The sequence below is a fragment of the Pseudarthrobacter sp. NIBRBAC000502772 genome (genome assembly GCF_006517235.1).
Classification (GTDB): Bacteria; Actinomycetota; Actinomycetes; order Actinomycetales; family Micrococcaceae; genus Arthrobacter.
In genome coordinates, this window is record NZ_CP041188.1 from 1,811,561 (window position 1) to 1,869,231 (window position 57,671).

The 57,671-nt window shown below is 66.2% G+C and carries 46 protein-coding genes, 1 tRNA gene and 2 pseudogenes (2 of these 49 running past the window's edge); 27 read left to right on the forward strand and 22 right to left on the reverse strand.

Annotation, left to right across the window (positions count from 1 at the left end; genetic code table 11):
• From NIBR502772_RS08535 to NIBR502772_RS08545, 3 genes are all read right to left on the reverse strand, one after another.
• Positions 1-9: the beginning of a class II fumarate hydratase gene (locus NIBR502772_RS08535; protein WP_141139862.1), read on the reverse strand. It extends 1,413 nt beyond the left edge of the window; only the first 9 of its 1,422 coding nucleotides appear in the window; it begins with the start codon at positions 7-9; the stop codon falls past the left edge of the window.
• A gap of 76 nt (positions 10-85) precedes the next feature.
• Positions 86-700, reverse strand: a complete 615-nt coding sequence (locus tag NIBR502772_RS08540) for a carbonic anhydrase (protein ID WP_104060993.1) — start codon at positions 698-700, stop codon at positions 86-88.
• A gap of 9 nt (positions 701-709) precedes the next feature.
• Positions 710-1,390: a DUF4245 domain-containing protein gene (locus tag NIBR502772_RS08545; RefSeq protein ID WP_141139863.1), complete on the reverse strand. Its 681-nt coding sequence runs from the start codon at positions 1,388-1,390 to the stop codon at positions 710-712.
• A 219-nt stretch (positions 1,391-1,609) separates the two neighbouring features.
• On the opposite strand from NIBR502772_RS08545, the gene glpX reads away from it, so the two are divergent.
• Positions 1,610-2,632 carry a class II fructose-bisphosphatase gene (gene glpX / locus NIBR502772_RS08550; protein ID WP_181037131.1) on the forward strand — a complete coding sequence of 341 codons (1,023 nt, stop codon included), beginning with the start codon at positions 1,610-1,612 and terminating at the stop codon, positions 2,630-2,632.
• A gap of 62 nt (positions 2,633-2,694) precedes the next feature.
• On the opposite strand, the gene NIBR502772_RS08555 is transcribed toward glpX, so the two are convergent.
• The 6 genes from NIBR502772_RS08555 to NIBR502772_RS08580 form a co-directional block, all read right to left on the reverse strand.
• Positions 2,695-3,213, reverse strand: a complete 519-nt coding sequence (locus NIBR502772_RS08555) for a hypothetical protein (protein ID WP_141139864.1) — start codon at positions 3,211-3,213, stop codon at positions 2,695-2,697.
• Between the two features lie 181 nt (positions 3,214-3,394).
• The gene (locus tag NIBR502772_RS08560; protein ID WP_141139865.1) at positions 3,395-4,369 is read right to left on the reverse strand and encodes a peptidoglycan bridge formation glycyltransferase FemA/FemB family protein; all 975 of its coding nucleotides are present in this window, start codon (positions 4,367-4,369) and stop codon (positions 3,395-3,397) included.
• A 3-nt stretch (positions 4,370-4,372) separates the two neighbouring features.
• Positions 4,373-5,623 (reverse strand): mannose-6-phosphate isomerase, class I, encoded by a 1,251-nt coding sequence (gene manA, locus NIBR502772_RS08565; protein ID WP_141139866.1) that lies wholly within the window; start codon positions 5,621-5,623, stop codon positions 4,373-4,375.
• 79 nt (positions 5,624-5,702) lie between these two features.
• Positions 5,703-7,349 (reverse strand): LCP family protein, encoded by a 1,647-nt coding sequence (locus NIBR502772_RS08570; protein ID WP_141139867.1) that lies wholly within the window; start codon positions 7,347-7,349, stop codon positions 5,703-5,705.
• Between the two features lie 10 nt (positions 7,350-7,359).
• On the reverse strand, positions 7,360-7,950 hold the full coding sequence (purE, locus tag NIBR502772_RS08575; protein WP_141139868.1) for a 5-(carboxyamino)imidazole ribonucleotide mutase: 591 nt from the start codon (positions 7,948-7,950) through the stop codon (positions 7,360-7,362).
• The gene (locus tag NIBR502772_RS08580) at positions 7,947-9,095 is read right to left on the reverse strand and encodes a 5-(carboxyamino)imidazole ribonucleotide synthase (RefSeq protein WP_246848785.1); all 1,149 of its coding nucleotides are present in this window, start codon (positions 9,093-9,095) and stop codon (positions 7,947-7,949) included. The genes purE and NIBR502772_RS08580 overlap by 4 nt, the downstream gene beginning before the upstream one ends.
• 220 nt (positions 9,096-9,315) lie before the next feature.
• Between NIBR502772_RS08580 and NIBR502772_RS08585 the strand changes: the two genes are divergently transcribed.
• Positions 9,316-9,900, forward strand: coding sequence for a GtrA family protein (locus NIBR502772_RS08585; protein ID WP_246848743.1), 585 nt, complete (start codon positions 9,316-9,318; stop codon positions 9,898-9,900).
• A 19-nt stretch (positions 9,901-9,919) separates the two neighbouring features.
• Here NIBR502772_RS08585 and NIBR502772_RS08590 read toward each other — a convergent pair whose 3' ends face one another.
• Positions 9,920-10,618, reverse strand: coding sequence for a TIGR03089 family protein (locus tag NIBR502772_RS08590; RefSeq protein ID WP_141139870.1), 699 nt, complete (start codon positions 10,616-10,618; stop codon positions 9,920-9,922).
• Positions 10,619-11,030: 412 nt separating this feature from the next.
• Here NIBR502772_RS08590 and NIBR502772_RS08595 point away from each other — a divergent pair, with 412 nt between their 5' ends.
• The 3 genes from NIBR502772_RS08595 to NIBR502772_RS08605 are packed head-to-tail and all read left to right on the forward strand — an operon-like array spanning position 11,031 to position 16,523.
• Entirely contained in the window at positions 11,031-11,576 is a 546-nt protein-coding gene (locus NIBR502772_RS08595) for a WhiB family transcriptional regulator (RefSeq protein ID WP_141139871.1), read from the forward strand.
• A 29-nt stretch (positions 11,577-11,605) separates the two neighbouring features.
• On the forward strand, positions 11,606-14,938 hold the full coding sequence (locus NIBR502772_RS08600) for a glycosyltransferase family 2 protein (RefSeq protein WP_141139872.1): 3,333 nt from the start codon (positions 11,606-11,608) through the stop codon (positions 14,936-14,938).
• Positions 14,931-16,523, forward strand: coding sequence for a DUF5719 family protein (locus tag NIBR502772_RS08605; protein WP_246848744.1), 1,593 nt, complete (start codon positions 14,931-14,933; stop codon positions 16,521-16,523). The genes NIBR502772_RS08600 and NIBR502772_RS08605 overlap by 8 nt, the downstream gene beginning before the upstream one ends.
• Before the next feature lie 19 nt (positions 16,524-16,542).
• On the opposite strand, the gene NIBR502772_RS08610 is transcribed toward NIBR502772_RS08605, so the two are convergent.
• Positions 16,543-17,058 carry a metallopeptidase family protein gene (locus NIBR502772_RS08610; protein WP_141139873.1) on the reverse strand — a complete coding sequence of 172 codons (516 nt, stop codon included), beginning with the start codon at positions 17,056-17,058 and terminating at the stop codon, positions 16,543-16,545.
• Between the two features lie 120 nt (positions 17,059-17,178).
• Here NIBR502772_RS08610 and NIBR502772_RS08615 point away from each other — a divergent pair, with 120 nt between their 5' ends.
• From NIBR502772_RS08615 to NIBR502772_RS08630, 4 genes are all read left to right on the forward strand, one after another.
• Positions 17,179-17,568 carry a DUF3499 domain-containing protein gene (locus NIBR502772_RS08615; protein WP_141139874.1) on the forward strand — a complete coding sequence of 130 codons (390 nt, stop codon included), beginning with the start codon at positions 17,179-17,181 and terminating at the stop codon, positions 17,566-17,568.
• A gap of 78 nt (positions 17,569-17,646) precedes the next feature.
• Positions 17,647-17,916, forward strand: a complete 270-nt coding sequence (locus NIBR502772_RS08620) for a Trm112 family protein (RefSeq protein ID WP_141139875.1) — start codon at positions 17,647-17,649, stop codon at positions 17,914-17,916.
• A gap of 95 nt (positions 17,917-18,011) precedes the next feature.
• Positions 18,012-19,490, forward strand: a complete 1,479-nt coding sequence (gene ahcY, locus NIBR502772_RS08625; RefSeq protein WP_141139876.1) for an adenosylhomocysteinase — start codon at positions 18,012-18,014, stop codon at positions 19,488-19,490.
• A 63-nt stretch (positions 19,491-19,553) separates the two neighbouring features.
• Positions 19,554-20,792: an Ig-like domain-containing protein gene (locus NIBR502772_RS08630; protein WP_141139877.1), complete on the forward strand. Its 1,239-nt coding sequence runs from the start codon at positions 19,554-19,556 to the stop codon at positions 20,790-20,792.
• Positions 20,793-20,843: 51 nt separating this feature from the next.
• Here NIBR502772_RS08630 and NIBR502772_RS08635 read toward each other — a convergent pair whose 3' ends face one another.
• Complete coding sequence (locus tag NIBR502772_RS08635) at positions 20,844-21,644, reverse strand: RDD family protein (protein WP_141139878.1); 801 nt, start codon at positions 21,642-21,644, stop codon at positions 20,844-20,846.
• Positions 21,645-21,712: 68 nt separating this feature from the next.
• Here NIBR502772_RS08635 and NIBR502772_RS08640 point away from each other — a divergent pair, with 68 nt between their 5' ends.
• Both NIBR502772_RS08640 and NIBR502772_RS08645 read left to right on the forward strand, forming a co-directional pair.
• Positions 21,713-22,705, forward strand: coding sequence for a stage II sporulation protein M (locus tag NIBR502772_RS08640; protein WP_210412411.1), 993 nt, complete (start codon positions 21,713-21,715; stop codon positions 22,703-22,705).
• A gap of 123 nt (positions 22,706-22,828) precedes the next feature.
• Positions 22,829-23,926, forward strand: a complete 1,098-nt coding sequence (locus NIBR502772_RS08645; RefSeq protein WP_141139879.1) for a TIGR01906 family membrane protein — start codon at positions 22,829-22,831, stop codon at positions 23,924-23,926.
• 44 nt (positions 23,927-23,970) lie between these two features.
• Here NIBR502772_RS08645 and NIBR502772_RS08650 read toward each other — a convergent pair.
• A pseudogene (locus NIBR502772_RS08650) lies at positions 23,971-25,392 on the reverse strand (long-chain fatty acid--CoA ligase); the annotation flags it as partial.
• A gap of 65 nt (positions 25,393-25,457) precedes the next feature.
• A complete protein-coding gene (locus NIBR502772_RS08655; RefSeq protein ID WP_141139881.1) occupies positions 25,458-27,140 on the reverse strand; it encodes a dolichyl-phosphate-mannose--protein mannosyltransferase in 1,683 nt (560 codons plus the stop codon).
• Positions 27,141-27,186: 46 nt separating this feature from the next.
• On the opposite strand from NIBR502772_RS08655, the gene rsmI reads away from it, so the two are divergent.
• Together rsmI and NIBR502772_RS08665 are read left to right on the forward strand one after the other, a co-directional pair.
• Positions 27,187-28,146: a 16S rRNA (cytidine(1402)-2'-O)-methyltransferase gene (rsmI, locus tag NIBR502772_RS08660; RefSeq protein ID WP_371706812.1), complete on the forward strand. Its 960-nt coding sequence runs from the start codon at positions 27,187-27,189 to the stop codon at positions 28,144-28,146.
• A gap of 174 nt (positions 28,147-28,320) precedes the next feature.
• Positions 28,321-29,820, forward strand: coding sequence for an NAD-dependent succinate-semialdehyde dehydrogenase (locus tag NIBR502772_RS08665; RefSeq protein ID WP_141139882.1), 1,500 nt, complete (start codon positions 28,321-28,323; stop codon positions 29,818-29,820).
• Positions 29,821-29,902: 82 nt separating this feature from the next.
• Here the strand turns inward: NIBR502772_RS08665 and NIBR502772_RS08670 are convergent, their stop codons facing one another.
• From NIBR502772_RS08670 to NIBR502772_RS08680, 3 genes are read right to left on the reverse strand one after another with little or no spacing between them, the layout of a single operon-like run.
• Positions 29,903-32,389 carry a DUF3488 and transglutaminase-like domain-containing protein gene (locus NIBR502772_RS08670; RefSeq protein WP_246848745.1) on the reverse strand — a complete coding sequence of 829 codons (2,487 nt, stop codon included), beginning with the start codon at positions 32,387-32,389 and terminating at the stop codon, positions 29,903-29,905.
• A complete protein-coding gene (locus NIBR502772_RS08675) occupies positions 32,386-33,789 on the reverse strand; it encodes a DUF58 domain-containing protein (protein ID WP_141139883.1) in 1,404 nt (467 codons plus the stop codon). Before NIBR502772_RS08675 ends, NIBR502772_RS08670 begins: the two co-directional genes overlap by 4 nt.
• Before the next feature lie 13 nt (positions 33,790-33,802).
• The gene (locus NIBR502772_RS08680) at positions 33,803-34,912 is read right to left on the reverse strand and encodes a MoxR family ATPase (protein ID WP_141139884.1); all 1,110 of its coding nucleotides are present in this window, start codon (positions 34,910-34,912) and stop codon (positions 33,803-33,805) included.
• A 164-nt stretch (positions 34,913-35,076) separates the two neighbouring features.
• On the opposite strand from NIBR502772_RS08680, the gene NIBR502772_RS08685 reads away from it, so the two are divergent.
• The 5 genes from NIBR502772_RS08685 to NIBR502772_RS08705 all read left to right on the forward strand — a co-directional run bounded on the left by NIBR502772_RS08685 (position 35,077) and on the right by NIBR502772_RS08705 (position 41,292).
• A complete protein-coding gene (locus NIBR502772_RS08685; protein ID WP_141139885.1) occupies positions 35,077-35,979 on the forward strand; it encodes a TatD family hydrolase in 903 nt (300 codons plus the stop codon).
• A 259-nt stretch (positions 35,980-36,238) separates the two neighbouring features.
• Positions 36,239-37,411 (forward strand): resuscitation-promoting factor, encoded by a 1,173-nt coding sequence (locus NIBR502772_RS08690; RefSeq protein WP_210412412.1) that lies wholly within the window; start codon positions 36,239-36,241, stop codon positions 37,409-37,411.
• Positions 37,412-37,595: 184 nt separating this feature from the next.
• Positions 37,596-38,468 carry a 16S rRNA (adenine(1518)-N(6)/adenine(1519)-N(6))-dimethyltransferase RsmA gene (gene rsmA / locus NIBR502772_RS08695; RefSeq protein WP_141139886.1) on the forward strand — a complete coding sequence of 291 codons (873 nt, stop codon included), beginning with the start codon at positions 37,596-37,598 and terminating at the stop codon, positions 38,466-38,468.
• On the forward strand, positions 38,465-39,427 hold the full coding sequence (locus tag NIBR502772_RS08700) for a 4-(cytidine 5'-diphospho)-2-C-methyl-D-erythritol kinase (RefSeq protein ID WP_141139887.1): 963 nt from the start codon (positions 38,465-38,467) through the stop codon (positions 39,425-39,427). The genes rsmA and NIBR502772_RS08700 overlap by 4 nt, the downstream gene beginning before the upstream one ends.
• A gap of 38 nt (positions 39,428-39,465) precedes the next feature.
• Entirely contained in the window at positions 39,466-41,292 is a 1,827-nt protein-coding gene (locus tag NIBR502772_RS08705) for an ABC-F family ATP-binding cassette domain-containing protein (protein ID WP_141139888.1), read from the forward strand.
• A gap of 527 nt (positions 41,293-41,819) precedes the next feature.
• Here NIBR502772_RS08705 and NIBR502772_RS08710 read toward each other — a convergent pair.
• Positions 41,820-42,446, reverse strand: a complete 627-nt coding sequence (locus tag NIBR502772_RS08710; RefSeq protein WP_141139889.1) for a TetR/AcrR family transcriptional regulator — start codon at positions 42,444-42,446, stop codon at positions 41,820-41,822.
• A gap of 150 nt (positions 42,447-42,596) precedes the next feature.
• Between NIBR502772_RS08710 and NIBR502772_RS08715 the strand changes: the two genes are divergently transcribed.
• The 9 genes from NIBR502772_RS08715 to sufU all read left to right on the forward strand — a co-directional run bounded on the left by NIBR502772_RS08715 (position 42,597) and on the right by sufU (position 54,501).
• Positions 42,597-42,668 (forward strand) — tRNA-Gln (locus tag NIBR502772_RS08715).
• Between the two features lie 111 nt (positions 42,669-42,779).
• The gene (glmU, locus tag NIBR502772_RS08720) at positions 42,780-44,261 is read left to right on the forward strand and encodes a bifunctional UDP-N-acetylglucosamine diphosphorylase/glucosamine-1-phosphate N-acetyltransferase GlmU (RefSeq protein WP_141139890.1); all 1,482 of its coding nucleotides are present in this window, start codon (positions 42,780-42,782) and stop codon (positions 44,259-44,261) included.
• On the forward strand, positions 44,261-45,241 hold the full coding sequence (locus tag NIBR502772_RS08725) for a ribose-phosphate diphosphokinase (protein ID WP_056348072.1): 981 nt from the start codon (positions 44,261-44,263) through the stop codon (positions 45,239-45,241). Before glmU ends, NIBR502772_RS08725 begins: the two co-directional genes overlap by 1 nt.
• Before the next feature lie 234 nt (positions 45,242-45,475).
• Positions 45,476-46,066, forward strand: coding sequence for a 50S ribosomal protein L25/general stress protein Ctc (locus NIBR502772_RS08730; RefSeq protein WP_141139891.1), 591 nt, complete (start codon positions 45,476-45,478; stop codon positions 46,064-46,066).
• 79 nt (positions 46,067-46,145) lie between these two features.
• A complete protein-coding gene (gene pth, locus NIBR502772_RS08735) occupies positions 46,146-46,742 on the forward strand; it encodes an aminoacyl-tRNA hydrolase (protein WP_141139892.1) in 597 nt (198 codons plus the stop codon).
• A gap of 112 nt (positions 46,743-46,854) precedes the next feature.
• Positions 46,855-49,593, forward strand: coding sequence for a LuxR family transcriptional regulator (locus NIBR502772_RS08740; RefSeq protein WP_141139893.1), 2,739 nt, complete (start codon positions 46,855-46,857; stop codon positions 49,591-49,593).
• Between the two features lie 79 nt (positions 49,594-49,672).
• A complete protein-coding gene (locus tag NIBR502772_RS08745) occupies positions 49,673-52,300 on the forward strand; it encodes a LuxR C-terminal-related transcriptional regulator (RefSeq protein ID WP_371706882.1) in 2,628 nt (875 codons plus the stop codon).
• Between the two features lie 401 nt (positions 52,301-52,701).
• Positions 52,702-54,027, forward strand: a complete 1,326-nt coding sequence (locus NIBR502772_RS08750; RefSeq protein ID WP_104061020.1) for a SufS family cysteine desulfurase — start codon at positions 52,702-52,704, stop codon at positions 54,025-54,027.
• 24 nt (positions 54,028-54,051) lie between these two features.
• Positions 54,052-54,501, forward strand: coding sequence for a Fe-S cluster assembly sulfur transfer protein SufU (gene sufU, locus NIBR502772_RS08755; protein ID WP_104061021.1), 450 nt, complete (start codon positions 54,052-54,054; stop codon positions 54,499-54,501).
• 41 nt (positions 54,502-54,542) lie between these two features.
• Here sufU and nhaA read toward each other — a convergent pair whose 3' ends face one another.
• From nhaA to NIBR502772_RS08775, 4 genes and pseudogenes are all read right to left on the reverse strand, one after another.
• A complete protein-coding gene (gene nhaA, locus NIBR502772_RS08760) occupies positions 54,543-55,856 on the reverse strand; it encodes a Na+/H+ antiporter NhaA (RefSeq protein WP_141139894.1) in 1,314 nt (437 codons plus the stop codon).
• Between the two features lie 71 nt (positions 55,857-55,927).
• A complete protein-coding gene (locus NIBR502772_RS08765; RefSeq protein ID WP_104061023.1) occupies positions 55,928-56,149 on the reverse strand; it encodes an SCO4848 family membrane protein in 222 nt (73 codons plus the stop codon).
• A gap of 3 nt (positions 56,150-56,152) precedes the next feature.
• Positions 56,153-56,650 carry a DUF2505 domain-containing protein gene (locus NIBR502772_RS08770; RefSeq protein WP_141139895.1) on the reverse strand — a complete coding sequence of 166 codons (498 nt, stop codon included), beginning with the start codon at positions 56,648-56,650 and terminating at the stop codon, positions 56,153-56,155.
• Between the two features lie 48 nt (positions 56,651-56,698).
• Positions 56,699-57,671, reverse strand: a pseudogene (locus NIBR502772_RS08775) (DUF2867 domain-containing protein) (it continues 757 nt past the right edge of the window).

Genomic DNA, 57,671 nt, shown 5'->3' on the forward strand with positions numbered 1-57,671 from the left:
GGAAGTCATGGGGCTAGCTTAGGGCGATCGGGGGCCCGGACTAAAACCGTGAACCGCATGCTACGGGCAATGATTCGGGCTGGGCCTAGACCTCGCCGATCCCGGAAACCACGTTGGCGTGGCCCTCGGCGAGGCTGTAGGAGAGGCCGATCACCGCGGCGCGGCCGTCCTCGATTGCGGCCGAAATCACACGGGAGCTGTCCACCAGGCGCTTGGATGTCTGCTTGACATGCTCCACCACCATGTCGTTGATCTCGTGCTCGCCGTTCCGCATGGACGTCAGGACAGAAGGCGTGATGCGCTCCACCAGGTCCCGCATAAAGCCCACCGGCATGTTGCCGGTGTCCACTGCGGACTTGGTGGCACTGACGGCGCCGCAGCTGTCATGCCCCAGCACCACGATCAGGGGCACCCCCAGCACACTGATGCTGTACTCGAGGGAGCCCAGGACGGCGTCGTCAATCACCTGGCCGGCGGTGCGCACCACGAAGGCGTCCCCGAGGCCGAGGTCGAAGATAATCTCCGCAGCCAGCCGGGAGTCTGAACAGCCGAAGATCACGGCAAACGGGTGCTGGTTTTCCACCAGCGACGACCGGCGGGACGCGTCCTGGTTCGGGTGGGACGATTCGCCGGCAACAAAGCGTTCGTTGCCTTCGCGCATGCGGCGCCAGGCAAGGGCGGGGGTCAGGTAGGTAGCCACGGGCTTACTTTACGGGGCAGTGCTGGCTGACGGTGAAACTGTGACGGCCGGGTTGGCGTCCATGGACTGCACGACGGCGGTGGCGAGTTCGGCGAATTCGTCCAGCTGGGCGCTTCCCGTCAGGACAACGGTGGTTCCGCGGTAATTCAGCACCATGCTCTTCTCGCCTTTGCCGGTGTCACGCAGCTCCCAGTCCTGTCCGCCCGCCGCACGCGTTCCCGTCACGGGAGCGCTCTTGGTCTGCTGGACGAGCCAGGTGGGGTTGGACTGGCGGGTCTGGACCAGGCCGATGAAGGACTCGTTCGGTGTCAGATAGCCAACTTCCCACGTGGGAACGCCGCTGCCGCTGCCCGACTCCCATCGGGCGTAGTTGGACCTGAACGACATGCCGGTGTCCGGCGTTACGGGTGTGAATCCCGCCACATCCGTGGCGTTCCGGGCCACCGCGCCGACGTCGATGTTCGGGCGGAATCCGTCGCTCTTGGGGAGGGGGTTCATCAGGATGATGGGCAGGAAGGCGGCGATGCTGACCACCAGGGCAACGATCATGCCGATCACGGAGGCATTGGCGCGCTTCGCCGCGGCGGCCGGGATTACTGGGCGGACAGGGGCTGCGTCGGCCGTGCCGGTGCGGTCGCCTTTAGCTCCGGAGTCGGAGGGGTCGGGCCCGGGGCTGGTTTTTTCCTGCATTTCACTCACCCCTCTATAGTCGCCCATGTTTACGCGCAACTCACAGTCGGGGGAGTGGGGGAGGCTCAAGGTCCATGTTGCAGGACTGCGTCATGCCACACCCCGGAGGCGCTGCCACGACTATGATCAGTACCAGAGGAATCACCGCACCGGCTGAATCCGGCCGAGCGGGTCCAATGATCGCCACTCGAAGAAGAGGTTCACGTGTCACCAGCGCCTATGACCCAGCAGTACTCCACGATTTCCCCCTCCCTGGCTGTGGGCATCGACGAGCCAGACCGCAACCTCGCCCTTGAACTTGTCCGCGTCACCGAGGCCGCGGCCATCGCCGGCGGCCACTGGGTTGGCTTCGGCGACAAGAACAAAGCCGACGGCGCGGCCGTTGACGCCATGCGCTCCTTCCTTCACACGGTCCACTTCAACGGCGTTGTGGTCATCGGCGAAGGCGAAAAAGACGAAGCCCCCATGCTGTTCAACGGCGAACATGTTGGCGACGGCACCGGTCCTGAGTGCGACGTTGCCGTGGACCCGATCGACGGCACCCGCCTGACGGCCCTGGGCATCAACAACGCCCTGGCAGTCCTCGCCGTGGCGGAGCGCGGCTCCATGTTCGATCCGTCCGCCGTGTTCTACATGGAGAAGCTCGTCACCGGCCCGGAAGCCGCCGACATGGTGGACCTCCGCCTGCCGGTCAAGCAGAACCTGCACCTGATCGCCAAGGCGAAGGGCGTGAAGGTCAACCAGCTCAACGTCATGATCCTTGACCGCGACCGCCACCGCCCCCTGGTCGAAGAGATCCGCGAAGCCGGTGCGCGCACCAAGTTCATCATGGACGGCGACGTTGCCGGCGCCATTGCCGCAGCCCGCTCCGGCACCGGCGTCGACGCCCTCATGGGCATCGGCGGCACGCCGGAAGGCATCGTTGCAGCCTGCGCCATCAAGTCGCTCGGCGGCGTTATCCAGGGCCGGCTGTGGCCCACCAGCGACGACGAGAAGCAGAAGGCGATCGACGCCGGCCACGACCTGGACCGCGTGCTGTCCACCAATGACCTCGTGTCCAGCGACAACTGCTACTTCGCGGCCACGGGCATCACCGACGGCGACCTCCTCAAGGGCGTCCGCTACTCCAAGGACAAGGTCCTCACGCAGTCCATCGTGATGCGTTCCAAGTCCGGCACCATCCGCTTTGTCGACGGCGAGCACCAGGCCAGCAAGTGGGAAGGCTACGCCCGCAAGAACTAGCAGGTTCTTCACCCCGCGTACTTCTGCGTGAACGGATACTTGAGGCCCAGGAACTGTGGGCCTCAAGTGTCCGTTCGCGCATGTGCCTTGCCGCGGTAGCCATTCTGGACGTCCCCGGCCGGATGGCGGGATTGCACGGCGGCCCTCACTAGCGCGATGACGAAGGGTCTTTCTCCCTCCAGGTCCTCCTTGAAAACCCTGACTTCCGTCCAGCAGAGCCGTTCAGTGACGGCCCGGCGTTTGTTGTCGGGCCGCACCTGCCTGGCATCCGAGTGATGGGCGCCGTCGTGCATCACCACTTCGCCCGGTTTGAACGTCATCCGGTGGCCTACGACGTTCTGACGCCGGGGTCTGCTGCCTTCCCGCTCCCGAGCCACGTGGATCCGCCAGTCTTCCTGTAGCCAGGGCGGCAGCCCTAACTCCCATATTCTGCCGCCCGAGTGATGCGTGAGCACCGACGTTTCGTCCAGCGCAGTGTACGCCCGGAGGTTGGCCGCGGCACCGGCGCCGCTCTCCAGAGGGATGCGTACACCCCTGGAGGGAATAACGACGTCGGGCTGCCGCTGCCGCTTGCGCGACACCCGAAAGCCGCCGGGGCGGCCGACGTAAACGATCCGGTGAGTAGCTCCTCAGGGAGCGGTGCGAGGCCCATGCTTCAGTGTGCACACCTCTGGCGGTGGCAAAACCGTTATCCACAGGCTTTGTCCGGTCGAATGCACGAAAGGACACTTGCGGCCCTGGACAGAGCGGGGGTGAGGGGGCTTAAGTGTCCGTTCGCGCCGGGCGCGCGGAGCGGGAGCGGAGGGCGCGAAGCTTGTCGCGCAGCTTGCGGGCCAGCTGGTACGCGTTGTACCGGAGCTTTTGAACGGGGAGGTCCCAGGTGCCCGGGTACTCCACCTCGCGGCCACCGAAGGACTTTTTGAACGCGGTGAAGCCTGCCCACTTGTGGTCGGGCTGGTCCGCGGGCGCGACACCCCACAGGTCCACGTGTTTCAGGCCGCGGTCCTTGGCGTCCGCCATCAGGGTCACCAGGAGCGGGATGCCCGCGCTGAGCTTGCGGTGAGTGTCATCCAAGGCTGCGTGGGCGTAGGTCCGGGTATCCGCGGAATCGTAGGCTAAGGCCGCTGCGATGGGACCGCCGTGCAGTTCGGCGATGAACAGCGTCGCAGCGCCTGCCGGCATGAGGGAGGCCGCCACCTGCGTCAGGTACGCGTCGCTCTGCGGCTTGAATCCGTTCCGCCGGGATGTCATGTGCAGGAAGTTAAGCAGGATCCTGATGTCATCCGGGTCCTGTGACGCCCGGAAGGTGACGCCCTTCTTGTGGATGTTCCGGTAGAGGTTCCGGTTCACGGGCTTCATCGCGGCCAGGACGTCCTTGAAGTCGCCCTCGAGGTCCACGATCCAGCTGAGTTCAGGCTGCTGGTTCACGGGTGCCGGCTGCAGGCCGCGCCGGCTGAGTTCCGAGGCGGCCGGCATGTCAAGTCCGGCGGACACCGGCTCAATCCGGACAAACACGGCGCCGCACGATCTGGCCGTTGCCACCAGGGCGGCCAGGGCGCCGTCGAACGCCTCCGCGGAGGATGCCACCGGCCCATAGGGGGCGTAGAGGACCTTTCCGGCCGGGTTTTTCTCCTCGACGGCCAGGAAGCTCCAGCCCGGGCCGGACTGCTGATGGACTGTGCGGCCCAGCGACGACTGGACATCCGCCCAGGCAGGCGTCTGCAGGAAGAATTCCACGGCTCAGGCCTTCAGGAATGTGGTCACGGCGAAGGCAACGGCAGGGGACTCGGCACCGGCCACCGGGTGGACATTGACCGGTGCTTCCGCGGCGGGAAGGAAAGCGCTGCCCCCGCGGGCCAGCTGCAGGTCGCCCTTGGGCGAATCGAGATACACCGATCCGGCAACAACAATAACGACGACGGCACCCGCCTGGGCCAGCGGCACCGGCTCCGCGCCGGGTGCCAGTTCGATCCGCTGAAGCTGGAACTCCCGGAAGGGCGGCTGGTAGAGCTCCTGGCCAAGGCCGGAGAATTCCGGCGTGAGCATGGGCACGGCCACCGGCTGGAATTCGATGGTCCGCAGCAGCTCGGGCACATCGATGTGCTTCGGCGTCAGCCCGCCGCGGAGCACGTTGTCCGAGGACGCCATGACTTCAACACCCAAGCCGTGCAGGTATGCGTGCACGTTGCCCGCGGGGAGGTAGACGGCCTCGCCGGGGGCAAGCGAAATCCTGTTCAGCAGCAGCGAAATCAGCACGCCGGGATCACCCGGGTACTTCTCGTTGAGGCTGATGACCGTGGACAGTTCCGCTTGGTACGGTGCCAGCGGAGCGCCGGATATCAGGGCCGCGGCCACCATGGCTGTGGTGTGGGAGACGTCTTCGCCGCCCGTGATCAGGCGCTCGAAGGCGCTCCTGAGGCCGGCGCCCTCGTCCGGGTTCTCCAGGACCTCAAGCAGCTCCACGAGCAGGGGCGGGACCCCGGATTCCACCAGGTCGAAGCAGGCGGCAAGGTGGAGCAGAATCTTCCGGGTTGCAGTCGGCGCCCGGAACCCGCACAACGCTTCGAACGGCGTCAGCGCAAAGATCATTTCGGGCTTGTGGTTGTCATCGCGGTAGTTGCGGTGCGCGGCATCGGGCGCAATGCCTTCAGCATTCTCCCGGGCGAATCCCGCTTTGGCCTGTTCGATGCTGGGATGGACCTGGAGGGACAACGGCAGCGCGGCGGCAAGGATCTTGGTCAGGAACGGGAGCCGCGGGCCAAACTCGGCCACAGATTCGCTGCCCAGGAAGTGTTCCGGATCTTCGGCAATCAAGGCATCCAGCGGTGCCACGGAGCCGTCCACCCGGCGGGCCATCGAGGGGGCGCCGGGGTGGGCGCCGATCCAGAGTTCGGCTTCCGGCCCGCCGGACTCGGGCCGTCCCAGCAGCCCGGCGATGGCGGTGGTGGATCCCCAAGCGTAGTCGCGGAGGACGTTCTCAATTTCGTACACAGCCAGTGTCCGTTCTTGGTTTTCGGTTCGGTGGTTCTACGCAGTCAGGGTTCTATGCAGTCATGACGGCAGCGGGAGCCTACTGCGGCGCGCACTGTCCATTGGTGGCCACGAGTTGGCGGATAGCTTCCTCGTTACCCTCGCGCTTGAGCTGGTTCAGCAGTTCCTCGGTGATCGGTTCGCCGTCGGGCGTTGTAGTCACAGGGGTGAAGTCCGACGACGGCAGCGGGGTTTGCTGCGCGGACAACCCGGCTGGCAGGCCGGCAGCCGGCCGCAATGGCGAGGACGCCTGCAGGCCTCCGCCGACGCTTGATGCCTGCACCATGCTGTCAACGGGTGCGGCAGCCTGTGGGCCCGAAGCTGATGCCAGCAGCTGGTCCACCTTGGCGTGGATGATGTCAAAGTCAGGCACCGTGGAGAAGGACGCGTCGAAGTCGGGCGGGCCGATGGTGAGCCGCTTGACCTCCTGCCCCTTGGCCTTCATGGCGAGATCCACAAAGCTGCCCAGCTGGGACGAGGAAATGTTGGACTCCACAACCTTGGTGCCTGCGCTGGCGATGTCCTCGAATTTGGACAGCAGCGTGGCAGGGTCCAGCTGCTTCAGCATGGCCTGCTGGACACACTGCTGACGCTGGATCCGGGAATAGTCGTCGACGTATTCGCGGGACCGGCCGTACCAAAGGGCGTGCTCGCCATCGAGTGTTTGTTCACCGGCAGGAATCCAGCCCAACGGCATGCCATGGGTGCGCGTAACCTCGTCGAAGTAACCGCTCATCGGGACCCAGCCGCCGGCTTTGATTTTGATGCCGCCCATCGCGTCAATGAGTTTGGCGAAGCCTGCCATATCCACCAGGACGTACGCCTGGACAGTAATGCCCAGCGTTCCTGAGACTGCCTCGAGAGTCGCCTGCGCGCCGGGGTCGTCTACACCCGGGTAGAGGTCGGCGTAGTCGTTCGTCACCTCGGTGTTGATGGCATTGATCAGGCACACATCGCCGCAGTCGTAACCGTCCGGGTAGATCTTCCGCATGGGGGAGTCCTCGCTGAACTGGGCGTTCTGGAGGTTGCGGGGTACCGAGATGATGGCGGTCTGGCCGCTCTTGGCGTCGACGCTGAGCACGGAGAGGCTGTCCGGGCGACGGCCAGTGCGGTCATCGCCGGCGTCACCACCCATCATCAGGAAGTTGTAGCGGCCGTCCACGGGATCGATCGTTGGTCCCCCCGCGAAGATATTGCCAATGGCGTTACGGCCCACGTTCAGCAGGTACGCGGCATACCCAAGCGTGCCGCTGCTCAGAACCAGGGCAAGGACCAGGGCAATGCCGACGGCGGGACGCGCCGCCGGTGCGAGGAGGACCGGGCGGATCAGCCGGAGGGTGTTGATGAACAGGAACGCCCATCCGAGCGCCAGGGCCACCAGGACGAGGATGATCACCAACGAGGCAAACTGATTGGTGAGGATGTTGATCAGGAGCGACCGGTTCGCGGCCAGCAGCAGCAGGGTGACCGCCAGCAAAGCCCAGGCGGCCAGGGTGACGCGCAGGGCAATCCGGCCGAGCTTGCGGTCGCCGGCCACAATCTGGGCGCTGCCGGGCACCAGAAGGGTCATCAGGACCAGGGCAAAGCCCCGTTTGGTCCGGACGGGGGCTGAGGCGCTGGTCGGATACCGGACGGGATCAGTCATGACCTTGCCGGTGGCTGGCTGCTGCGGTTCGCTTCTGGACATGTCCGGATCCTTAACGGCTGCCCCGGAGAACACCATTGCCGTCGGCGAAGACTTCGCTGACTTTCTGCCTGAGGTTGGCTCCCTTGCGGGTGGCGACGTCGTTGAGTTCCTGGGCGAAGTCCAGGAGGTCGGCGCGGAGCGTGGCTGCCAGTTCGTCCGTTCCCGACGCGAGGATCCGGACTGCTAGCAGGCCTGCGTTCCGGGCACCGGCAATGGACACGGTGGCTACGGGAACGCCGGCCGGCATTTGCACGATGGAGAGGAGGGAATCCATGCCGTCCAGGGTCTTCAGCGGGACCGGGACGCCAATAACGGGCAAGGGAGTCACGCTTGCCAGCATGCCGGGAAGGTGGGCAGCCCCGCCGGCGCCCGCGATGATGACCCGCAGCCCGCGTTCGTGGGCGGTCTGGCCGTACCGGATCATTTCGGCGGGCATCCGGTGTGCGGAGACCACATCGGCTTCAAAGGGGATGCCGAACTCAGCCAATGCATCGGCGGCGGCCTCCATGACCGGCCAATCCGAGTCTGAGCCCATGACCAGCCCAACGATGGGACGGGGGGCGGTGCCGGTGGTGGTTTCGGCGGTGGTTTCGGTGGTCATGCGTTCTCCTCGGAAATCCGTGCTGATTCTTCGGTGGGTACCCGGCCGTCGCGGATGATGGCCGCCACCCGGGTTGCGCGTTGCCGGACCGAGTCCACATCATCCGTGGAGGTCCCTACGAGGTTGACATGGCCAATCTTGCGTCCCGGCCGCACTGATTTTCCGTAGCAGTGGACCTTGGCGGCCGGCTCGCTGGCGAGGGCTGCCGGGTAGGCGGAAAACAGATCCTGGTTGTCGCCGCCCAGGAAGTTTTTCATGACCACTACCGGGCCCAGGATGTCGGTGGCACCCAGCGGCAGGTCCAGGACCGCCCGCAGGTGCTGCTCAAACTGGCTGGTAACCGAACCGTCCTGGGTCCAGTGGCCGGTGTTGTGGGGGCGCATGGCGAGTTCGTTGATCAGGAAGCCGACGCCGGAGCCCGGTGTTTCAAAGAGTTCCGCCGCCATGACTCCGGTGACGCCCAGTTCCGTGGCGACGCGCAGTGCCGCGTCTTCCGCAGCCGCGGCGACCTCGAGGGGGATGTCCAGGGCAGGGGCGATGACTTCGTCGCAGACGCCGTCCACCTGGATAGTGTGCACCACCGGCCAGGCTCTCGCTTCGCCGCCCGGGGTCCGCGCCACCAGCGCGGACAGTTCGCGGCTGAACTCAACTTTGGCTTCGGCGAGGAGCGGGCTCATGGCCTCGAACCACGGAGCAGCCTCTTCGGCGGCCTCGGCGGAGTCGATGATCCGCACGCCCTTTCCGTCGTAGCCGCCGCGGGGCATCTTGAGGACAACCGGCCAACCCGTTTCTTCGCCGAAGTCCACGAGCGCGGCGACGTCAGCGACAGCAGCCCAGATGGGGTTTGGGAGCCCAAGGCTGTCGATGGCAGCCCTCATCACCAGTTTGTCCTGGGCATTAACCAGGGCGTCCGGACCGGGCTGGACATTCACGCCAGCGTCCAAAAGCGCGCGGAGGTGGTCCGTGGGGACGTGTTCGTGGTCGAACGTCATAACATCCAGGCCGTCCGCGAAGTCGAGGAGAGTCTGGAGGTCCTTGTAGTCACCCACCGGCGAAGTGGACACAGCAGACACGGCTGAACCGTCCTCAGCCTCAGCCAGGACACGGAGTTCAAAGCCAAGGGCGGTAGCGGCCGGGGCCATCATGCGCGCGAGTTGGCCGCCGCCAACTACGCCGATTACTGGAAAAGTCACATATGCCAGCCTACAGAAAGCTCACCGGATCCGGGCTTTGGGACGTTGAAGGGCCCGCTTTTCGGGTATTTCCGCGATCACCCTTCACTCCGCGTGGGGCGGGTTCACCGATTTCGGGTCTAAAATAGACCTCTGGCCGTGTGGCCCAATGAACTGACGGCCATGGAGGGTCATGTTTAGCGCACTTGCAGATCGTATCCGGGGGCTCGCCTCGCTATTTTGGCGTGAAGTGGCCAAGTTCGGAGCCGTGGGCGGTGTGGCCTTCGTCATTGACTCGGCCATCTTCATCTGGCTGTTCACCGGACCGATGCACGGCAGCGAGGTCTGGGCCAAAGCGGTGGCAACCATTGTGGCAAGCATCTTCTCGTGGGTTGCCAACCGTTACTGGACGTTCAGACACCGCAAGCAGGCCAATGTGGCCCGTGAGGCCGCGCTGTTCGCGGTCATGAACCTGGTGGGACTGCTGATCGCCTCAGGCTGCGTCTGGTTCGCGAAATACATCCTGGACCTGAACGACAAGCCCTCGCTCTTTATTGCCGGCAGTGTCGTGGGCCTGGTCCTGGGCACCATCTTCCGCTTCTTCGCTTACCGGTTCTGGGTCTTCAACGAAGAACTGGATCAGGAGCCGGAGTTCTCCCACGACCACGAGCTCATCGAACGGCACCATCGTGAGAAGGCAGCTGCCGCTGCTGCCGTCGCCCAGCACGGGGAACAGCCGGAGGCAGACTCACCGGAAAGCCGCCGGCAGCAGTCCTAACCCGGCTGTGCAGGGAAAGCTACTTGCCGTGGATGCGTTCCGCGGCCAGCAGCTTGTCCGTCAGTTCCACATCGGCGTGAGCCAGCACCACTGAACCACCGTTGTGCCACGCGCCGAGTGAGTTTGCCAGCGCCGGCTCCAGCCCTTCAGAGGCCGGGACCAGAAGCCTGACGCCTTCCTCATGCGGCGCCGCAAAACCAGTGATCAGGCTTTCGTGGATGTGCCGCTGGCCTCCGCCAGCCCGAATGGCACAGCCGGCCGCCGAAGGGTCCGTGTGCGCCATAAAGACGTCGCCATGGGAGCGCACCTCGGCGGCGTAGTCGATGACTCCGGCAGGCAGCTCACCAGGCCACCGCATCGCCAGGGCTGGCAGCGCGACAGCGATCACGGCGTCGTGCTTCCGCTCAACGGTTCCGGGCCTGTCGGTGACCAGGAGCTCCGCCTCCCCGCCGTCCAGGACTGTTTCCATGCCCAGCTGCCAGGCGGCCAGTGCCCAGATCATTGACTTCCAGTGGGCTGGCAGGTCAAGAGTCAGTCGCATGCCGGGCTCGGCGTCGAGTTCGTCCTGCAGCAGATTGCTGGTTTTTGCCACCCAGTTGTCCAGCACACGACCGGAGAGTTCCACGCGCTCGGAGTCGGGGCCGTACCAGGTCAGGCGGGGCGACGTGGCGTGGCCGGAACGCAGGGTGGTCATCAGATCTATCGCCGGGATGCTCATGGCTTTATCTTGTCACGGACCCAGCGGGGCGTCCTTGGCGGGGATGCCGCGCACGGAGTCCCTATGGGTCCCGGTCAGGTCCGGCCGGGCTGTGATGTTACTCACAGGAGTTTGTCATCTTATTTGTCTAATTCGGGCTGCGTCTGTATTTATTGGCAGCTTTTCAGCGAAGACGGGACCTTTTGGCCGCCGATGTGGACTGTCGGGCCTCCAGCGCGCCGGACCTTTGGAAAACTCCCGGGCGTGGCGTGACCGGGATTGGCCCGGAAAGTTGATTATTATCTGTCCGCGGCTTGACTCCCCAGTAGTTACACGCGTGTAATTAGATATCGAAAGTCACTGCATAAATACGGACACGCAACCGAGTGTCCAGGTATTCAGGCAAGGGCTGCAACATTTGGGGAGGGTCGCCGTGGGGCAAGCAGAGCGTATCCATGAAGATGCCGTCGTCGCCGGAATGGCAACGGCAAAATACCGCGCACGGGGGGTGCCGAGCGACTGGTACGTCGATCCCGCGGATCCCGACGCCGCGGACCGTTACAACCGCAATACCAAAGACCCCCTCCAGGACCAGGCCACAGCCTTCCTGGCGGCGCACGAAGCACTCCTTGACGGCGCACACGACCAGGACGATGACGACCTGGATCCGCCCATGGAACTGCGCACCCCGGCCCAGGGAACAAGTTCCCAGCCGGTGTGGATCGGACTGCCGTTCAGGCAGGACTTCGACGACGAAGGTGAACTCGGCTGGCAGACTGATGCATTGTGCGCGCAAACGGATCCGGAAGCCTTCTTCCCGGAGAAGGGCGGATCCACGCGCGACGCCAAGAAGGTCTGCGGTGCCTGCAATGTGCGGTCGCAGTGCCTGGAATACGCGCTGGCAAACGACGAACGGTTTGGCATTTGGGGTGGCCTTTCCGAGCGTGAGCGCCGGCGGCTAAGGAAGCGAGCAATCTAATTCTTCAGGAAGTACATGTCACTGCCGTTGTGGTGTCCCACAACGGCAGTGCCTATCTCCCCAGAATCCTGGCTGCCCTCGCGGACCAGACCCGGCCCGCGGACTCCCTCATCGGAGTGGACACCGGATCCCGAGACGACTCCGCCGTCCTCCTGGAACGGGCCTTCGGCGCAACCAATGTGAGCACCTTGCCGCCCGGCAGGAGCGGCATGGGCGGCGCCGTGCGCGCCGGGCTCAACAAGTACGCGCCCTGGGAAGGCCAGTCCCAGCGCGCCGCCACAGAGTGGGTCTGGCTGCTGCACGACGATGCGGCGCCGGCCCCGGAGGCGCTGGCCGAACTCCTCAGTGCCGTGGAGCGCGCACCATCCGTGACCGTGGCCGGCTGCAAGCAACTGGACTGGCACTCGGAACGCCGGCTGATCGACGTCGGACTCTCCACCAGCCGCTGGGCCGAGCGGCTTACCCTGATCGATGCCGACGAACTGGACCAGGGCCAGTACAACGGCCGCACTGACGCGTTTGCGGTGAACTCGGCCGGCATGCTGGTCCGCCGTGATATCTGGGAACTCCTGAAGGGCTTCGACCCCGCACTGCCGGGCACCGGCGACGACGTCGACTTCTGTTGGCGCAACCGCCTCGCCGGGCACCGTGTGGTGGTGGTTCCCACTGCACGGATGTTCCACGTCGCCCACCGGCCGCATGCCCAGGGAAACGCTTCCGCGGCGCGAAAAGCCCAGGTCCATCTGCGCCTCAAGCACGCCCCGCTGTGGAAGGTGCCTGTCCATGCGGTCGGTGCGCTGCTTGGCAGCATCTTCAAACTCGTGCTCAGCATTGCGGTCAAGGATCCCGGGCACGGTTTCTCCCAGCTTGTGGCCACATTCGCTGCCCTGGCCCGGCCCGGTGCCGTGGCAAAGGCCCGCCGGACCGCGGCAAACAGCCGTCGGATCCGGCGGTCCGTCATCAAGAAGCTGCAGACGCCCCGGCGTGAAGTCTGGAACCACCGCCGCTCCCTGATGGAAGCCCTGGGCGCCGACAACTCCACGGCCGATGGCCTGGTCCATGACCCCCTGGCGGACCAGCCCACGGGGGACTCATCAGATGACTTCGCTGCCCTGACCACCACCGAACGGGGTTGGGTGGGGACCGGCGCCATCGCCGCTATCATCATCGCGTCCGCGGCTTCCCTCACGGCGCTCACCGGGATGTTCCGGGCCGACGCTGTTTCCGGTGGAGGCCTCATTCCGGTGTCCTCCACCCTTGGCGAAATCTGGCACCACGCCTCCAGCTGGTGGATCAGCCTGGGGGCAGGGCTTCCAGGCAAGGGCGACCCCTTCGGCTATGTGCTGTGGATCCTTGGCCTGCTCGGCGGGGGAGACGCCAACGCGGCCATGGCCTGGCTCCTGCTGCTCGCCGCCCCGCTTTCCGGCCTGACCGCATGGTTTGCGGCCGGGGGCCTGACCATCCGGCGCCGCTTCCGCCTCGTTGCCGCACTCTTCTGGGCGGCCGCTCCCGCCTTGCAGATAGCACTGAACCAGGGCCGGGCCGGTGCCTTGGTGGCCCACATCATGATCCCGCTGCTCGTCCTGGCGCTCCTGCGCGCCACCGGGTCCGCCGTGGGCCACGGACGTTTCATTGTCCCGTCCCCGGATGACCGGCGTTTCACCGAAAAACCACCCGCACGGCCCGGGATCAACGGCATGCCGTCCTGGACTGCTGCCGCTGCCGCAGGGTTGACGCTGGGTGTTGTGACCGCGTCGGCGCCGTCCCTGCTAGTCCCGGCCGTTGTGGTTATTGTCCTCTGCGGGCTGATGCTTGGCCGTCGTGGCCGCACCGTGTGGTGGGCTCTTTTGCCCAGCGCCGCGCTCTTTCTTCCCTTCGGGCTGTCCGTTATCGACCGGCCGCGGGCACTGCTGGCAGACCCGGGTGTTCCGCTGGGATTCGAGCCGGCCCCGCTGTGGCAGCAGTTCCTGGGCCAGCCGCTGCTGTTCTCCGCCGAAGGTGGCCTGTCCGGCCTTCCGTTCTTCAGCGGCCAGGCGATCCCATGGGCACTCGTGCTGGCACTGCTGCTGGCCGTTCCGGTCCTGCTGCTTGCCGTTGCCGCCCTGTTCCTCCCGGGTACGCGTAGCAGGACAGCACGTGTTCTCTGGGTGGCGGCTCTGGTGATCTTCGCCGGTGGCTGGCTCGCAGGGCACGTTGCCACCGGCGCGACTGCCGACACCCTCGTGACCCCGTTCACCGGTCCAGCCGTCTCCGCCGCAGGGTTCGCCCTGCTCGGAGCCGCCCTGATCGGTGCCGAGCGTTTGCTTGATGCCGCGGACCGGGCAGCCTCGCCGAGTATTCGGCGCAACGTGGCCCTTCGCTCCGCGACGGCCCTTGCCATGGTGGTGCTGCTGGCCGGTCCGCTGGCCGGCATGGCGGTGTGGTCGGCCCAGAACCTGCTGCGTTCCTCAGCCGTTGCCCTCCCGGCCGACGTGCCGGCAGGGCCCGCGCTGGGAACGCCACGGCTGGTGCAGCCAGGCAGTGCCCGGACGCTTCCCGCCACCGCCATAGACCGTGGCACCGGGCCGGAGCAGACACGCACGCTGCTGATCAGCACCCAGGAGAACGGTGCCTTTGAGGCGGCCCTGATGCGCGGTGCCGGGACCACCCTGGACAGCTTGTCAACGATTGCCGCCGCCCGGAACATCCTGGGCGCGCCCGGCCAGGAGACGGTCAGGGAGGACGACGACGTCACGGCGTCCATCCGCAGCGTGGTGGCCACGCTGGTGGCCGGCCAAGGCGTGGACCCCCGTCCCGAGCTCGAGCGCCTTGGTGCCGGATTCGTGGTGCTGCGCTCGGCAGATACCGCCGCCCAGCTCACGGCCAGCAGGATGGACGCAGTTCCGGGGCTCGTTGCCGTCGGCCAGACGGATGTCGGCTGGCTCTGGCGGATAACGCCGCTGAACCAGCCGGTACTGCAGCCCGCCGACGTCGCCCATCGCGTCAGGATCGTGGACGGCACGGGCGCCACTGTGGCGCTGGTCCCCTCCAAGTACGACGACGTCGACACCCCCGTCGCCGAGGGACCGGAAGGGCGGCTGGTGGTGCTCGCCGAACGGGCTGACAAGGGCTGGAGCGCCTGGTTCGACGGGCGGAAGCTCACTGCCACGACATCCGGCTCGGCCCAGGCCTTTACCTTGCCTGCCACCGCCGGCCAGCTGACCATCCGCTACGACACCCCGTGGGCCCTCTGGTCCGGAATCGCACAGATCACGGTGATAGGACTCACTGTGATGCTCGCCATTCCCATGCCCGCGCGCCGGCCCAACACGGGGCTGTCGAGGGACGAGGGATCTTTGCGTAAGGAACACCAGAATGCATAAGGACGCAGCCCGCAGGACCCCTCGCAAGCAGATGCTGGCAGGCCTGGTCTCGGCCGTGGCGATTGTGGCCGCAGCCGGCGCGGGACTCGCAGCCTCCTCGGTCGCTCCGCAGCCGGCGGGGAGCCGCAGCATCCCGGCCGTGCTGGCTACAGTTCCCGCAGGCGCCAGCACGGGGGTATGTCCTGGCCCGGCCCGCCTGCTCGAAGGAACGGAGGCGGGCACCGACCCCCAGTTCAGCCCCGAATCCGCGACCGCCAAGAGCGCTGTCACCGGCGCCGTCCTGAGCGCCCCCGGCGGTGTCCTCCCCGGCAGCAGGCTCGCCGCCCTTGACGGAACGCCCGCCGTCGAGATCGCCAAGGACGGCAGCCAGCCCGGCCAGGGGACAGGTCCCCAGGACCTGACCGCCGGCGTCGTCGCCGGGCACAGCGTGGATGATGCCAGCTTCCTGAGCGCCGACGCCCAGGCAGGCCAGAAGCCCTCAGCCGCCGGGCTTATGAGATTCACCGCCACTGACGGTGACCTGCAGGGCTCGGCGGCTGCCAATTGCCAGCCGCCCGCCAACGACCTCTGGCTGTCCGGTGCCAGCACCACCGTGGGCCGCACCTCCCTTCTTGTCCTCAGCAACGCCTCAAGCACACCTGCCACCGTCAGCCTGGAGCTCTTCGGCAGCAAGGGCCAGATCCAGGCCCCGGGCAGCAGGGGGCTGCTGGTCGCGCCGGGAGGTACCCGCTCAATCGTCCTGGCAGGCCTGGCACCTGGTGAAGCCCGGCTCACGGTCCATGTCCGGAGCGCCGGCGGTCCGGTGGCCGCGTCCATCCAGCAGAGTGTCCTGAGGGGACTGACGCCCGGCGGCGTCGACTTCATTGCTCCGGGCGCCGCACCTGCCGCACGGCAGGTCATGACCGGAGTGGACATACAAGACGCCGGCTCGATCTCCGCATTCACGGGAAACAGCGGCTACAACGACGCCGGCCCCGCGCTGGCCATCACGGTTCCGGGACCGTCGGACGCGGTAGTGGAGGTCAAGCTCTTCGGCCGGGACGGCCAGAAAGCCCTCCCCAGCGGCGGCGTTGTCACGGCAAAAGCCGGGGCCGTCACCGAGATTTCCCTGGCTGGTGTCCCCGCCGGCCACTACACGGTGTCCACCAGTTCGGACGTGTCATTTGTGGCCGCAACCCGCATCACCCGGGGCGTCACGAACGGGAAGGCCTCGGACGTCGCCTGGGCTGCCTCCGGTGTCCGGCTGGGAAGCCAGCATGTGGTGCCCGTTCCCCAGGGCGGTGACCGAACCCTCGTGTTCGGCGTCCTCGAGAACCGGGCCACGGTCTCCTACGCCGCCATCACCGCGGACGGCAAGATCCACGCGGCCGCCACTGCCGACGTCGCCGGCGGCACCACAACGTCCATCAAGGTCCCCGAGAAGGTGGACGAGTCGGTAGTGGTGGCGTACGTTGTCTCCGCGTCAGGTGACGCTGCCTACGGCGCGCTGCTCCTGCAGCAGGACGGCCGGGACGACATCTCCACGGTGGCCTTCACGCCCGCGGCTTCAGGTCAGGAAAAGGTGCCGGTCTCCCTGGGATACTGACAGGTCAGTACCGGCGGCGTCAGTACCGGCGGCGGTAGACCGGATCCAGGGTTTCCGGTGCTACGCCGAGCATTTCGGCGGTGTGTTCCACGACGACGTCGTGCACCAGGTCCTGGAGTTCCTCCCGGCTGGCGCAACCCTGCTCAACCACCCGGCGGTACAGGGTGATCACCGGGCCTTCCTCTGCCGTGGCGGGGGTGTAGGCGCCCATGGGAGGCGGGGCGGCGTCGGCCACCAGTTGCTCCAGCTGCGGGGGTATTTCGTCGACGGCAAACCGGACGCCGTCGAGCGTTTTGCCCCAGATGTCGTGGAGCCGCTGCGCGGAATCCAGCACCATGTCGTCAAAGCGGTCCGACCGTGTCCTGTAACCGGGGTGCGTTGGCAACACCACCTCCCCGCGCAGGCCGCGACCGTGGCGGTTCCGGCGGCGCATCGCAAAGCTTCGGCCGGGCGAACCCGAACCCGTTTCTGCGGCGCGGTCATCCGGGTCAGCCAAACGGACCGTAAAAGCTGAATTATGGTTCGATGACTGCATACCTTGACTGTAAACCCGGGCGCAGAATTACGCGACATAACCCCGGTTTTCGTGCCAGGGCGCGGCGCCGATTCGGCAAATACTCCGAACAAGTTCGGATACGGAGTAGTCTGTGATGTCGTGGGAGCTATCCGTCAATGTTCAAGGTCAGCCTGCCGTCAGTCGGCGGTGGCAACTTTGACGTACGTCTATGCCGACTCCACCGCCGTCCTGGGTCCGCTTGCCACCTACGCCGAGCCGCATTGTTACGATTTGTGCGAGCAGCACGCCGGGTCACTGACCGTGCCCCGCGGCTGGGAAGTGCTTCGCCTGGCGATGCCCACAAGCCCGCAGCAGCCCGGGCCGGACGACCTCCTGGCCCTCGCCAACGCCGTCCGCGAAGCAGCGGCCCAGCCGCCCAGGTCGCAGACCACGCCGGGTCAGCGTGGCTTGCATTCAGCGCTGGAGGCCCCGGCCGGCACCGAAGGCGTCCGCCGGGGGCATCTGCGCGTCCTGCGCGAACCTTCCTGAGGCGGTTCTGGCGGTAGGCTGGAACCTGCTAATCAGTCAGCCAACGGCGCGAACGCGCCCCTGTCGGGAGCACCAATCATGCCAAAGATCAGTCCTGAACTGTTGTCCGTCCTCCGCTGTCCCGTGACCGGATCGCCCCTGGTCCAGGAAGGCGAAGAGCTTGTGTCGACGGCGGCGGGAGATTCGGGCGTGAAGCTGCGCTACCCGATCGAGGACGGTATCCCGCTGCTGCTGCCGCCGGAACTTCTCCAGGCCGCCACGGCTGCCGGCTCGGACCAGCACGATCACGCCGTCCGGCCGGCCACGGACCCAGGCCCCGCCACGGACAAAACCGCAGCTACTGCCTAGGCAACGCCTGGACAACACGTACCACCACCAGCGGTCGACTTTCGCGCAGAGGCTTCAACGCCGTCGCCGCCATCGGACAAAAGCAAAGGAACCCCATGACATTTGATTACAAGGTAGCCGACATCTCGCTGGCCGAAGCCGGCCGCCACCAGATCCGCCTGGCCGAGCACGAGATGCCAGGCCTGATGTCACTCCGCAAGGAGTTCGGACCCACCCAGCCGCTGAAGGGCGCCCGGATCGCCGGATCCCTTCACATGACGGTCCAGACTGCCGTCCTGATCGAAACCCTCACTGCCCTTGGTGCCGAGGTCCGCTGGGCCTCCTGCAACATCTTCTCCACCCAGGACGATGCCGCCGCAGCCGTCGTGGTGGGCACGGGAACGGTCGAGGACCCGCAGGGTGTCCCGGTGTTCGCCTGGAAGGGCGAGACGCTGGAGGAATACTGGTGGACTGCACAGCAGATCCTGGCCTGGCCCGGCGCGGACACCAATCCGGAGCTCGGCCCGAACATGATCCTGGACGACGGCGGCGACGCCACCATGCTGGTCCACAAGGGCGTTGAGTTCGAAGCTGCCGGCGCTGTACCGGCGGCAGGCGAAGATGAGTCCGAGGAAGGCCGGATCTTCCTGGACGTGCTTCGCGCCTCGCTGCAGGAAGACCCGCAGCGGTGGACCCGGGTCGGGGCCAGCCTGCGCGGCGTCACCGAGGAAACCACCACCGGCGTGCACCGCCTCTACCAGCTGGCTGAACAGGGCAAGCTGCTGTTCCCGGCCATCAACGTCAACGACTCGGTCACCAAGAGCAAGTTCGACAACAAGTACGGCATCCGCCACTCGCTGCCTGACGGCATCAACCGCGCCACCGACGTCCTGATGGGCGGCAAGGTAGCCGTCGTCTGCGGTTATGGCGACGTCGGCAAGGGAGCCGCAGAGGCATTCCGCGGCCAGGGTTCCCGCGTCATCGTCACAGAGATCGACCCCATCTGTGCCCTCCAGGCAGCCATGGACGGCTACCAGGTGGCCAAGCTGGAGTCGGTGCTGAGCCAAGGCCACATCTTCATCACCACCACCGGGAACAAGGACGTCATCCTGGCCGAACACATGGCCGGCATGCGTGACAAAGCCATTGTGGGCAACATCGGCCACTTCGACAACGAGATCGACATGGCAGGTCTGGCGCGGATCCCCGGCATCAAGAAGGTGGAGATCAAGCCGCAGGTGCATGAGTGGGTGCTCGACGCCGGGACCGCCGAAGAGCGCTCCATCATCGTCCTGTCCGAGGGGCGCCTGTTGAATCTGGGCAACGCCACCGGCCACCCGTCCTTTGTGATGAGCAACTCATTCGCTAACCAGACCATCGCCCAGATCGAGCTGTGGACCAAGCGGGACCAGCCCGAAGGCGAACGCGAATACAGCAACCAGGTCTATGTCCTGCCCAAGATCCTGGACGAAAAGGTTGCCCGCCTGCACCTCGACGCCCTCGACGTGGAGCTTACGGAACTCTCCAAGGAACAGGCCGACTACCTGGACCTGGACATCGCCGGACCGTACAAGCCCGAGCACTATCGTTACTGACGTGTGATGCCCCGGGCGCAGACCGCGCCCGGGGCTGTTATGTCCAAGCATTAAGATCGGACTATGGAACCTGATGTTCAGCCACGCCGGCGGGGGACCGCCAAGAAAATTCTCTTGGTGGCAGCCGTGTGTGTCCTTGCCGCAACGGGCGGCGTCTTCGCCGCCGTCGCGCCGGATTTTGCGCGCGGTGGCCTGGAGTCCGAAGCCAGCTCGGCAGTCCGGTCCGTGCCGGGCGTCGCATCGCCCGTGGTGGCCCCGGTCAAGGTGGACGTCACGCCGGCCAACGCCGCAAAGCAGGTGAACCCGGCAATGCCGGTGTCGCTCAAGGTGGGCAACGGCAGGATCGAGAGCGTCACGCTGACCAGCACCGCCGGCGAAGTAGTCCACGGCACCTTTGCAGGGGACGGCAGCAGTTGGACAGCGACCGACCCGCTGAAATTCAACACCGAGTACAGCTACATGTATGTGGTCACTGACGGGGCGGGACGGGATACCAACACCACAAACTCGTTCAGCACCGTTTCGAGCACGCACGAGGCTGATGCCGCCATCTACCCGCTGGACGGGATGAAAGTTGGCGTGGGCCAGCCGCTGCAGGTCATCTTCAGCGAACCGGTGGTCAACCGGGATGCCGTGGAGAAGGCCATCAAAATCACCTCCAGCGCAGGGCAGGCGGGGGCCTTCCACTGGTTCAGCGACACCATGGTCCGGTACCGCCCGGAAGCCTTTTGGGCGGCGAACTCCACAGTCACCATGGACATGCAGCTGTTCGGCGTGGACCTCGGCAACGGCCAGATTGCCAACTTCAACAAGAAGGTCACCGTGAATTTCGGTGACAAGCGGGTGGCTATCGCCGATGCCGCCGCACACACTTTCACGCTCAGCGTTAATGACCAGGTAGTGAAAACCCTCCCGGTCAGCATGGGCGATCAGCGTTTCCCGTCAGCGCGCGGCTACGCGGTCCTGATGGAAAAGAACCGCTATGACCACTTCCGGGCGGCCAGCATCGGACTCAAGCCCGGCGATCCGGCCTACTACGGCGAAGTGGACGTGGAGTATGCCATCCGCCTCACCCTGAGCGGCGCCTACATCCACCAGGCGCTGGAGTCCGCCTACCCCTTCATCGGCAAGGCGAACGTCTCGCACGGCTGCATCGGGTTCGCTCCCGACGGCGCCGCCTGGGTTTTTGACAACATGACCACCGGCGATGTGGTTCAGATCATCAATACCGAAGGCGACTACGCCGCCGTCGACGACGGCTATGGCGACTGGAACATCCCCTGGGCGGAGTACAACAACTAGGAACCGCTTGGCCCAGGGCCCAGGGCCCACGGAACAGGACGAGGTTCAGGTCTATGGCCCGAACGGCAGGCGGTCCAACCGCTCCGCCGTGGCCGAGTTCCGGCGCCGGGCCTGCTGCAGCCGCGCGAGTTCACGGTGACGGCGTTCGGCGGTGACGGCCGCCAGGTACTGGTCCGGGCTGGTTCCCGGGGGCGGCGGAGGGGCCACATGCCGGGCCAGTTCCGTGGCTATCGACGCTGCCATTCCGGCGGCGGACAGAGGTGACATGCGTCCGGCCTGCCGGATGAACTGGGCGGCCTGCCGTGCGGTCGCATCCGGGATCCGGCCGATGTCCGCAGCTGTGGCCCAGCCCTGAAGCTGTTGGGGAACAAAGACGCGGACCGGTACCTCTGCCGGCACGCGGCGGCGCAGCGCATACGTGCCGGCAAGGATGTCACCCAGCCGCTTGGAGCGGCTGTTGAAGAGGGCGACGGCGATGGCGAGGCCACCCAGGGTGAGGTAGATTTCCAGGAATCCAGTCAGCCCCCGGATCACGGCGTGGCGGAACCGGATGGCGCCGCCATCGTCCCTGACCACACGCAGGCCGGCCGCCAGTTTTCCGAGCGAGAGCCCCCGGGTGAGGGTCTCCACGGCTACCGGGACAATCACGAAGCAGAAGACCACGCTCACCAGCGTCAGCGCCCGCATTGCTGCCTCGTCAAGGTCCTGGCCGGCGGCTGCGACGCCCAGCAGGATCAGGACCAGCAGGATGATGTTGAACAGGACATCCAGCAGCAGGCCAAGGGCACGGGCGGCGAAGGATGCGGGGCGCAGTTCCAGGACAACGGCCTCGCCGGTGATTATCGAACTCAAGCGGATACCCCAATCCCTTGTCAGCCATCCTGCGGACCTTCATAGTCTATGGCGGCTAGGCTGTTGCCGTGGATATGGATGCCTTCTCCGCCGCCAACGGGGACAAGTGGTCAAGGCTGCACCAGCTTGCCCATAAGCGGCGCCTCAGCGGCGAAGAGGCCGATGAACTGCTGCGCCTTTACCAGTCGACGTCGGCCCACCTTTCCTTCATCAGGTCAATTGCCCCGGAGAGCGGCCTGTCGGCGTCCTTGTCCGCCACCCTGGCCCAGGCCCGGACCCGTTTCACAGGCGCACGGTCCAACGTGATGGCGGACCTGGCCCGGTTCTTCGTGGCTGCCCTGCCGGCGGCTTTGTACCGTCTGCGGTGGCTGACGGTGGCCTGCGGCGCCGCATTTATCCTGGTTGCCGGCGCTTACGCGCTCTGGATCGGGACGTCCCCCGAGGCCCTGCGGTCCGTTGCCTCCGAGGCCGCGGTCCGGCAGTACGTCGAGAAAGACTTCATTGGCTACTATTCGGAAAATCCTGCGGCCTCGTTTGCGGGGGCCGTCTGGACCAACAATGCCTGGATCAGCGCGCAGGCGGTGGCACTGGGCATCACCGGCTTCTGGGTACCCATGATCCTGTTCACGAACGCCCAGGGCGTCGGGATCGCCGCCGGAGTTTTCGCCGCCGTGGGCCGGCAGGATGTCTTTTACAGCTACATCCTGCCGCATGGCCTGATGGAACTGACGGCTGTTTTTATTGCCTGCGCGGCGGGCTTGAGGATCTTCTGGGCCATGGTGTCCGCGGGACCACGGACGCGGGGACGTGCCGTGGCGGACGAAGGCAGGTCGCTGATCACCGTGGCCCTGGGGTTGGTGCTGGTGCTGTTCGTTTCCGGATTAGTGGAAGGTTTTGTCACGCCCAGCCCGCTTCCGGTATGGGCCAAGATCGGCATCGGCCTGGCGGTGCTGGCTGCCTACTGGGGCTACGTCCTGGTATGGGGACGGCGGGCCTATGACGCCGGTGAACGCGGCGACTTGGTGGCCGGCGACGCTGGATACAGCGAAATCGCCGCATGAATCCGCGAGCGACGGGGTGGCTCCTCGCCCACGTGGAGGAGCGGGCGGTAGGCTCGATATCAGATACACGGCGCTGCCCGGATCAGAGCCGGCGGCGTGGAACCCAACGGAAGTGACGCTGCTGTGAACGACAATTCGCCGACCCCTGCCAAACGCACGGAGCCGCAGCCGGATCCGGACCTGGATACTTCGTCGGACTCGGACGAGCCGGCTTTTGCCTGGCTGAACGATTCCGGCTCCAGCACTCCCGATGTGTCTCCAGCACGTAGCGCCGGTATCGGGCAGGGCGGTGTCACCCAGCCCGAAAGCCGTGCCGGGCGAAAAGCCGCGGAGGCCGCCGTCGAACCTCCCGCCGCGGTACCTTCCGTAGAAGAGTCGCTCCGCAAAGAACCGTCCGCCCAGGGCGCCACCCGAAACGGTGCCCACTTCAGTGAGCCGCTGCCCACGTCAGCGCTGCAGGTCCGTCCGCCGCAGGAGGAAGTGGAGCGCCGCAACGCGGAGCGCGAAAGCGCAGCCAACGCCAAGCCAGTGGCCCCGCGCATCTGGCAAGTCCTGCTGGCCCTTTTCTACCCGGTGATCCTGCTGGTGCTGGCCGTCCGCGCTGTCACCAGCCCGCTGTTCCTGTGGGCCGAGTACAACAGGCCCGGGTTCCCGGGCGACGGGTACGGGTTCAGCACCGACGACCGGATGACCTACGGTTCCTACGCGGTTGACTACCTCAGCAACTGGGCGGGGCCGCGGTATCTGGGTGATCTGGTCAATCGCACTGGCGGGGACCTTTTCAAGAACGGCGAAGTCGGCCACATGGCCGACGTAAAAGTTGTCATCCTTTCCGCGTTTGGCGGGGGAGCACTCCTGATCGTCCTCAGCCTGGTGGCCATCGCCTACCTGCGCCGCCGCAGCACCGGCGGTGTGCGCCGCGGACTCTTCGCGGGATCCATTGTTGCGCTGGCGATCATCCTGGGCCTTGGCGCATTGGCCGTGCTCGGCTGGCAGCAGTTCTTCACCGAATTCCACCGGATCTTCTTCGCCAGCGGTTCCTGGACGTTTGCCCTTGAAGACACCCTGATCAGGCTGTTCCCGGGCCAGTTCTGGATCGATGCCGGTATTGTCATCGCCGCGCTGGTCCTCTTGGTGTCCCTGGTGACGCTCATCCTCACGTGGCCCACGCGCCGTCGTCGCGGCCTGGCCAAGGATGAGCCGATCGCCGCTGAGGCGTAGCCCCAAGCAACTGCACGTGCTCAGCCGTTTATTTTGGCGGGCTGCTTCTTGCGGCCGGTGATGGTCAGGTAGCCCTGAGGGTCCAGCTCGCCGAGGTCCCCGGTACGGAAGAACCCGTCCACAAAGGCCTCGGCGGTGGCCGCTTCGTTGGCGTGGTAACCCTTGAACACGCCGATCCCCTTGACCAGCACTTCGCCGTCCTCCGCCACGCGGATGGTGGTGCCCGGCAGGGGGACGCCCACACTGCCCACCCTGGTCCGGGCGGGCGTGTTGGCCGTACAGGGGGCGGTTGTCTCGCTCAGCCCGTAGCCCTCAAGGACCGGGATCCCGGCGCCGCGGAAGAAGTGCGCGTCCTCAGGTGCCAGCGGGCCGGCCGCCGATACCGCGTAACGGACCCGGCCGCCAAGGAGCTGGCGGAGCTTCGGGTACACCAGGCGGTCAAAGACGGCGTGCCGTGCCCGCAACGCCAGCCCGGGTCCGCTGCCCCCGCCGCGGGCCACGGTGTCCTGTGCCGCCGAGAAACGGATGGCGGCGGCCGACGCAGCCCTGAAGATCCCCGCTGTCCCGGACCTGGCAGCCTGGTGCACGGCGTCCGCCCGGACCTTCTCGAAGATCCGGGGCACCGCCAGGAGGAACGTGGGTTTGAACGTGCCCAGATCCGCCCGCAGATCAGCAGGACGGCTGACGTGTCCCAGGGTGGCGCCCGCATGGAGGCACGCCACCTGGGCAGCGCGGGCGAGCACATTGGCCAGCGGCAGGAACATCAGGGTGCGCGCATTTCGCCCCTTGAGGATCTCCGGGAGAAAGGCGACGACGTTGACGGCCACGAGCGCAAAGTTGCCGTGGGTGATCACGCAGCCTTTGGGCCGTCCGGTGGTGCCGGACGTGTAGGCCAGGGAAGCGACGTCGTCCAGGCCCGCGGCGGAGCGGTGGCGTTCCAGCTCGGCGTCCGTGACGCCCATTCCGGCAGCCGAGAGGCTGGCGAGGTTCGGGGCGTCGCCGTCGTCATCCATCCTCACCACGGGGACCAGCCGGTCCTTGAGCAGGGTGGAAGACTCCAGGATGCCTGTAATAAGTGACACCTTGCCGCGGTCCTGCGCGAACACGCGGCGCGCGCCGGCGTCGTGCAGGATCCACTCCACCTGGCCGGGGGTCGAGGCCTCGTCGATGGGGACACTCACGCCGCCGGCAAACCAGATGGCGAAGTCCACCAGGGCCCACTCGTAGCGGGTGGCGGACATGACGGCCACGGTGTCGCCGGGCTCCAGGCCGCCGGCGATCAGTCCTTTGGCGAGGGCACAGACATCGTGCAGGAATTTTTGCGCCGGAACGTCGGTCCAGCCGTTGGGGCCTTTGCGCGCGTAGAGGGCGTGGGCCGGGTTGGCGGCCTCCCGCTGGCGCAGGAGATCCGTGACATTGCTGCCGGGCTCCAGCTCCACCAGGAGTTTTGTGCTTGCTTCTCGCACGGGGGGTCTCCGTTCCGCTGCCTCAACGCAGTTCGCGGCTGGTCAGGGTTTCATGCAATCCTGCCTTAGATCCAGGACGGCATCCACATCCGGTAGCGCCATTCCTGGTAGGGGATGGTCTCCGCCGTCCACACCGGGTAGAAAAATGCGGACAACAGGACGGCCCCGGCGACGAACAGTGCCACCAGGTAAACACCGGACCGCCGGCGCCAGAGCGGGTCGGTGTCCCGGCCCAGGACGAGGCCCAGGCAATACACCAGCGCGAGCACCAGGAAGGGCTCAAAGGAGACGGCGTAAAAGTAAAACATGGTCCGCTCCGGGTACATGAACCACGGCAGGTAGCCGGCGCCCACGCCTGCAAGGATCGCCCCTGCGCGCCAGTCCCGGCGCCCGGCCCACCAGAACAGCAGGACCACCAGCGAGATGGCCGCTCCCCACCAGATCATCGGGTTCCCCACCGAGAGAATGGCGGAGGCGCAGTTGGGCACGTCGCATCCCGGGACGCCCTGCTCCGGCTTCTGGTAGAAGAACGACGTCGGCCGGCCCATCACCAGCCAGCTCCAGGCGCTTGCCTCGTAGGGGTGTTCGGAGCCCAGTCCCTGGTGGAACTTGTAGGCCTCCAGATGGTAGTGCGCCAGCGAACGCAGGGAGTCCGGCAGCCAGCCCCACTCCGCTGAGGGGTTGCTCTGGGCCCACCGCCGGAAGTAGGCGCCCTCGGAACGGAACCAGCCCGTCCAGGTGGCGGTGTAGACCACCGCCGCAACCGGAACCATGCTGGCAAAGGCAGGCAGTCCATCCTTGATGATTCCGCCGCTGACCCAGCCGCGGATTCCCGCGACGCGCCGTGCATTGAGGTCCCATAGGACCGTCAGCATGCCGAAGCCGGCGAGGAAAAACAGGCCCGACCATTTGGTGCCTATGGCGAGTCCCATGCACACGCCCGCGGCGAGACGCCACCAGCGGATCCCCAGCCACGGTCCCGCCAGCAGTTGGCTGGCTGCGGGCCGAGCGTTCCGGGACGCGGCCGCGAGCCGTCCGAGCCGTGCGGCCAGCCGCCGTCGTCCGTCATCGCGGTCCAGCAGCAAAGCTCCGAAGGCCGCCAGGAGCCAGAACATCAGGAAGATATCCAAGAGTGATGTCCGCGACATCACCAGGTGGTGGCCGTCGACGGCGAGCAGCAGGCCCGCGGCGGCAGACAGCGGCACTGAGCGGAACAGCTTCAGTGCAATCAGCGTGAGCAGCAGGATGGACAGGGTTCCGGTCAGTGCGGCCGCGAACCGCCAGCCGAACGGATTATCGGACCCGAAGAGCCACATGCCGCCGGCGATCATCCACTTGCCCACGGGCGGATGGACCACGTACTCGGGAGTGTCCAGGAGGATGGCCGGGTTGCCTGCGTTGAAGGAGTCGTTGGCCTTGTCCGGCCAGCCCCGTTCGTAGCCGCTGACCACGTAGGAGTAGGCGTCCTTGACGTAATACGTTTCATCGAAGACCAGGCTGTGCGGCGTGTCCAGCCGGACAAAGCGGAGGACGCCGCCGATCACGGAGGTCAGGGCGGGCACCAACCAGAACCAGAGACGCAGCGACGGCGGGTACTCCCGCCAGCTGCGCGTGCTGCCGATCAGGCGCTCGCGGAGGGCTGTGGCTGAGAAGGCCTCGGCCGGACGGGCGATCCACGGGCCTCGTGCCGGCGGGATGGTCTGGCCGGCCTCGGCAGGCCGCATGGAGGTCTGCGTCACGAGCCCCATGCTACCTTTTGCAGCTTGGGCCGCCGGCCAGCAGTACGCTGGGGGAGTGGACCCTAACCCCAGCACCTTCGCCGATTCCCGCCCCGCAGAACCTTTCGATGCCGCCGGGGAGGAGCCAGAGACAGAGGTTCACGTGGCAGCGGACCCGGCTGCAGCGGCACCGGTCGCCACGGGGCCGGGCCGGATTGTACTGGCGGCAACGCCCATCGGGAATACGGGAGACGCGTCGGCCCGCCTGATCGAGCTCCTGGGGACGGCGGACATCGTGGCCGCCGAAGACACCAGGCGCCTGCACCGCCTTGTCCAGAACCTCGGAGTCACCGTCGCCGGGCGGGTCATCAGCTACCACGAGCACAACGAGGCCACCAAGACCGCGGAACTGCTGGAGCACGTCCGGTCCGGCAAAACCCTGGTCATGGTCACAGACGCCGGCATGCCTTCGGTCTCGGACCCGGGGTTCAGGCTGGTGGAAGGCGCTGTGGCAGCCGGACTTACCGTGACCGCCGTCCCTGGCCCGTCCGCGGTACTGACCGCCCTGGCGCTGTCCGGTCTACCCACCGACCGCTTCTGTTTTGAGGGATTCCTGCCCCGGAAGGCCGGCGAACGGGCGTCGCGGTTGGCGGACCTTTCGGCCGAACGCCGGACCATGGTGTTTTTTGAGGCCCCGCACCGGCTGGAATCGATGCTGCGGGCCCTGCGCGAGCGTTTCGGTGCCGAGCGGCGGATCGCCGTCTGCCGGGAACTGACCAAGACCTACGAGGAAGTCATCCGCGGGACGGTCGGGGAACTGTTGCTGTGGGCCGAAGGCAACGAGGTGCGCGGCGAGATTGCCGTGGTGCTGGGCGGCGCCCCTGAGCAGGCGCCGGGCACCCCCGAGGACCACGTGGCGGCCGTCAACGAGCTGGTGGCCCAGGGAATCCGGCTCAAGGAAGCCGTGGCCGCCGTAGCCGAGGACGTCCGCGTCAGCAAGCGGGAGCTGTACTCGGCGGTCCTCGCGGCACGCTGAGCATACGAAAGGCCAGCTGTGCAGCTGCACAACGAAATCTCGCTTCAGCAGTGCGTCCAGGCGTAGACCCTCTGGCGGCCGCGGCAGTAGTGTGACAGTAAATCAGCCAATACGGCAGGCCGCCCAGGCCCTGCGTCAAGGCTGAACCAAACCTTTATTGACGAGGGAGTCACCGTGACTGTCACCGCACAGCCAGCTGTTACCGTGGAGCGCGAAATCGCACTGCTGGCCTCTGTTCCCACCGGATTGCTGATCAACGGCGAATGGCGCCCGGCGGCGTCAGGCAAGACGTTCGACGTCGAGGACCCCGCCACGGGCAAGGTGCTCCTTAGCATCGCTGACGCCGGCGCCGAAGACGGCAAAGCTGCTTTGGACGCGGCGGCCGCAGCGCAGGAATCGTGGGCGAAGGTCCCGGCCCGTGAACGCGGCGAAATCCTCCGCCGTGCCTTTGAGATGGTTACGGCGCGTGCCGAGGACTTCGCGCTGCTGATGACCATGGAAATGGGCAAACCGCTGGCCGAGGCCCGCGGCGAGGTCACCTACGGCGCCGAGTTCCTGCGCTGGTTCTCCGAGGAAGCCGTCCGCGCGTTCGGCCGCTACTCGGTCTCGCCCGATGGCAAGTCCCGCCTGCTGGTGACCAAGAAGCCGGTGGGCCCGTGCCTGCTGATCACGCCGTGGAACTTCCCGCTGGCCATGGCCACGCGCAAGATCGCCCCTGCTGTCGCGGCCGGCTGCACCATGGTGCTGAAGTCCGCCAACCTCACGCCGCTGACCTCGCAGCTGTTCGCCGCCGTCATGCAGGAGGCGGGCCTGCCGGCCGGAGTCCTGAACGTCATCCCTACGTCCACGGCAGGCGCCACCACCGGACCGCTGATCAAGGACCAGCGCCTGCGCAAACTCTCGTTTACGGGCTCGACGGAGGTGGGCCGGCGCCTGCTCGCCGACGCGTCCGAGACGGTGCTGCGGACCTCCATGGAACTCGGTGGCAACGCCCCGTTCGTGGTGTTCGAGGACGCGGACCTGGACGCCGCCGTCGCCGGTGCCATGCTGGCGAAGCTACGGAACATGGGCGAGGCCTGCACCGCGGCCAACCGGTTCATCGTTCACGAGTCTGTTGCTGACGAGTTCGCGGAAAAGTTCGCGGCGAAGATGGCGGACATGACCACGGCCCGGGGTACGGAACCGGAGTCCAAGGTCGGCCCGCTGATTGATGCCAAGAGCCGGGACAAGGTCCACGAGCTGGTGTCCGACGCCGTGGCCTCCGGCGCCAGGGCAGTCCTGGGCGGCGCCCCGGCCGAAGGCCCGGGCTACTTCTACCCGCCCACCATCCTCACCGGCGTCACCGAAGGCACCCGGATCCTGTCCGAGGAAATCTTCGGCCCCGTTGCGCCGATCATCACCTTCAAAACGGAGGACGAAGCGATCCGCCTGGCCAACAACACCGAGTACGGGCTGGTGGCGTACGTCTTCACCCGCGACCTGAACCGCGGCATCCGGATGGGCGAACGGCTCGAGACCGGCATGCTCGGCCTGAACGCCGGCGTCATCTCCAATGCCGCCGCACCGTTCGGCGGCGTCAAGCAGTCCGGGCTGGGACGTGAAGGCGGCCTCGAAGGCATCGAGGAATACCTTTACACGCAGTACATCGGCATCGCCGACCCCTACGCCGGCTGAACGGATGGTCCTCCGGCTGACAGGATTATCCTCCGGTCAGCCGCTTCCTTCACCGCCAGTAGGTAGCCGCTGCGGCGAGCCGCTATTGGCTACCACGCGGCCGGAACAAGCCGTCGCGCGCCCTCGACCAGGAGCGTGCGGCGGCTTTTGCCGTCCGTCGCGCCAGCCTGCCGAGCCCTCTGAACGGGGCAGCCAGGAGCCAGGCCCACCGGCCCAGAACCGACGGCGGGAGCCAGTCGGCACGGAGGCGTCGAGGGAGAGAGGCGTTGGCACGCAAGGACTGCTGTACCGCCGCGATGCGTGGGGCAATGGCCCCTGTCCTTCCGCGGCCGGCTGTGTCCTGGACAGGCGGGCCGTAGTGCCGGCGTTCGAAGTCGGAGGTGAGGCTGCGGATGGCTTGGTGCGCGGCGTCGTCCATGCCGCCATGTTCGCCGAGCAGCGATGAATGGCGGAGCCGTGCGGAATACGTCCGGGCTGTTTCGCTGGAGTCCGGTGGCAGTCCGTAGTCGGTTCCGAGATCACGGATTTCGGCCCACGCCAGCGGAATCACGTCCTCCCGCGCCCGGCCCTCGGTGCGGAGCCGCCGGGCACGCCGGCCCATCCTCACCAGCCGCGGCGAGGCTGCCAGGAGGACCAGGCCCAGTGCGGCGGCCGTCCCCAGCAGCCATGGCAGGAGCAGCTGCCCGAGGTCCCCCGCGCCGCCACCGGCACCCGGGAGGGGCGCGGCCGTGGCGCTTGGTGTGGGGGTCGGGGCGGTTGCGCCGGGAAGGAGGTCCTCGTTATTACCCAGCGAACCGGGGCTGCCGGGTGTGCTGGTTTCCGTGGCGTACGCGGGTATAACACCACGTGACGGCGTGGGTTCGAAGGGCACCCACCCCAATCCCTGGAAGTAGAGCTCGGGCCAGGCGTGGGCGTCCCGGGCGTCCACCTCATACTCCGGCAGCGCACCTTGCCCGGCCACTGAAACCGTGGAACCAGTGCTTCGGCCCGGCGCGTAACCAACCGCGATCCGGCTCGGGATACCTTCCAGCCGGGCCATCACGGCCATCGCGGACGAGTAGTGGATGCAGTATCCGCTCTTCTGGGTCAGGAAATCGGCCAGCACCGAGAGCCCGTTACCGTCGTAGCCGCCCTGGACAGGTGACTGGAGCGAGTAGGTGAACTCCCCTGAGCGAAGGTATTTCTGGATGGCCATGGCCTTGGCGAAGGGTGTGTCACTCGAAGCTGTCACCGTGTCCGCCGTGCTGCGGACGATGTCCGGGACGTTGCCGGGAACCCTGGTGAAGTCGGCAGGAATTCCCTGCACGGCCTGCGACGACTGTTGAAGGAGGGTGGCCGTGAGCTTAGGCGCCGTGGACACCACAATGTATTCCTGTGTCCGCGTGTTGGTGTTGGAACCCTTGACGGCCAGGGTGGCCGGGTCCCATGTCCAGGCGCCATTGAGCCCGCGGATTGTTTCCGGCGCGTACGGCAACGGCAGGTACGGGCTCGTGAACGTGCCCGTATTCACGATAGTCACCTGGCGGAGCTGCTCCTCGGCGACGATCTCGTGGCCCGTCTCAAGCTGTCCGGCCACGGGGCGGCGCTCCGCGTCGCGGTCATCGGGTCCCCACGACTCGCCGTCGAAATTGTCAACAGTGACGGACCGCAGATACAGCGGCCCGGCCGCGTTGGTGGCATAGGTGATCCGCCCGCTTCCGGCCGGTGCCCGCAGGCTGTTTCCCAAGGTAATCATGGGGTTCAAGCCGGTCCCGGCGCCCCACGGGTTCAGCCGGGAGCCCTGCGGAAACGTGCCGTGGTCGAATCCGGGGATGGCCGCCGGCACTGCCAGTGTTGCCACCAGGGCCACGGTCCCGGTCAGCATGGCCTGCCGGAACTGGCCGGGATTCCGGCCGCTGTCGGCCGCAGTGCGGGAATCCGGTGCAAACCACTGGCTGCACGCGAGGATGAGGAGGTACCCGGCCGCCGTGGCTGTGAAGCCCCAAACCCCCACGCTCTGGGGCTTCACGGTGGCGGGGACTACCAGGATGGCCAGCAGGCCCAGGCCGGTTGCTGCCGGCATGCCAAGCGGCACGGCCAGCGCATCGATGAGGATGACTGTCAGGCCCAGGGCTGCGCAGCTGACCATAACGATTCCGGCGTTCGGAGCCACCGGGGCACTTTCCGCAAGGACCGTCTCGCTCGCCCGGCGGACGAACCTGTCCACTTCAGCCATGGTTGCCCCGGACGGGATGAAACCGGCAATGCCCGTGCTTCGGAAAAACGTCAGGGTGAGGATCGCGATCAGGGAGGCAAAGCCGCCGGCAGCCACCATGAGAGGATGGGCCCGCAGCGCGCGGAGCGTGGCGATGGTCAGGCAGACCACCACCACCGTGGTCAGGATGGGCAAGTACCAGGCCCAACCCCGCAGGACACCGTTGAGGGAAATCGCGGCGCCAGCCACGGACAGGGCGACTGCGCCGGCCATGGCCCAGGGGTACGCCCCGACCCGCGTCCGTGCCGGAACCTGGCTCGGGGCATCTGTGGCTGCCCGCCCGCGCGACGCGTTGCGTTCCGGTGCCAGTGTCACCGTCCCACCTCCGCTCCGCGGCGTACGTCTGCCGCTGCCGTGGCCGGCGCAGCGCCACCCTGGTCGAAGTGCGTCCAGGCGTCCGGGACCGGAACCGAGGTTGGCACCGCCACTGCCCGCCAGCCGCCCCGGCGGAGGGCCTCCAAGGAGTCCTCGGAATCGGCGGGCCTCTCGGAAACGATGATGGCGAACGCATTCGCGCCATAACCCGCCGCCGGAGCGAGGGCTCTGGCCTCGCTCGGAGAGATCCTGCCGAGCACGGCAATAAGGGGCCCCCGCATCCGGTGGGCGGAGAGCTTGTCCATCAGGTGATCGTCGAAAACGGCCGGTCCGGCATCCTGGCCACCGTGGTCCCGGGCAGCGTGGTGCGGACCGGACAGCTGGATGGCGGCGAGGCTTTCGGCGATCGACTGGAGCCCGGACACTCCGCTGAACTCTTCCGCTTCCGGTTCCGGTGCGGACGGGGAGCGGAGGAACGCGGGTTCGCCGCGGGGGTCCAGGAGGCGGAGGGCGTAGTTCCGCTCCGACAGGTGCGTGCAGATGGAGATCGCGGCCACCACGGCCCACTCGAAAGTGCCGCTGGTGATCATCTCGTGGCCGTCGACGGCCGCAGTGCCCCCGAAACCGGAGCCGTGCCCGCCGGAAAATGCCGCGAACCGTTGGTCCAGGATGATGGTGGCCTCCGGCGTTGTGACGGACTCCTCCTGGCGCACCATCAGGGCGCCGTGGTGCGCGGTGGCCGCCCAGTGCACCCGGCGCATGGGATCGCCCGGGCGGTATTCGCGGGTCATGACGTCATCGTCGCTGGGGTTGGCGCGGGTACGGGTTGCTGTGATGCCGTCGTTGCCGCGGGCTCCCGCGAGGCCCGTCACGGGAAGCTCGACGGCGGCGGGCGTCACGGTGAGTGTGTCGCCGTCGTCAATTGACCGCCGGTGCAGGGACAACCCGAACGGATCCGTGAACTCGGCTGTTACCGGGCCGATCAGGTACTGTCCGCGTTTGGTGGAGCGCAAGTGGTATTCGTACCTGCTGGTCCCGCCCCTGGCTGAGCGGGCGGGGAAATGGAAGGCCGGGGACTCGCCGAACCGTGGCGGCAGCCGTTCCTCCATGATCGCCCGGCCGCCCCCGTAACCGGTCCGCGCCACGGCGAGCCGCACTGTGGTGGCGGCGGAGGTCTCCACCGGGGACGGGTTGAACTCGCGGTAAACCTGGAACCGGGGCTTGAGGAGCCTGATCCCGGCCAGCGAAACCAGGGGAAGGACGATGAGCAGGACACTCAGGCTCAGCAGATCCCGCCGCCCCATGATCTGCGCAGACAACAGGCAGACGGCGCCGGCGGCCAGGAGCCCCCAGCCACGCTGGCTGAACAGGTGCCGGGGTAGTCGGTCACGCAGCGCCATGTGCCGGCCCTGCCTAGTGGTTCCGGCGTAGTCCGGCCGGCGGGGCCGATGACCGGGCCGGGTTGTTCACCGGGTCCTGGTTCACGGGGAGCCGGGAGAGGATGCCCCGGATGACGCTGTGCGGGGTCTCACCGGCGCCGGCCGCCTTCCGGTCCAGGATGATCCGGTGGGCCAGTACGGATTCCGCAACGCCGACGACGTCGTCTGGCAGCACAAAATCACGGCCGTCCAGCGCCGCCGTGGCCTTCGCGGCCCGGAGCAGTTGGAGCATGGAGCGTGGGCTGGCGCCCAGCCGGAGCAGGGGGCTTTCGCGCGTTGCGCGGCCTACTGAGACGGTGTATTCCTTGACTGCCTGGGAGACGTAAACCTGTTGCACCGTGGCGATCATGGCTGCGACGTCCGCCGCGGTGACCACAGCGGCGACGTTGGCCAACGGGGAGGTTGCCTGATGGGTCTCCAGCATTTCGATTTCGGAGTCCTTGTCCGGATAGCCCATGGAAATCCGCGCCATAAAGCGGTCGCGCTGGGCCTCGGGGAGTGGATAGGTGCCTTCCATCTCGATCGGGTTCTGGGTTGCCACCACCATGAACGGTTCGTCGAGTTTGTACGAGTCCCCGTCCACGGTCACCTGGTGTTCCTCCATACACTCCAGGAGGGCGGATTGGGTCTTGGCGGACGCGCGGTTGATTTCATCGCCAATAACAATGTTGGCGAAGACGGCACCCGGGCGGAACTCGAACAGCCGCGACGCCTGGTTATAGATGGACACGCCGGTCACGTCCGAAGGCAGCAGATCAGGAGTGAACTGAATGCGGCTGACCGTGCAGTCAATGCTCCGGGCGAGGGTCTTGGCCAGGAGGGTCTTGCCCACACCTGGCACGTCTTCCAGGAGCAGATGGCCCTGGGCCAGCAACACCGTCAGGGCGAGCCTGGCCGCATCCGACTTTCCGTCAATGACGGTGTTGATCGAGGCCAGGATCCGCTGGCTGGCCGCGTGGAATGAGTCCGCGTCCATGGCTGCTGTCTTGTAACCGTTGAGATGGCCCACCTGCTCCGTCACGGGGGTGAAGTTCCGGCTGGCAGGGGTTACCTCGTTGACGGCGGTGCGGCGGTGGGAGTCCATCTGCAACCTTTCAGTCCGGGGATCACCCGGAACGGGACAGCAGGCCTGCCTTCGCCCGGCGGTGGGCGTTCGCATCTGTTCGTACCAGCCTACTAACACAACTGCCCTGGCTGACAGAGTGTTCCGGGAATTCTGCCGCGATCCGCCGCCGCTAGGCTTGAGGGATGTGCAATTCGCTGATCCCCGCCGCTTACCGTGTCGCCGGGGCGGACCCTGCAGACGCCGGCCGGAAGGCGCGGCAGGACTATCCGCCGGCGCCGGAGCCGCTGCCGGTCCCCGTGATGGACAACCATACGCACCTGGATTTCCCCGATGGCGAGAGCCCGGTGGGCATCGCCGCGGCGTTGGATGCAGCCCAGGCCGTCGGAGTGCAGGGGGCCGTCCAGGTGGGCTGCGACCTGGAGTCCTCCCGGTTCACGGTCCGCGCCGTTGACCTGGACAGCAGGTTGCTGGGGGCAGTGGCATTGCACCCCAACGACGCCCCGGACTATGCCAGGCGCGGCGAGTTGGAGGATGCGCTGGCGGAGATTGAGCAACTGGCCGCCCACCCCCGGATCCGGGCTATCGGCGAGACCGGCCTTGATTTCTTCCGCACCGAAGGGGAGGGCCTGGCCCACCAGCGCTATTCGTTCCGGCGGCATATCGATATTGCCAAGCGCCTGGACCTGACGCTGCAGATCCATGACCGCGACGCGCACGACGACGTCGTGCAGGTCCTGCGCGAGGAGGGGGCTCCCGAGCGGGTGGTGTTTCATTGCTTCTCGGGTGATGAGGCGCTCGCCAGGATCTGCAATGACGCGGGCTGGAACATGTCCTTTGCCGGCACGCTGACCTTTAAGAATGCGGCTAACCTCCGCGCCGCGCTGGCAGTGGCAGACCCGGACCTGGTGCTGGTGGAAACGGATGCCCCGTTCCTGACTCCGCATCCGCACCGCGGCCGTCCCAACGCCAGTTATGTGGTGCCGTACACCGTCCGCGCCATGGCCGAATTGACAGGAACTGACCTCGCCGAGCTCTGCACCCGGATTAGCGAAAATACCGTGCGGGCGTACGGATCGTGGGACTGATCTGGGCCTCGTCACATTGCTTGGTTCACATACCTCGTATGTAAATTTCTTGGCCGCTTTATAACGCTACGGTTACAGTGGAGAACTATTAGCCGGGGTCGGGGAAGGCCTTCGGATAATTTCACTTCATTCGCAGCAGGATCAGGCTGGGCTTTGATGCCCTCTGCCTGCCGCGCGGAGTGTGGCGGCGCAACGGTGCCCGGAGCTTGTCCCCAGGGTCATGCGCCGGCTATTTCACTGCGTTTTTCCCCGTGCCCGGATGGATCTAAAGTTACGGGCAATCGTGGTCAAGCTCTTCACAACGGACGGCAAGTTCAGTTTTATCAAGGTGGGCACCCAACTGGTGGTGCTGTGTGCGCTGGTGTTGGGCCTCGTGGCCTTCGTCGGAAATAACAAAACCGTTACCCTCAACGTCGACGGAAAAGTGACTTCGGTCCAGTCCTTCGGCGGCACCGTGGGCCAGGTCGTAAAAAGCGCCAACGTAGAACTGAAGCCGGCTGACCGCGTCTCGCCCTCGGCGGACGCCAAAGTGGAGAACGGCACCGTGATCAACGTCAACATGGCCAAGGCCGTGAAGGTCAGCCTGGACGGTTCCGAAAAGACCATCAACACCACGGCGCCGGATGTTGCGGGCCTCGTCACCGAACTGGGAGTGGCCAGCTCCTCCTCCGTTTCCGTCCCGAAGGACGCCCAGCTCGCCGTGGCCGGATCGTTTGTCTCCATCTCCACACCCAAGACCGTCAGCATCGTTGCCGACGGCAAGGCCTCCACGGCCACCACCACCGCGGGGACCGTCGCCCAGGTGCTGGAGGACGCCGGCATCACCCTCGGCGTCGACGACCGTACTTCCCAGCCGGGCAACGCGCACGTGGTTAACAACATGGTGGTTAAGGTCTCCCGGGTGGATACCAGCCAGACCGCGGCCACCACTGAAGATGTTGCTTTCGACAGCATGACCACTGAGAGCGCTGAGCTTCTCAAGGGCGAGAAAGAGGTCACCCAGGCCGGCGTGGCCGGCAAAGTGGAGAAGAGCTTCAAGCTGGTGATGGTTGACGGCCGTGAAGCCTCGCGGACGCTGGTCTCCGAAACTGTTTCCGTCCAGCCCGTGACGGAAAAAGTCACAGTAGGCACCAAGGCAAAGCCCGCAGCCGCCGGAACGAACACCGGCGCCTCCGCCCCGGCCATGATGAACGAGGCCATGTGGGACAAGATCGCCCAGTGTGAGTCCACCGGAAACTGGTCCATCAACTCGGGCAACGGCTACTACGGCGGCCTCCAGTTCGACATCCAGACCTGGATCGGCTCCGGCGGCGGCGCCTACGCCCCCAACGCCAGCCTCGCCACCAAGGCACAGCAGATCGACATCGCCAACCGCGTGTACGCACAGCGTGGCCTGCAGCCGTGGGGCTGTGGCTGGGCCGCTACAAGCTAGGCACCAATGAGCACCTGCACTGGCGGCAGCTGACCACAGCCACCAACCAAGCAGAAGACAGCGGCCGGCCCCGGATTGTCCCGGGGCCGGCCGCTGCCGTTAAGCGGAAACACGCACCGCGTAACACGCATGATCCGCGCGGAAAGCGGATGGCCCGTCACTGCGGCCGGGATAGGATGCCTAGGTGACTGAACCGACTGCCGCCGCGCCCGCACCCCTCTTCGGTGCTTCCGACATACGCCGGCTGGCGGAAGAAATCGGTATCCGGCCCACCAAGACACTGGGACAGAACTTCGTCATCGATGGCAACACCATCCGCCGGATCGTCTCCGTTGCCAACATTGGGCCAACCGAGACGGTGCTGGAAGTCGGGCCCGGCCTTGGTTCCCTCACGCTGGGCCTGCTGGATGCCGCGCAGACGGTGGTCGCCGTCGAAATTGATCCGGTCCTGGCGGCAAAGCTGCCGGAAACCGTGAAAGCATGGCGGCCGGAGGCGGCGGGCGCTTTCCACCTGGTCCAGGCGGACGCCATGAAGGTCACATCGCTTCCCGTTGAGCCCACCGCCATTGTGGCGAACCTGCCCTACAACGTGGCGGTGCCGGTGGTCCTGCACCTGCTCCAGCATTTCCCCAGCCTGCAGCACGGTCTGGTGATGGTCCAGGACGAGGTGGCTGACCGGCTGGCCGCAGGGCCAGGATCAAAGACCTACGGGGTGCCCTCGGTCAAGGCGGCCTGGTACAGCAGCATGCGCAAGGCCGGGGTGATCGGCATGAACGTCTTCTGGCCTGCGCCGAAGATCCAATCCGGGCTCGTGGCCTTCACCCGGCGGGAACCGCCTGAAACAACCGCCACCCGTGAGCAGGTGTTCGCCGTGATCGACGCTGCCTTCGCCCAGCGCCGGAAGACGCTGAGGGCCGCCCTGGCTGGCTGGGCCGGCGGCGCAGCCGAGGCCGAGCGCTGCCTCATCGCCGCAGGAGTGGCCCCATCGGCCCGGGGCGAAGTCATCGACATCCACGCCTTTGCACGGATTGCCGAAGCCCGCGAGGCCGGGTCGTGAAGGCAGCCGCCGGGAAGTTTCCCGCACGGACGGTCCGTGTGAAGGCGCCCGGCAAGGTTAATGTTTCCCTGGACGTGGGACCCTTGCGCGCTGACGGCTACCATTCAGTTGCCAGCGTGTACCTGGCCGTTTCCCTCTATGAGGAAGTGGCTGCCACCAGCACGGAGACGCCGGGGATCACCGTCAGCATCAGCCCTGACAGCACCCTGGACCTGGACGGCGTGCATATTCCGCTGGACGAGAAGAACCTGGCCTACAAGGCCGCAGCCATCATGGCCGATGTCTCCGAGCATTCCACCGGCGTACACCTTGAAATCACCAAGCGGGTCCCCGTGGCCGGGGGCATGGGCGGCGGCTCGGCCGATGCCGCAGCCACCCTGCTGGCCTGCGACGCGCTCTGGAACAGCGGGCTGTCGCGGGATGAGTTGGCCCATCTGGCCGCCGAATTGGGTGCCGACGTCCCGTTCTCCCTCCTCGGCGGAACCGCCGTCGGGCTTGGCGTTGGCGACGACCTTTCGCCGGCACTGGCCAAAGCCCAAACGGACTGGGTCCTCGTGGCGGCGGACTACGGGCTGCCCACCCCCGAAGTCTTCCGCACCCTGGACCGGCTCCGGGAGGCAGAAGGACTGGACGTTGCCGAGCCCACGGCCGTGGATCCCAAGATCCTGCAGGCGCTGCGGAGCGGGGACGCCGATGCCCTGAGCCGGGTCCTGGTGAACGATCTGCAGCGGGCCTCCATTGAACTTTCCCCCGCGCTCCGCGATACGCTGGGACGAGGTGAAGCGCTCGGCGCCCTGGCCGGAATCGTATCCGGTTCCGGACCCACCGTGGCGCTGTTGACCCACAATCCTGCCGCCGCCGAAAACCTGGCGGAGGACCTGCGGCACTACGGGCTGACGGCATTCCCTGTCCACGGGCCCGTGCATGGCGCGCGCATCATCTCCGATACTCTCCTTTAAGAGCCCCCTTCCGTACTGAGCAGCAGAAAGCAGTCCCCTTGGCACACCTTCTTGGCGGCGAAAACCTTACGGTTTCGTACGCAACGCGCACCGTCCTGGACGGCATCACCCTCGGACTCGAGGAAGGTGACAGGATCGGCATGGTGGGCCGGAACGGCGACGGCAAGTCCACGCTGATGCGCCTCCTGGCCTTGCGCTCCACCCCGGACTCGGGCCGCGTGACCAAGCGCAGTGAAGTCAACATCGGCTACCTGGACCAGAGCGACGTGCTCGACGGCGACCTCACAGTGGGCGCTGCGATCGTCGGCGACCAGGCCGACTATGAATGGGCCCGCAATCCCCAGATCCGCGAAGTCATGGGCGGCCTGGTGTCCGACGTCGACTGGCATGCGAACGTCCACGCCCTCTCCGGCGGTCAGAAGCGGCGGGTGGCGCTGGCCAAGCTGCTGATCGAGGACCATGACGTCATCATGCTCGACGAACCGACCAACCACCTCGACGTCGAAGGAGTCGCCTGGCTGTCGCGGCACCTGAAGACCCGGTGGCGGGCAAACCAGGGCGCCTTCCTGGTGGTCACCCACGACCGCTGGTTCCTGGACGAAGTCTGCACCAAGACCTGGGAAATCCACGACGGCATCATGGACCCGTTCGACGGCGGCTACGCGGCCTACGTGCTGGCCCGTGCCGAGCGTGACCGGGCGGCGAATGTTATGGAAGGCAAGCGCCAGATGCTCGTGAAAAAGGAGCTCGCCTGGCTTCGCCGCGGCGCTCCGGCCCGCACGGCCAAGCCGAAATTCCGCATCGAGGCCGCCAACGCCCTCATCGCCGACGTGCCCGAGCCGCGTGACTCCACAGCCCTGAGCAAGATGGCCACCGCCCGGCTCGGCAAGGACGTCCTGGACCTCGAGAACGTCTCACTGGACTTCCTCGGCGGCGACCCCGGACAGAAACTCTTCGACAACATCACACTGCGGCTTGCCCCCGGCGAGCGGCTTGGCCTGGTGGGCGTCAACGGCGCCGGCAAGACCACCCTGCTGAAACTCCTCAACGGCGAGATTGAGCCGTCATCCGGCAAGGTCAAGCGCGGCAAGACCGTGGTCACCGCCGTGCTGACCCAGGAGGTCAAAGAGCTCGACGACGTCTCGGACCTGCGCGTGATCGAAGTCATCGAGCGCGAAAAGCGGTCCTTTAACGTGGGCGGCAAGGAATTCACGGCGGGCCAGCTTGTGGAGCAGCTCGGCTTCACCAACGAAAAGCAGTGGACCCCGGTCAGGGATCTGTCCGGTGGTGAGCGCCGGCGCCTCCAGCTCCTGCGCCTGCTGGTGGGGGAGCCGAACGTGCTGATGCTCGATGAGCCCACCAACGACCTCGACACCGACACCCTCGCCGCCGTCGAAGACGTCCTTGACGGCTGGCCTGGCACGCTCGTTGTGGTCAGCCACGACCGTTACCTGCTGGAACGCGTGACAGACCACCAGATGGCGCTGCTTGGTGACGGCAAGATCCGCGCCCTGCCGCGCGGCGTGGACCAGTATCTGGAGCTCCGCGAATCCGCCCTGGCCGGCTCCACGATCACCGGCGGCGGCAACCCCGTCACCGGTCCGAGCGGCAGCTCCGCCCCCGCAGCCTCCGGTTCCTCCGAAGCCGAAAAGCGCGACGCCCGGAAGGCCAAGAACCGGATCGAGCGCCAGCTGGGCAAACTGGAGCAGCAGGAAAAGAAGATTCACGACCAAATGGTCAAGAGCACCGCAGCATCCGACTTCGACGCCCTCGCCGACCAGAACAAAAAACTCAAGGACCTCGCCACCGACCGCGAAGCCCTGGAGCTCGAATGGATGGAAGCCCTGGAAGTCCTTGGCGAATAACCCTCCGTTGGTGCGGCGGCGGCTTGGGTGCCGGAGCCGGCCCTTCGGCGTCCGCCCGACTTGGATGCCACAGCTGGCCCTTCCGCGTCGCTTAGACACGTCGCAAAGGGGGCATTCCGGTCGCTGAGCGACCTCCATGCCCCGTTGCGCCGCGATGCGCTCCTTTCGGAAGGACCAGCTCCGGCGCGCCGATGTCACCTTCCCGAAGGATCACCTCCCGACAACGAACGCCACCTCACACAAAGGAGCAGCAGGCGACTCGCGTGGAACCTTCGGCAGGTGGGTGAGGGGGCGGGTGCGGCGGCGGCAGATCCCGTCCTGCATCTTAGGCACTGCATATGCGGCGGCACCTCGCGAAGGGAACGCTAGTCAATAGCGGTGCGGGGGGCCTTCGCGTAGGAGCGCATCGCGGCGCATCGTGGCGTGAAGGTCGCCCAGCGACCGCAGCGACACCTATGCGCTGTGTCTAAGCGACGGCGAAGGGTTCCCGCGCTGCGTAGGTGACCACGCGGGCATGAAGGTAACACTCATGCTTCGGACTTCAGCTCGGGGTCTTTTTGGAGGCCTGTGAGGCCGTTCCAGGCGAGGTTGACCAGGTGCGCGGCGACGGTGTGTTTGTCGGGCTGGCGGCTGTCCTGCCACCATTGGCCGGTCATGGCCACCATGCCCACGAGCATCTGGGCGTACATCGCGCCGTCCTGGGCGCTGAACCCGCGGCGGTGGAATTCGTCGGACAGGATGTGTTCCACGCGGGCGGTGACCTGGGACAGCAGGGTGGAGAAAGCGCCTTCGGGCTGCGATGGCGGTGCGTCGCGCATGAGTATCCGGAAGCCCTCCGCCCGGTCCTCAATGTAGGTGAGGAGGGCCAGGGCGGCGCGTTCCACCAGGACGCGCGGTTTGCCTTCTTCGGTCAGGGCAGCGGTGATCGAGTCCAGCAGGATGTGAAACTCGAAGTCCACCACCTGCGTGTACAGGCCCTCCTTGGAGCCGAAATGTTCGTAGATCACGGGCTTGGAAACGCCGGCGCAGGCCGCGATTTCCTCAATGGTGGTCCCGTCGAGCCCGCGAGCGGCAAAAAGGCCACGGCCGACGTCGACCAGCTGGCCGCGCCGCTGTACGCCTGTCATCCGTGTCCGGGGTGGGTTATTGCTCACATTTCCATCATGCCCTAGCGCTGCTGAAACCAGTTGGAACCGGTGGCGGTGCACTGGCCTGGCTGCCGTGATTCCGGCCAATGTCGCGGGCTGCCCTGAAGCCATGGCAAAATAAATACTTGTGCCTTGGCCTTTGCGCCTGTGGCATGGTCCGCCCTGGTGTAATGGCAGCACCCCGGCCTTTGGAGCCGTGGAGTATAGGTTCGAATCCTATGGGCGGAACTGCTGTGCGAAGACCGTCCAGTAGGATGAACTCGGTGCCCCGCCGTGAATTTTTGGCCGGACAGGCACCGCGCCCAGCGCAACGCGCAACCAAGCAAGGAGAACCCGTACGTGATCCCCGAGAATACCGGCCCAGCCGCCGTCATTGTTCTGGCAGCAGGCGCCGGTACCCGGATGAAATCCCGTACCCCGAAGATCCTGCACGAAATCGGCGGCAGGTCCATGGTGGGCCACGCCCTGCTGGCAGCCCGCAGCATTAACCCCGCACGGCTGGCCTTGGTGGTCCGCCACGAGCGGGATCTCGTTGCCCGCCACCTGAACCAGCTGGACCCCGAAGCCCTGATCGTGGACCAGGACGACGTCCCCGGCACCGGCCGCGCCGTTGAAGTGGCCGTGCAGGCACTGGACGCCCAGGAGAAACTCGCAGGCACCGTCGTGGTCACTTACGGCGACGTTCCGCTCCTGACCGGCAGCCTGTTGGCCGACCTGGTGGCCACACATGAGCGGGAGGCCAATGCCGTCACCGTGCTCACCGCACTGCTGGATGATGCCACAGGCTATGGACGCATTCTCCGCGGTGATGACAGCTCCGTGACCGGCATCCGCGAGCACAAGGATGCAACGGAAACCGAACGCCTGATCCGCGAGGTCAATTCCGGGATCTACGCCTTCGACGCCGATGTCCTGCGTGACGCGCTGGTCCACATCACCACCGACAATTCGCAGAGCGAAAAGTACCTCACCGACGTGCTGGGCCTCGCGCGGCAGTCGGGCGGTCGGGTTGCCGCCGTGGTCACCGAAGACCGCTGGCAGGTGGAGGGCGCCAACGACCGTGTGCAGCTCTCCGCCCTCGGCGCGGAACTGAACCGCCGCACCGTTGAAGCCTGGATGCGCGCCGGCGTCACAGTGGTTGACCCCGCCACCACCTGGATCGATTCCACCGTCGTCCTGGATGAGGACGTCCGCATCCTGCCGAACACGCAGCTGCACGGCGCCACCACCGTGGCGAGGGACGCCGTCGTCGGCCCCGACTCCACCCTGACCGATGTTCGCATCGGCGAGGGCGCCAAGGTGACCCGCACCCACGGTTCCGGTGCCGTGATCGGCGCGGACGCCGCCGTCGGCCCTTTCACCTACCTGCGTCCCGGCACAGTGCTCGGCGACACCGGCAAGATCGGTGCGTTCTACGAAACCAAGAACGTCACCATTGGCCGCGGCTCCAAACTTTCCCACCTCGGCTACGCCGGCGACGCCGAAATCGGGGAGGACACCAACATTGGCTGCGGCAACATCACGGCCAATTACGACGGCGAGAAGAAGCACCGCACGGTGATCGGCTCGGGCGTCCGCACAGGTTCCAACACAGTCTTTGTTGCACCGGTCACCGTGGGGGACGGTGCCTACAGCGGCGCCGGCGCGGTGATCCGCAAGGACGTCCCGGCAGGGGCGCTCGTCGTGTCCGTTGCAGCGCAGCGCAACAACGAGGGCTGGGTTGTGGCCAACCGCCCCGGCTCACGCTCGGCGGAACTGGCTCAGGCCGCCGCCTCAGATTCCTCACATACCCCAGCATCGACAGAAGAGGACCAGCGATAATGAGCGAAATTACGGCACGCGGCGAGAAGAAGCTGGTACTTGCCGCTGGGCGGGCGCACCCCGAACTGGCGCGGGAAATCGCCAAGGAACTGGGTACCGAGCTGCTGCCCGTGGATGCCTACGACTTCGCCAACGGGGAGATTTACGTCCGCGCCGGCGAAAGCGTCCGGGGAACCGACGCGTTCGTCATCCAGGCCCACCCGGCTCCGCTGAACAACCACCTCATGGAACAGCTGATCATGATCGATTCGCTGAAGCGGGCCTCCGCCAAGCGCATCACCGTGGTGTCCCCGTTCTACCCGTATGCGCGGCAGGACAAGAAGGGTCGCGGACGCGAGCCGATTTCCGCCCGCCTGGTCGCGGACCTGTACAAGACCGCCGGCGCCGACCGCATCATGAGCGTTGACCTGCACACCTCGCAGATCCAGGGTTTCTTCGACGGGCCTGTGGACCACCTCATGGCCATCCCGCTCCTGGCCGATTACATCCGTACCCGCGTCGCCGCCGACAACGTCACCGTGGTGTCCCCGGACACGGGCCGCGTGCGCGTCGCGGAGCAGTGGGCCGAACGCCTGGGCGGAGCGCCGCTGGCGTTTGTGCACAAGAGCCGTGACCTCACCGTTCCCAACCAGGCCGTCTCCAAGACCGTTGTGGGCCAGATCGAGGGCCGGACCTGCGTCCTGATCGACGACATGATCGACACCGGTGGCACCATTTCCGGAGCGGTCCAGGTCCTGAAGAACGCCGGGGCGAAGGACGTCATCATCGCCGCGACGCACGCTGTCTTCTCCGAGCCAGCGGCTCAGCGGCTCTCCGAGTCCGGCGCCCGCGAAGTGGTGGTCACCAACACGTTGCCCCTCACTGCGAATCAGCAGTTCCCGCAGCTGACGGTGCTGTCCATCGCACCGCTGATCGCCCGCGCCATCCGCGAAGTGTTCGACGACGGTTCGGTCACCAGCCTGTTCGACGGCAACGCCTGATTTCAGCAGGGGGCTGGTGGGGACCGCCGTTTTCAGTAATCTGGCGCGGCGCTGGTAAGCTTTTCACGATACCTTGGCGAGGGAGAGCATCCGGGAAACCGGACTGCAGGTTTCCGTTATCGACTGGGTCTGAATCTCCCTTCTGGAAGGGCCGCGTCACGGCCGCCCGGCGTTGAAGGTCGTAACAGACCTCCGCCCTTGCTGAACACCTTTTAGTCTTCCGAGGAGATACACATGTCTGAGCAGAAGCTCGCAGCAGAAGTACGCACCGAATTCGGCAAGGGCTTCGCCCGCCGCGCGCGCATGGCCAACCTGATCCCTGCCGTCATCTACGGCCACGGCGCCGAGCCGATGCACATCACGCTTCCGGCCAAGGCCACCACGCTTGCAGTCCGCAAAGCCAACGCCCTGCTGTCCCTGGACGTCAACGGCGAAGAGCACTTGGCCCTGGTCAAGGACGTCCAGCGCGACCCGATCAAGCAGATCATCGAGCACATCGACCTGCTGACCGTCATCAAGGGCGAAAAAGTCACCGTGGACATCCCGGTTCACATCGTTGGCGAACTGGCTCCGGGCAGCGTCTTCAACCAGGAACTCACCGTCATCTCCCTTGAGGCTGAGGCAACCCACCTGCCCACGGCCATCGAAGTCGACATCGAAGGCCGCTCCGCCGGACAGCACATCCACGCTTCCGACCTGGTCCTGCCGAAGGGTTCGGTCCTGCTGGCCGACGCCGACGCCCTGGTTGTCCACATCTCCGAGGCCACTGAGGTCTCTGAGGAAGAGGCACAGGCTGACTCCGCAGCCGCAGTCGCAGGCGAGTAATAACGGCACAGTTTGATATGTGGCCGGACCCTGTCGGGGTCCGGCCACAGCCATGTCCGGACCACCCTAGGATTGAATAATGACTGACACCTGGCTGATCGTTGGCCTCGGAAACCCCGGGGCCGAATACAAGGGCAACCGGCACAATGTCGGCCAGATGGTCCTGGACGAACTCGCGGGCCGGATGGGTGGCAAGTTCAAAACCCACAAGGCACGCGCCCAGGTGCTCGAAGGACGGCTGGGGATCGGCGGCCCCCGGGTGGTGCTGTCCAAGCCGATGAGCTACATGAATGTTTCCGGCGGCCCGGTATCGGGCCTGGCAAATTTTTACGGCATTGACCCTGACCACGTTGTCGCGGTGCACGATGAGATTGATATTCCGTTCAACACCATAAAGCTGAAATGCGGCGGCGGTGAGGGCGGCCACAACGGTCTCAGGGACATGTCCAAGGCGCTGGCCACCAAGGATTACCTCCGGGTGCGGGTGGGCGTGGGCCGCCCTCCAGGTCGGATGGACACTGCAGACTATGTCCTGCGCGATTTTGGCACTGCAGAGCGCAAGGACCTTCCGTTCCTGCTCGATGAGGCGGCTGATGCCGTGGAGATGCTGGTCAGGGAAGGGCTGACTGCGGCCCAGCAGAAGTTCCATCCGGCCAGGTCAGACGTTCAGGAATAAAACTTAAAACCGTCTGTCCCTGTTTACCTGTGTGTGCCAAGGGGTAGTCTTCTTCCTAAGCGGGGGAGCGATGGGGCTTATCCCGCTTTAGTGGGATGTAGGGGACAAGTTCATGTCAATCGAGCCACTCAGCTGGGGACGTGGGTCACCGCTCAACGACCTTGAGCTGCGCACCGACACTGCAGGCGTGTCAGAGCCGCAGCGATGGTCCGTGCCCGCACGGAGCGCCAACCTCGAAGCCGTCCGCGCCGCCCTGACCAGCCTCGACTCCCTCGGAGTCGTCATCACCGGCGGACGAGGTGTAGGTAAGTCATCCTTGGCCAGGACAGCCGTTGCCGACCTTGGCCCGGATATCTGGACGTTGCAGCTGCGCAGCGGACCGTCGTCCGGCAAAACACCCTACGGTTGCCTGGCTTTCCTGCTGGCGCGTCTTCCCCAGGCGTACATGGGGTCGCCCACAGCCATCCTCCGCGGCATTACGTCCCTCATCAAAAGCGATGCCGCGGGGCGCCAGTGCGTCATCACCCTGGACACCGCCGGCAGCATTGATGACATGAGCGCCGGCGTCCTGCTCAACATCCTCCTGACCGGGACCGCCCGCATGGTGGCCGTGGCACCCATGGTCAGTGATCTACCGGCCGACTTCCACTGGCTCCTCAACGACCGCCGGCTCACCGAGGTCAGGCTGGACAACCTCAACGAGCTGCAAACCCGCCAGGTGCTGCTTTCCCTGCTGGGCCACCGCGTTTCGGCCTCCCTGGTCAGCACTTTCCACACCATGGTTGGCGGCAACCCCCTGCTCCTGAAAGCGCTTGTAACCGAGCAGCAGCATTCGGGGAACCTGGTTCTGTCGGACTCCGTCTGGACTCTTCGGGACAAGGTGGTGCTCGACGGCGCGGCCAGCCTCGACGACATCGTCCGGTCCCAGTGGACCCGGAAGTCTCCGGAGGAACGGGATGTCATTGAGATGCTCTCGTGCGCCCGCAGCGTGGAACTGTCCAGGCTGACCAAAGTGTACGGTGCCGGCGTGGTGGCGGACATGGAAGATTCGGGCCTGCTGGAGATCGATTCCTCGGACAACCGATGGGTTTCACTGCGTGAAAAGTACCTCGGCGACGTTGTCCGCTCCTGGCTCAGCATCACTCGGCGAAGGGAACTGCGGAGCCTGCTCCTGGGCGGCAAGGAACCTGACCCTGCCACGATGACGATGGAAGAACTGATGGCGTTCGGCGCCTGGACCCAGGAATGCGAGGCCGAGCTGAGTCCGGCCATGGCGCTTGCCGCCGCCGAAGCCGCAGTACAGCTCTTTGACCCCCATTTTGCGCTCAAATATGCCGACACGCTGAAGCGGAATGACCCTCAATGGGTGCCTGCCCAGCGGCAGAAAGCCGCAGCGTACCTGCTCATGGACCTCCCGGTGCAGGCCATGGCAGCACTGGACGATATTTCCCAGCCGCAGCTGGACAACCTGGACGTTGAGGAGTTCGCCCGGGTGGTCGAGGCAAAATCCCGGGTCATGGTCTGGCTCCCCGAACACACCGCCCGGGTGCCGGCGCTGCTGCAGACGGCACGGAAGCGGCTGGGCGTGGAGCCAGGAATCGCGAAGGGCTGGCCGGATCCGCTGGCTGCTGCGGCCAACCGGATCAGCCTCAGCGAATTCGAGTACCAGGCTTTTGTGGGAGACTACGCCTCCGCCTTGCCGGCACTGGAAGCCGCTGCGGACCCCGGGCAGAATCCGGACACCTGGTTCAGGATGAACTCAGCGGTGATCCTCATGAGCGCCCTGTCCATGGCCGGGCGGGAAATGGACGCCCTGAGCCTGATGAGGCAGCTGGGCGGGCAGATCTCGGACGCCGCCGAGATCGTGGGGCTGCGCGAGAGGTTCGCCGGCCGGGCGTACAACGTGCTCCTGATGGCAGGGCAATGGCGCCGGTGCATCGACCTCCTGGATCCGCCTTCCGCGCGCGAGTTCCACCGGCTCCCTTACCGGAGCGCCGCCGCGGAGCTAGCGGCCGGCATCGCCTACGTGTATTCGGGCCGCGGCGCCGTTGCCCTTGATTCGCTGCTCTCGGCCGCTGCACAGCTGGAACTGCGGCCCGTCCAGAGCCTGCTCCGCGCCGCCTACGCCGCCATCGCCTTCGCGTATGCGCAGATCGGCAATGCCGGGCAGTCCCGGCAGTATCTTGACCGGCTGCAGCGGACGGCAGGTGTCGCTGACCATGCCACCCGGAGCCGCACGGAATTCTGCGCTGATATGGCCGCCCGATGGCTGGGAGACAATGACGCAGCCACCCGCCTCAAGCAGTCAGCCCGCCGTGACATCGCAGCAGGCAGGTTCACCCTGGCCGGGATCAGCCTGCTCGGCGCCACGGTCAACGGCACGGAAGCGGACTTCCGGCTGATGGAACAAGTGGCCGGGCAACGCCAGGGCCCCTTGGCGGAAATTTCGCGACTTGTCGCCGTGGGCAGCCGCACCCACGACGCCAAAACGTTGCTTGCCGGCGGGGAACTGGCGGCCACCCTGGAACTGGATGCCGTTGAGGCCCGGTGCATGGCGCTGGCCGTTGACTACGCCCGGCAGGCCGGTGATTCGGTTTCCGCCAGGACTGCACAGGCCCGACTGGACATCCTCGCAGCCACCGTGGCAAGCCTGCCGATCGTGCCGAGCAGCGGCAGCCCGCTGCTGACCGCCAGGGAGAGGCAGATCGCGCGGCTGGCCGGCCGGGGCGCGTCCAACCGCGATATCGCCGTGGAGATGGGCGTGTCCGTGCGCACAGTGGAAGGCCACCTTTACCAGGTCTTTACCAAGCTCGGAGTTACATCCAGGGGTGATCTGACTGGACTCGTCTAACGGCCACGCTGCCAAACAGGGAACGCAATATCGACTGCTCACGGGCCGGCGTGAGCCGCTGGACCGGATCTGCAACATCATTCGCAGCCGGACGAGCCAGGCCGTGTTCCTCATGGCGGGCCCGGGCATCGGGAAGTCAACGCTGACCGAGGCCATCACCGAGCGGCTTTCGCAGGAGATGATCATTGTCCAGATCCATGGAAGTTCGTCGCTGTCCGGCGTTCCCTTTGGAGTTTTGGCACCCTACACGGCGGAGCTGACGGCCGAAGACTCCGTGTCTTCGGTGGCTGTGCTGCGGTCCGTGTGGAGGTACTTTGAGAAGCTGAAAGCCGGCAAGGATACCCCGTTGCTTCTGATGATGGATGACGCCCATCACCTGGACGAGGCAACGGCCAGCATCGTCGCCGACATGATCTCCGCTGGCTGGGCCACAGTGCTTGCTGCCGGCAGGCCGCGGCCCGGGCTGCCCCAGCCGCTCGCTCAGCTTTGGTATGACGGCCTGGCGGACCGTGTGGATCTCCGACCCATGAACCGGGAGCAGGTCGAGGAAGTCCTCTCCCACGCACTTGATGGAACAATCCCCTCCGGAACCATTGACACAATCTGGAGCGCGTCCGGCGGAAATCCGCGGATTCTTGATGCCTTGCTGCATGATGCCGCAGAGCGGGGCGAACTCGCAAAGCGGAACGGGATCTGGATGCTGCTGGGCCCGTTGCCTGCCGACGGACCCAGACTCGCCGAGGTGGTGGTAAAGGACATGCTCCGCCGCAGCCCGGAAGAGCAGGAAGTCCTGAAACTTGTCGCCCTCGCCGGGCCCGTGAGCCGGAAGGTGATCGAGGATATTTTTGGCGCTGAAGTAGTCCGCACGCTGCTGGACCAGCAGATGATGGTGGAAAGTTCCGGCATTCCAGCCGATCTCCGGATCTGGAACTCCGTGTTCGGCGAGGCGCTGCGCACAAGTATCTCGGTGTCCCGGAGCCTGCAGCTGCTTGAAAAGATCCGGGATCAGCTGGGAACCGCTCCGAAAGGGTCTGAAGGCAGGATGAGGGCCGTGGAATGGGCCCTTGAATGTGGATTGAAAATATCCGATCCCGAGCTGCTTGAGGCGGCCCGCACTGCCTTGGTCCACTCCCGGAACCGGAGCAGCCGGATGATGGCGGCGAAGGTCGCGGACCCGGACCTCGTGCCGCAGGCACAGGCCGTCCAGGGGCGCGCCTTATTCAATGAAGGCGACTTTGCGGGTGCGGCCAAGCTCCTGGACGGATGCTGGCTACAGCTGGGGAACGGTGCCTGGGCTGTTCCGGTCCTGATGCTCAGGGCCATGGCACACCAGGCTCTGGGAACGCCGCTGTCAGTATTCACGGCCGATTCCCGTGATGCGCTTCAGGGCGCAGGCGCCATGACGGCTGGCCCGGATGCTGTGCCGCCGGATTCCCAGGAGACCGCCGGTGCGCCGGCCGGGCCCTGGCAGGAGCGCTTGCTTCGCCTGCTGGAACTTTGCGAAGCAGGCAACCACCAGGCCTTGGAGGCCGAGGTCCAGGAACTTCGGAGCAGCCGCGCCGGCGATGCCACGGACGACGCCCTGCGTGCGGTGGGCCTGGCGCTGCTGGCCCATTCGCTTGCCCCGGCCGGACGGGCCGTCCAGGGGCTGGATGCCGCATTGCTGGCCGTCTCGGAACTTCCCTCACTGCAGGGTGGCGTGTTCTTCTTCAACGAATTTGTCCTTGGCCACCTGGTGGCAGATTACCTGGCCATGGGGGAGTGGGACTCGGCGGAACGGGAGTTGGCGAACTATGCTGCCGGGCAGCCGCGGGGTGTCGCCTATTTCGGCGGCAGCCTCGAGGTGCTCCGTGGCTACTCGCTCCTGCGGCAGGGGCGGATGGAACGCGCGTACCAAACGCTGTTGCCGGCGGTGGAGACGCTGAGGCTCAACGATCCGCTGCAGATGTTCCGGTTTGGTTCCGGGCTGGCGTTTTATGTAGCGGCGAGGCTCGGCGACGCCGCCCAGGCCGGCCGGCTTGAGCTGGATTACAAGGATTCACCGCAGGGTTCCCCCGGCTACGGACTCCTTGCGAGGGCGTACGCGGCAGCGGCATCCGAGTATGTGGCGCATGACGGAAAAGGCCTGGCACGCCTCCACACACTGGCCACCACGCCCGAGGTGACCACCCGGGCCGGGACACTCCTGGAACTGTTGGCTCTCTGCTGGGACCTGGGCGACCATTCCGTGATCCCGCTGGTCCACTCACTGGCGGGGAGCGTTGAAGGCCGCTGGGCCGCGGCAATGCTCACCCTGGCGGGGCATTGGGAGTCCGAGGACGCCGATTCCATCATGGAAACGGCGGCCATGCTTGAAAGCGCGGGATTCGTTAACCTTGCGCGGGAAGCCTACGCGCGGTCGAGCACCGTCCTTGAAAGCTCCGGTGAGCGCCGGCGGGCCCGTCAGGCGGTGGCCCTGCGGGAGAAGTGCGACCACGAACTGGGCGAGCGGTTCCGGGAAGGCCACTTCATCGCCGCAGCACCCAGCGTGCACCTCACCCGCCGGGAACAGGACATCGTAGAGCTCGCTGTGAAAGGTCTCACCGACCGGGAGATCGCACAAAGACTCATGGTGTCCGTGCGTACTGTGGAGGGCCACCTCTACCGCACGTACGTCAAACTCGGCGTGCGGAGCCGCGACGAACTGGCTTCGGCCCTTCCGAACTAGGCCTGCGTACGGACGCCATGCGTCCGGGACCTTGTGTACGGACGTCCGGAAACGCGTAGCCCCCGCCCCAGAAAGTAGAGTACTGCCTACTCGTGTGCTGAGCTTCAGCATGCGATTGACTTAGTGCGGCAGGAAAACACGGAGCCACCAAAACCGCGGACCGGCCAACAGACTTTCAGGCCTCATTTTGAAGCAAACTTCCGGCCCCTGGGGCTGGACCGAAGCGGGGCCGGCGACGTCAGAGTCTTCTGAGACCGAGACTCTCCCCCCAGCCGTCGCCGGCCCTCACTTCCGCGGGCTGAAGCCCGGAGCTGCTGTGGCGGTTGCCCATCGGGCCGCCGCCATAGTGGTGTTGTGGGACAATTGAGTGTCAATCCATTGGCATCTCAAGGAGTTTAGCTTTGGCCCTAGTATCAACGCCTGCCACGCTGGAACGCGCAGTGCCGGCCATGGATAACGCCGAAGTCCTCAGGATTCGAAACGACTTCCCCGTACTTGGCCAGCTGGTGAACGGCCAGCCCCTGGTGTACCTCGATTCGGGCGCCACCTCGCAAAACCCGCTCAGTGTCATCGAAGCTGAGCAGGAGTTTTACGAACAGCGCAACGCTGCCGTGCACCGGGGCGCCCACTACCTTGCCGTGGAAGCAACAGAGGTGTTCGAAGGTGCCCGCGAGACCATAGCGGACTTCATCGGTGCCGGCTACGCGGAAACGGTGTGGACCTCCAACGCCACCGAAGGCCTGAACCTGCTCAGCTACGCGCTGTCCAACGCCGCGCTGTGGGCGGCGCAGGGGCGCGGCGACGCCCGGCTGAAAGACCTCGCAGTGGGCCCGGGTGACCAGATCGTGGTGACCGAAATGGAGCACCACGCCAACCTGATCCCTTGGCAGGAACTGGCGTTCCGCACCGGCGCCACGCTGCGTTACATCCCCATCGACGACGCCGGTGCCCTGCGGCTGGATATTGCGGCCGAGATCCTGGGAAGCAAAACCAAGGTCCTCGCGTTCACCCACGCCTCCAACGTGCTGGGCACAATTAATCCCGTACAGGAACTGGTTGCGCTGGGGCGGCAGGCCGGAGCCCTCGTGGTCCTGGACGCCTGCCAGTCGGCACCTCACCTGCCGTTGAACGTCAAGGGGCTTGACGTCGACTTCGCCGTGTTCTCCGGGCACAAGATGCTGGCGCCTACCGGAATCGGGGTCCTCTACGGCAAGCAGGACCTCCTGGATGTGCTGCCGCCGTTCCTCACGGGCGGTTCCATGATCACCACGGTGACCATGGAGCGGGCCGAGTACCTGCCCGCGCCGCAGCGCTTCGAGGCCGGCACCCAGCGCATCTCGCAGGCCGTTGCCCTGGCCGCCGCAGCCAACTACCTCACGGAAACCGGCCTGGACCGCGTGCACCGCTGGGAAGCGGAGCTCGGCCAGCGGATGGTGGCGGGGCTGGAGTCCATTCCCGGCATCCGCGTGCTGGGGCCCGCCGCCGGACAGGAACGGATCGGCCTTGCCGCGTTCCACGTCGACGGCGTGCACGCGCACGACGTCGGGCAGTTCCTGGATTCCCGGGGCATCGCCGTCCGCGTGGGTCACCATTGCGCCCAGCCGCTGCACCGCCGCTTGGGCCTGACCGCAACCACCAGGGCAAGCGCCTACTTGTACAACACCACCGACGACGTCGATGCCTTCCTGGAAGCCGTCGCCGGAGTCCGCTCCTACTTCCGCGTCTAGCGCGATCACCGAAGGTACACCACCATGAGCCTTGACCAGCTGTATCAGCAGATCATCCTTGACCATTCCAAAGCCCGACACGGCAGCGGACTGGCAGGCATCGCCGCGCCGGCGGGGGCGTCCACGGGCCAGTCCCACCAGCTCAACCCGGTCTGCGGCGACGAAGTCACGCTGCGGGTGGCTGTGGAAGACGGCAAGGTGGCGCAGATTTCCTGGGACGGCGAAGGGTGTTCCATCTCGATGGCATCGGCGTCGGTCCTCAGCGAACTCGCAGAGGGAATGACCGTGGACGAGCTCCACGCCGTCATTGGCAACTTCCGCGAAGTGCTCCGGTCGCGCGGGAAGATCCCCGCCGATCCCGAGATCCTGGGCGACGCCGCGGCTTTCGAGGGTGTGGCCCGCTACGCTGCGCGCGTTAAGTGCGCCATGATTTCCTGGGTGGCCGCCGAGGACGCCCTGAACCAGGCCGCCTAGCCCTTACGGTCCGACGCAGGTCCGGCGCCGCGCCGAGCCTCTCAGCCCCGGTGCTCGAAAACGTCCGGGATGCCGTCGCCGTCAGCATCATGCCGTTCCGCACGTTCCACTGCGCGGTAATGCCGGTTCCGGAGCCGGAGCACCACGGCGGCCAGCAGGGCGGCAACCAGTGATCCGGTGAGGATGGCCACCTTCGCGTGGTCATCGTAGGCCGAGCCCGCACCGAAGCTCAGCTCGGCGATCAGCAGCGACACCGTGAAGCCCACTCCGGCCAATATCGCAAGGCCGGCAACATCGATCCAGGCCAGGCCGTCGTCGAGCTTTGCCCTGGTGGTCTTAGTGATCAGGTAGGTAGTGCCGAACACGCCAATCGTTTTGCCGGCCACCAAGGCAGCCACAATTCCCACCGCCACGGGATCCGCCAGGGCCGACCGGAAGCCGTCGAGGCCGCCCACGGCAACTCCGGCGGAAAAGAAGGCGAAGACCGGGACGGCGAAACCTGCCGAAAGCGGGCGGAGCCGGTGTTCCAGGGACTCAGCCATACCGGAACCCGCCTCACCGCGTTTCCGCGACGCCAGCACCGGGACGGCAAAAGCGAGCAGCACTCCGGCCACCGTGGCATGGATACCGGAAGCGTGCACGAGTCCCCAGGTGGCGGCGGCCAGCGGCAGCAACAGATACCAGCTGCGGACCCTCCTCTGGGCCAGCAGGGTAAACAGCCCCAGCGGAACCAGTGCCGCCAACAGGAAAAGCGGCTGCAGACCGGACGAGTAGAAGAAGGCAATGATGCCGATGGCCAGCAGGTCATCCACTACGGCCAAGGTCAGCAGGAAGGTCCGGAGGGCCGCAGGCAGGTGCGTGTTGATGACGGCCAGCACGGCCAGGGCAAAGGCGATATCGGTGGCTGTGGGAATGGCCCAGCCCCGCAGGCTCCCGGCGCCCTGGCCCAGGTTCACCAGCGTGTAGATCAGGGCCGGAACTGCCACGCCGCCCACGGCCGCGGCCACCGGAACCACCGCCTTGGACACTTTGCGGAGTTCACCGGAGACAAACTCCCGTTTGAGTTCCAGGCCGGCCAGGAAGAAGAAGATGGCCAGGAGACCGTCCGACGCCCAGTGCCCCAGGGAGAGCCGGAGGTGCCAGGGCTCATACCCGATTTTCAGGTCACGCAGCGCGAAGTAGCCCTCAGCCGCCGGCGAGTTGGCCCAGATGAGGGCCGCGGCCGTGGCCAGCAAAAGGAGGGCGCCGCCGGCTGTTTCCAGCCTGAGGATCTCTGAGATCCGCAGGAATTCGGGGTAGCTTGAGCGGCTGAGGACTCTGGCAGCGAAGGCGGGTCGGGAAGGGCGCTTGGCCATGCGTGGCTCCTGGAATTAAGGGGTCGGCAAAACTGTTGCCGACCAGACTTCCCGGCGCACCTGTGTCCAGCCTACCCGAGCAGGCCCATAACCCCGATCACGGCAGTGGCAGCTCCCAGCACCATCGAGATGCTGACCAGCACCACGTGGACGGTGAGGAACTTTGTGGCCTTGCCGGCGGCGTCCCGCGCCCTGGGATCCTTCATCACACGGCGCAGGAACTGCGGCCAGACCACCAGGGACCAGAGGCCGGCGATGATCAGGACCACGCCCGCAAACACGGGGAGCTGCACGGCTTAGTGGCTTTCGAGCCAGGCCTGGGCCTGCTGGGACTGGATGTTCAGGGCCTTGGACACCATGGGCTCAGCCGCCTCGGCGATCTTGCCGCCCAGGAAGGGAACGGAGGACGTGACGTTGCCTTCGAGTTCAATGCGCGTGCTGCCGCCGTCCGCGACGAGCCGCTGGACCGCGGTCACATCTAGGGGGGCGCCAGCGATCTTCAGCGTGATGTTGCTCTGGCGGGAACCGTCGGCCGCCGGGGCGTCCCACTTCTCCACCTGCGTCACCGTTAGCTTTTCGCCCACGAACTTCCGGGCGATCTCCGGCAGCCGGGTGGTGGGCAGCGTGCGGACCGAGGTGGTGCTGAATACTCCGTCAACGTCTCCGGCCACCTCGAAGGATTCAAGTGTGCCGCCAACGAATTGGCTCGTGTGCCGCTGGAAGTCCTCGTTGATAAAGACGGCAGCGACGCTGTCGACGGCATGCGGAAGGGTAGTGGTTGCACTCAGTGCCATGGGTCCTCCAGTGATGTGTAGGTCAGAACGCTTTTTGCTCCCCACATCCTACGGGGAGCCGTGCGTGTTGTTGGAACCGGCCTCCGCGCTGTCGGCGCTGGCGATTTTCTGCGCCGCCGTGGTGATGTTCCGTGCCATCGCCGGAAATATGAGGCTGTGGAAGGGCAGCACGGCAAGCCAGTAGAGCTTTCCGCTGAGGCCCTTGGGGAAGAAAATGGCCCGCTGCCGGTAGCGGCTGCCCGTCCCGTCAGGTTCCACGGACAGTTCAAGCCAAGCACGTCCGGGGGCGCGCATCTCCGCGCGGAGGCGCAACAGTTTTCCGCGCTCGATCCGTTCCACGCGCCACCAGTCCACCACTTCGCCCGAGGCCAGGGTGCCGGGGTGTCGGCGTCCCCGCAGCAGGCCCGCGCCGCCGGTGAGCTTGTCCAGCCAGCCACGCACGCGCCATGCCAGCGGCAGGGAATACAGCCGTTCCGGCCGCCGATTCCTTCGATGATGGTCCACACGTGGGCGGGATCAACATTGCCGTGGAAGGTCCGCTCATCCACATAGACCGTGTGGCCCGCCCAGTCCGGATCACTGGGCAGCGGATCGGCGTCGGCCCCGGCATTTGACCAGGTGGTTTCCACCTGGCCGTCACGCTCCTTGCCCAGGGCTAGGGCAACGGCCTGCCGGTACGGGGTCAGGCCGCCTGCCGGCACCGGGATATGGGCGTCGATGTCGTGCTCGCGGGACACCGCATCGTGCTGCAGCGACTCGACGAGCGGGAGCGACATGGACAGCGGGATGGGCGTGGTCAGGGCCACCCACACGCCGGCGAGCCTCGGGGCGGGAATGGGCAGAGCCAGCACCACCCGGTACGGCAGCCCGGCCTCGGCGGCGTATTCCTTCATCATGCCCGCGTAGCTCAGGACCTGCCGGCAGCCAATGTCGAAGGTGCGGTTGACGGGCCCGTCCAAGGATGCGGCGCCCACAAGGTAGTGCAGCACGTCCCGGACGGCGATCGCCTCGATCTTGTTGC

Bases quoted from the DNA above. Each gene is read 5' to 3' on its own strand.
- sufU (WP_104061021.1), top strand. From the start codon at position 54,052: ATGAGCCTTGACCAGCTGTATCAGCAGATCATCCTTGACCATTCCAAA.
- NIBR502772_RS08580 (WP_246848785.1), bottom strand. From the start codon at position 9,095: ATGATGGCCCCGGCCGCTACCGCCCTTGGCTTTGAACTCCGTGTCCTG.
- NIBR502772_RS08570 (WP_141139867.1), bottom strand. From the start codon at position 7,349: ATGTCCAGAAGCGAACCGCAGCAGCCAGCCACCGGCAAGGTCATGACT.
- purE (WP_141139868.1), bottom strand. From the start codon at position 7,950: ATGACCACCGAAACCACCGCCGAAACCACCACCGGCACCGCCCCCCGT.
- NIBR502772_RS08675 (WP_141139883.1), bottom strand. From the start codon at position 33,789: ATGGCGCTGCGTGACCGACTACCCCGGCACCTGTTCAGCCAGCGTGGC.
- nhaA (WP_141139894.1), bottom strand. From the start codon at position 55,856: ATGGCCAAGCGCCCTTCCCGACCCGCCTTCGCTGCCAGAGTCCTCAGC.
- NIBR502772_RS08610 (WP_141139873.1), bottom strand. From the start codon at position 17,058: ATGCAGTCATCGAACCATAATTCAGCTTTTACGGTCCGTTTGGCTGAC.
- NIBR502772_RS08740 (WP_141139893.1), top strand. From the start codon at position 46,855: ATGTCAATCGAGCCACTCAGCTGGGGACGTGGGTCACCGCTCAACGAC.
- NIBR502772_RS08655 (WP_141139881.1), bottom strand. From the start codon at position 27,140: ATGGGGCTCGTGACGCAGACCTCCATGCGGCCTGCCGAGGCCGGCCAG.
- NIBR502772_RS08590 (WP_141139870.1), bottom strand. From the start codon at position 10,618: ATGAGCATCCCGGCGATAGATCTGATGACCACCCTGCGTTCCGGCCAC.
- pth (WP_141139892.1), top strand. From the start codon at position 46,146: ATGACTGACACCTGGCTGATCGTTGGCCTCGGAAACCCCGGGGCCGAA.
- NIBR502772_RS08770 (WP_141139895.1), bottom strand. From the start codon at position 56,650: ATGGCACTGAGTGCAACCACTACCCTTCCGCATGCCGTCGACAGCGTC.
- NIBR502772_RS08730 (WP_141139891.1), top strand. From the start codon at position 45,476: ATGTCTGAGCAGAAGCTCGCAGCAGAAGTACGCACCGAATTCGGCAAG.
- NIBR502772_RS08585 (WP_246848743.1), top strand. From the start codon at position 9,316: ATGTTTAGCGCACTTGCAGATCGTATCCGGGGGCTCGCCTCGCTATTT.
- NIBR502772_RS08685 (WP_141139885.1), top strand. From the start codon at position 35,077: ATGTGCAATTCGCTGATCCCCGCCGCTTACCGTGTCGCCGGGGCGGAC.
- NIBR502772_RS08680 (WP_141139884.1), bottom strand. From the start codon at position 34,912: ATGGACTCCCACCGCCGCACCGCCGTCAACGAGGTAACCCCTGCCAGC.
- glpX (WP_181037131.1), top strand. From the start codon at position 1,610: ATGACCCAGCAGTACTCCACGATTTCCCCCTCCCTGGCTGTGGGCATC.
- NIBR502772_RS08690 (WP_210412412.1), top strand. From the start codon at position 36,239: ATGGATCTAAAGTTACGGGCAATCGTGGTCAAGCTCTTCACAACGGAC.
- NIBR502772_RS08620 (WP_141139875.1), top strand. From the start codon at position 17,647: ATGCCAAAGATCAGTCCTGAACTGTTGTCCGTCCTCCGCTGTCCCGTG.
- NIBR502772_RS08630 (WP_141139877.1), top strand. From the start codon at position 19,554: ATGGAACCTGATGTTCAGCCACGCCGGCGGGGGACCGCCAAGAAAATT.
- NIBR502772_RS08605 (WP_246848744.1), top strand. From the start codon at position 14,931: ATGCATAAGGACGCAGCCCGCAGGACCCCTCGCAAGCAGATGCTGGCA.
- ahcY (WP_141139876.1), top strand. From the start codon at position 18,012: ATGACATTTGATTACAAGGTAGCCGACATCTCGCTGGCCGAAGCCGGC.
- NIBR502772_RS08545 (WP_141139863.1), bottom strand. From the start codon at position 1,390: ATGCAGGAAAAAACCAGCCCCGGGCCCGACCCCTCCGACTCCGGAGCT.
- NIBR502772_RS08725 (WP_056348072.1), top strand. From the start codon at position 44,261: ATGAGCGAAATTACGGCACGCGGCGAGAAGAAGCTGGTACTTGCCGCT.